At 66.8% G+C, this 43208-nt stretch carries 35 protein-coding genes and 1 tRNA gene; 17 read left to right on the top strand and 19 right to left on the bottom strand.

The window, feature by feature from the left end; translation table 11 throughout:
- From OXM58_12170 to OXM58_12160, 3 genes are all read left to right on the top strand, one after another.
- Nucleotides 1-1750: DNA methyltransferase (locus tag OXM58_12170; GenBank protein ID MDE0149117.1), on the top strand; the 1750-nt coding region annotated here is incomplete at its 5' end.
- A gap of 12 nt (nucleotides 1751-1762) precedes the next feature.
- Nucleotides 1763-2005, top strand: coding sequence for a hypothetical protein (locus tag OXM58_12165; GenBank protein MDE0149116.1), 243 nt, complete (start codon nucleotides 1763-1765; stop codon nucleotides 2003-2005).
- Between the two features lie 14 nt (nucleotides 2006-2019).
- Nucleotides 2020-2361, top strand: coding sequence for a hypothetical protein (locus OXM58_12160; GenBank protein MDE0149115.1), 342 nt, complete (start codon nucleotides 2020-2022; stop codon nucleotides 2359-2361).
- A gap of 106 nt (nucleotides 2362-2467) precedes the next feature.
- Here OXM58_12160 and OXM58_12155 read toward each other — a convergent pair whose 3' ends face one another.
- Nucleotides 2468-3442 carry an IS1595 family transposase gene (locus OXM58_12155; GenBank protein MDE0149114.1) on the bottom strand — a complete coding sequence of 325 codons (975 nt, stop codon included), beginning with the start codon at nucleotides 3440-3442 and terminating at the stop codon, nucleotides 2468-2470.
- Nucleotides 3443-3581: 139 nt separating this feature from the next.
- Between OXM58_12155 and OXM58_12150 the strand changes: the two genes are divergently transcribed.
- From OXM58_12150 to OXM58_12110, 9 genes are all read left to right on the top strand, one after another.
- Complete coding sequence (locus OXM58_12150; protein ID MDE0149113.1) at nucleotides 3582-4352, top strand: SDR family NAD(P)-dependent oxidoreductase; 771 nt, start codon at nucleotides 3582-3584, stop codon at nucleotides 4350-4352.
- Between the two features lie 57 nt (nucleotides 4353-4409).
- Nucleotides 4410-5681, top strand: a complete 1272-nt coding sequence (locus OXM58_12145; protein ID MDE0149112.1) for an aromatic ring-hydroxylating dioxygenase subunit alpha — start codon at nucleotides 4410-4412, stop codon at nucleotides 5679-5681.
- Nucleotides 5682-5736: 55 nt separating this feature from the next.
- Nucleotides 5737-6477 (top strand): ThuA domain-containing protein, encoded by a 741-nt coding sequence (locus tag OXM58_12140; protein ID MDE0149111.1) that lies wholly within the window; start codon nucleotides 5737-5739, stop codon nucleotides 6475-6477.
- Between the two features lie 104 nt (nucleotides 6478-6581).
- Entirely contained in the window at nucleotides 6582-7550 is a 969-nt protein-coding gene (locus OXM58_12135; GenBank protein MDE0149110.1) for a thiamine pyrophosphate-dependent dehydrogenase E1 component subunit alpha, read from the top strand.
- A 14-nt stretch (nucleotides 7551-7564) separates the two neighbouring features.
- Nucleotides 7565-8578 (top strand): alpha-ketoacid dehydrogenase subunit beta, encoded by a 1014-nt coding sequence (locus OXM58_12130; GenBank protein ID MDE0149109.1) that lies wholly within the window; start codon nucleotides 7565-7567, stop codon nucleotides 8576-8578.
- Entirely contained in the window at nucleotides 8578-9867 is a 1290-nt protein-coding gene (locus OXM58_12125; GenBank protein MDE0149108.1) for a dihydrolipoamide acetyltransferase family protein, read from the top strand. The genes OXM58_12130 and OXM58_12125 overlap by 1 nt, the downstream gene beginning before the upstream one ends.
- A 137-nt stretch (nucleotides 9868-10004) precedes the next feature.
- Entirely contained in the window at nucleotides 10005-10778 is a 774-nt protein-coding gene (locus OXM58_12120) for an SDR family NAD(P)-dependent oxidoreductase (GenBank protein MDE0149107.1), read from the top strand.
- 68 nt (nucleotides 10779-10846) lie between these two features.
- Nucleotides 10847-12112, top strand: a complete 1266-nt coding sequence (locus OXM58_12115; GenBank protein MDE0149106.1) for an aromatic ring-hydroxylating dioxygenase subunit alpha — start codon at nucleotides 10847-10849, stop codon at nucleotides 12110-12112.
- A 34-nt stretch (nucleotides 12113-12146) separates the two neighbouring features.
- The gene (locus OXM58_12110; protein MDE0149105.1) at nucleotides 12147-12710 is read left to right on the top strand and encodes a VOC family protein; all 564 of its coding nucleotides are present in this window, start codon (nucleotides 12147-12149) and stop codon (nucleotides 12708-12710) included.
- 10 nt (nucleotides 12711-12720) lie between these two features.
- On the opposite strand, the gene OXM58_12105 is transcribed toward OXM58_12110, so the two are convergent.
- The 7 genes from OXM58_12105 to OXM58_12075 all read right to left on the bottom strand — a co-directional run bounded on the left by OXM58_12105 (nucleotide 12721) and on the right by OXM58_12075 (nucleotide 18982).
- On the bottom strand, nucleotides 12721-14343 hold the full coding sequence (locus OXM58_12105; protein MDE0149104.1) for a class I adenylate-forming enzyme family protein: 1623 nt from the start codon (nucleotides 14341-14343) through the stop codon (nucleotides 12721-12723).
- Between the two features lie 75 nt (nucleotides 14344-14418).
- Nucleotides 14419-14886: a nuclear transport factor 2 family protein gene (locus tag OXM58_12100; protein ID MDE0149103.1), complete on the bottom strand. Its 468-nt coding sequence runs from the start codon at nucleotides 14884-14886 to the stop codon at nucleotides 14419-14421.
- Nucleotides 14887-14888: 2 nt separating this feature from the next.
- Nucleotides 14889-15332, bottom strand: a complete 444-nt coding sequence (locus tag OXM58_12095; protein ID MDE0149102.1) for a nuclear transport factor 2 family protein — start codon at nucleotides 15330-15332, stop codon at nucleotides 14889-14891.
- Between the two features lie 36 nt (nucleotides 15333-15368).
- Nucleotides 15369-16238: an amidohydrolase family protein gene (locus OXM58_12090; protein ID MDE0149101.1), complete on the bottom strand. Its 870-nt coding sequence runs from the start codon at nucleotides 16236-16238 to the stop codon at nucleotides 15369-15371.
- Nucleotides 16235-17020 carry an ABC transporter ATP-binding protein gene (locus tag OXM58_12085; GenBank protein MDE0149100.1) on the bottom strand — a complete coding sequence of 262 codons (786 nt, stop codon included), beginning with the start codon at nucleotides 17018-17020 and terminating at the stop codon, nucleotides 16235-16237. Before OXM58_12085 ends, OXM58_12090 begins: the two co-directional genes overlap by 4 nt.
- Nucleotides 17021-17061: 41 nt before the next feature.
- The gene (locus OXM58_12080) at nucleotides 17062-17928 is read right to left on the bottom strand and encodes an ABC transporter permease (GenBank protein ID MDE0149099.1); all 867 of its coding nucleotides are present in this window, start codon (nucleotides 17926-17928) and stop codon (nucleotides 17062-17064) included.
- 43 nt (nucleotides 17929-17971) lie between these two features.
- The gene (locus tag OXM58_12075; GenBank protein MDE0149098.1) at nucleotides 17972-18982 is read right to left on the bottom strand and encodes an ABC transporter substrate-binding protein; all 1011 of its coding nucleotides are present in this window, start codon (nucleotides 18980-18982) and stop codon (nucleotides 17972-17974) included.
- Between the two features lie 348 nt (nucleotides 18983-19330).
- On the opposite strand from OXM58_12075, the gene OXM58_12070 reads away from it, so the two are divergent.
- Together OXM58_12070 and OXM58_12065 are read left to right on the top strand one after the other, a co-directional pair.
- The gene (locus OXM58_12070; GenBank protein ID MDE0149097.1) at nucleotides 19331-20209 is read left to right on the top strand and encodes an SDR family oxidoreductase; all 879 of its coding nucleotides are present in this window, start codon (nucleotides 19331-19333) and stop codon (nucleotides 20207-20209) included.
- 80 nt (nucleotides 20210-20289) lie between these two features.
- Entirely contained in the window at nucleotides 20290-21120 is an 831-nt protein-coding gene (locus OXM58_12065) for a methyltransferase domain-containing protein (protein ID MDE0149096.1), read from the top strand.
- 364 nt (nucleotides 21121-21484) lie between these two features.
- On the opposite strand, the gene OXM58_12060 is transcribed toward OXM58_12065, so the two are convergent.
- Genes OXM58_12060 through OXM58_12040 form a run of 5 tightly spaced genes read right to left on the bottom strand, consistent with a single transcriptional unit; the run spans nucleotide 21485 to nucleotide 27646 of the window.
- Entirely contained in the window at nucleotides 21485-22297 is an 813-nt protein-coding gene (locus OXM58_12060) for an enoyl-CoA hydratase/isomerase family protein (protein MDE0149095.1), read from the bottom strand.
- 21 nt (nucleotides 22298-22318) lie between these two features.
- Nucleotides 22319-23887: an AMP-binding protein gene (locus OXM58_12055; GenBank protein MDE0149094.1), complete on the bottom strand. Its 1569-nt coding sequence runs from the start codon at nucleotides 23885-23887 to the stop codon at nucleotides 22319-22321.
- Entirely contained in the window at nucleotides 23884-24372 is a 489-nt protein-coding gene (locus tag OXM58_12050) for a (2Fe-2S)-binding protein (GenBank protein ID MDE0149093.1), read from the bottom strand. Before OXM58_12050 ends, OXM58_12055 begins: the two co-directional genes overlap by 4 nt.
- On the bottom strand, nucleotides 24366-25238 hold the full coding sequence (locus tag OXM58_12045) for an FAD binding domain-containing protein (GenBank protein ID MDE0149092.1): 873 nt from the start codon (nucleotides 25236-25238) through the stop codon (nucleotides 24366-24368). Before OXM58_12045 ends, OXM58_12050 begins: the two co-directional genes overlap by 7 nt.
- Nucleotides 25235-27646: a xanthine dehydrogenase family protein molybdopterin-binding subunit gene (locus OXM58_12040; protein MDE0149091.1), complete on the bottom strand. Its 2412-nt coding sequence runs from the start codon at nucleotides 27644-27646 to the stop codon at nucleotides 25235-25237. Before OXM58_12040 ends, OXM58_12045 begins: the two co-directional genes overlap by 4 nt.
- 268 nt (nucleotides 27647-27914) lie before the next feature.
- Here OXM58_12040 and OXM58_12035 point away from each other — a divergent pair, with 268 nt between their 5' ends.
- Nucleotides 27915-28376 carry a DUF3237 domain-containing protein gene (locus OXM58_12035; protein ID MDE0149090.1) on the top strand — a complete coding sequence of 154 codons (462 nt, stop codon included), beginning with the start codon at nucleotides 27915-27917 and terminating at the stop codon, nucleotides 28374-28376.
- 42 nt (nucleotides 28377-28418) lie between these two features.
- Here the strand turns inward: OXM58_12035 and OXM58_12030 are convergent, their stop codons facing one another.
- Nucleotides 28419-29174 carry an aspartate/glutamate racemase family protein gene (locus OXM58_12030; protein ID MDE0149089.1) on the bottom strand — a complete coding sequence of 252 codons (756 nt, stop codon included), beginning with the start codon at nucleotides 29172-29174 and terminating at the stop codon, nucleotides 28419-28421.
- A gap of 589 nt (nucleotides 29175-29763) precedes the next feature.
- Between OXM58_12030 and OXM58_12025 the strand changes: the two genes are divergently transcribed.
- Both OXM58_12025 and OXM58_12020 read left to right on the top strand, forming a co-directional pair.
- Nucleotides 29764-29871, top strand: a complete 108-nt coding sequence (locus OXM58_12025; GenBank protein MDE0149088.1) for a beta-ketoacyl synthase N-terminal-like domain-containing protein — start codon at nucleotides 29764-29766, stop codon at nucleotides 29869-29871.
- A gap of 3 nt (nucleotides 29872-29874) precedes the next feature.
- The gene (locus tag OXM58_12020; protein ID MDE0149087.1) at nucleotides 29875-40149 is read left to right on the top strand and encodes an SDR family NAD(P)-dependent oxidoreductase; all 10275 of its coding nucleotides are present in this window, start codon (nucleotides 29875-29877) and stop codon (nucleotides 40147-40149) included.
- Nucleotides 40150-40194: 45 nt separating this feature from the next.
- Here OXM58_12020 and OXM58_12015 read toward each other — a convergent pair whose 3' ends face one another.
- From OXM58_12015 to OXM58_11995, 5 genes are all read right to left on the bottom strand, one after another.
- Nucleotides 40195-41094 (bottom strand): alpha/beta hydrolase, encoded by a 900-nt coding sequence (locus tag OXM58_12015; protein MDE0149086.1) that lies wholly within the window; start codon nucleotides 41092-41094, stop codon nucleotides 40195-40197.
- A gap of 226 nt (nucleotides 41095-41320) precedes the next feature.
- Complete coding sequence (locus tag OXM58_12010) at nucleotides 41321-41551, bottom strand: acyl carrier protein (GenBank protein ID MDE0149085.1); 231 nt, start codon at nucleotides 41549-41551, stop codon at nucleotides 41321-41323.
- Between the two features lie 377 nt (nucleotides 41552-41928).
- Nucleotides 41929-42005: transfer RNA gene (locus tag OXM58_12005), tRNA-Pro, on the bottom strand.
- An 81-nt stretch (nucleotides 42006-42086) separates the two neighbouring features.
- On the bottom strand, nucleotides 42087-42746 hold the full coding sequence (locus OXM58_12000; protein ID MDE0149084.1) for a MerR family transcriptional regulator: 660 nt from the start codon (nucleotides 42744-42746) through the stop codon (nucleotides 42087-42089).
- Nucleotides 42747-42795: 49 nt separating this feature from the next.
- On the bottom strand, nucleotides 42796-43098 hold the full coding sequence (locus tag OXM58_11995) for an integration host factor subunit alpha (GenBank protein ID MDE0149083.1): 303 nt from the start codon (nucleotides 43096-43098) through the stop codon (nucleotides 42796-42798).
- Nucleotides 43099-43208 lie beyond the last annotated feature (110 nt).

Raw genomic sequence — 43208 nt, 5'->3', positions numbered from 1 at the left:
CCGGCAGTCCGGCAGTCCGGCAGTCCGGCAGTCCGGCAGTCCGGCAGTCCGGCAGGAAGCCAACTGGCAGAACCGGACGCTGTTTCACGGCGACAACCTCGGCTTTCTCCGGGCCATGAACTCGGCGACTGTCGACCTGATCGCGACCGATCCGCCCTTCAACAAATCCAAGGACTTTCACGCGACGCCCGACTCTCTGGCCGCCGGGGCCGGTTTTCAGGACCGATGGAAATGGGAGGAGGAAGCGCAGCCGGTTTGGCTCGACCAGATCAAGGACGATTACCCGGCGGCATGGGAGGTTATAGACGCAGCCAACGCCGTCTATATGCGCCCGACCAAGAAGAATCTGAAACGCCCGCGGGAGGAAGTCGGCTCCGATATGGGAGCGTTCCTGTGCTTCATGGCCGTTCGGCTCATGGAGATGAAGCGGATACTGCGTCCGTCCGGGGCGATCTATCTGCACTGCGATTCAACGGCCTGCCATTACCTGAAGGCCCTGATGGATTCGATCTTCGGGCAAGGGAGCTTCCGCAACCAGGTCATCTGGCGGCGCACCGGCTCCCACAATTCCGCTGATCGGTTCGGGCCGATTCATGATGTGCTTTTGTTCTACGCCATGCCGGAATACCGGCACACAGTCTTGTTCGGCCCATATCTTCGGGGCCACGTTCAAGGCTACTTCAAGAGCCGAGACGACCGGGGCCGATATTGGACGAACAGCATTCACGGCTCTGGCACTCGGCAAGGTGCGAGCGGGCAGCCGTGGCGCGGATTCAACCCGACCGCTCACGGTCGCCATTGGGCAGTGCCGAGCGAGCTTGTACTCGCCCTCGGCATTGATCCCGACCTTCCGCAGCACGACAAGCTGGATGCTCTGTATGAGCAAGGCGTGATAGATACGGAGACCAACTACCTCCCCACCTATCGACAGTATTTGGCTGACAGTCCGGGGCAGCCGCTTCAGGATTTGTGGGTGCATCAGCCGCACACAAAGGGTGTTCTGGAAGGAACGACCGACGAAATCGACAGGGAAGTTCGCTGGATTCCAAAGCGGGACAAGAAAGAGCGCGTTGGCTACCCGACGCAGAAGCCCATCGGGCTGTATTCCCGGATCATCCGATCATCCACAGCTGAAGGCGATATTGTCTGCGATCCGTTCGCGGGCTGCGCCACAACCTGCGTAGCGGCCGAGGGTCTGGGCCGACAATGGGTCGGCATGGATATATGGGATGACGCCAAAGCGGTTGTCCTGAAGCGCATGGAACGCGAGCGGATGGCGTTGCCGGAAGCCGGTCGCGGCGACCTGTTCACGAAGGAAATCCATTTCACCGACGAATTGCCGAGCCGCACCGACGATGGCGAGCCGGCCGCGCCGTTTCTGCGTCCCAAGGTGACGGTGTTCGAGCCGCGCGGCCCGAAGATGACCCGCGAGGCGATGTATCGGCATTTGCTGGGCCAGCACGGGCCGACCTGCCAAGGCTGCGATCGCCGGTTCGACGATCCGCGGTATCTGGAACTGGACCACAACACGCCCCGGAGCGACGGCGGCTTGAATCACATCTCGAACCGGATTCTACTCTGCGGCCCGTGCAACCGGGCCAAAAGCAACACCTACACGTTGAGCGGGCTGCGGCGGCTCAACAAGAGGAACGGATGGATGGCCGGGGCCGAAGGCGAACACCCGATCATGCGCGAAATCAGGCAAGAGCGCGAAGCCGCGCCGCCAACCCTTCCGGGGCTGGTCGATTAGAGGGAACGAACGATGACGAGCAAACAGTCAGACCGACTCGCGGTGTTGGAAGTTATGGTCGAGATGCTGACCGCGCAATCCATGATGATGGAGGCTGACCCGGATGCGGCGCTGGCCGACTATGGCGAGGTCGCCGTCATGATGTTGTCGCGCCGCCGTTCGGAGGACGAAATGGACGGCCTGGTTCCGCTCCTGGCGGAGCGCACGGCGAAGGTCCGGGAGCATATCGAGGCCGTCCGGCGGGCGCAGAACTAGGAAGGAATCACACTATGAACGAACCAAGCGACGGCATCCCGTGGGACGTTGAAAGCGACGAAAGTCCCGTCCCTATCGCTGAAGTAACCGATGTGCTTCAGCGCGAAGAGACCACATACCTTGTGCTTCGAGTGAGTATCGAGGGTCGAGACGAAATAGTCTTGCTATCAGAAGATGCGTTGACCAACTGCGGATTGCCAAGTTTGGAGGCGGTAGTTCAGATTCGCCAGATACGGGAAGCCCTTGAATCGTTGAATCGCAGTCTGGCCCGGTCTCCTCTTGCCGAGGAGATCGCTGCGTTGACGGTTGCTCAAATCGACGCCGCCTTTCATCTGCCGCGGCGCCAAAATCGATGATCTCTGCGCTGGACATGCCGAACGCTCCCGGTTACAAGAGCCGCGAGCGTTGAGAGTGTAGAAATCGCCCCGCCCGGTCGGCCACAACCTGCGGGGCGTTTCGCGTCTAGGACCGTGCGCCGGACGCCAGCCCATTATCGGCGATCAGGTCGCGGTACATCAACCGTTTCCCGACCATGCCAGTTGCCAGCCCGGCCATCTGCGCCACGGTATCAGCTTCCCTGACATTGTGCTTGCCTGCGAACTCGGCAACGTAGCGGTGCAGGTGTTTCGGGCTGATCTTGTGGTATGTGCCTTTGTGCGCCCGCTTGAGCATGGCCCAGAAGGACTCGATCCCGTTGGTGTGCGCCATGCCGCGGACGTACTCGCCAACCGAGTGATTCACCGCTTCGTGGTTGTACCATGCGGCCAGCGGGCGATAGGCCCGCGCTTCATCGGTATAGAGCTTCGCGCCCAGTTTCACCCGCTCGGCGACGAAGCCCGCGACGTGCGGCGTGTCGGCATGGCGGACATGACGTGCGGCCACCCGGCCCGTCGCCCGGTCCTTGACGCCGACAACCGCGTCCTTGCCGACCGCGCCGCGGCCCGACAGGCCCTTGCGCTTGTCCTTGGACATATTCTTGCGCAGACCACCGAACCACGTCTCATCGGCTTCCGCCGGCCCGCCGAACGGCGGTTCGTCGTCATTGTCGAACGCCTTGCGGATGCGCTGCAACATGAACCATGCCGTTTTCTGCGTCACGCCCAGGTCGCGATGCAGCTTCATGCTGCTGACGCCCTTGAGGCTGGTCAGGTGCATGTAGATGGCAATCGCCCAATCCTGAAGGCTGACTTTCGACCGCTCAAGGATCGTTCCGACCCGGACGCTGAAATGCCGACCACAATTCTTGCAACGGTAGGGGCGGCTTTCGCTCGCCGGGTTTTCACGGTGTTCCGTACTGCCGCAATGCGGGCAAACCGGGCCGTTCGGCCACATGTGTTTCTCGAACCAGAGGCGGGCGGCGTCTTCGGTCGGGAACATCTGCATCAGTTCCTTGACCGTCAGTCCCTTGCGGTGCGATTTCCCCGGTGCTGTAGCCATTGTGCAATCTCCCTTTCAACTCATATGGGGATTGCGCCCTTGTCCGTCAAGTATATAATTCCCATTGTTATCCGCTGTATACTAGCATCGCGCGCGCCGGGGCAACGCGCCGGAATCTGCCGCGGCGAGGGGAGCCTGAATGGACCTGGGATTGCAGGGCGGCAAGGCGATCGTTACCGGAGCGAGCCGGGGCATCGGGCGGCGGATCGCCGAACTGCTCGCGGAAGAAGGCTGCGATATCGCGCTGTGCGCACGCGCGGACAGCAGGGTGGCTGACGCGGTCGAATCCCTTGAAAAGTGCGGCGTTCGTGCCTTCGGTTCCGCCCTCAACGTGCGGGACGGCGAGCGCTATGTGCAATGGCTCTCGGAAGCGCGCGAGGCCCTGGGCGGCGTCGACATTTTCATTGCCAACGTCAGCGCCGGCGGCGGGATGGACGGCAAGGACAGCGAGCGCGACTGGTATCGCAATTTCGAGATCGACGTCTTGGCGGCCGTTCGCGGATGCGAGCTGCTTGCCGACGCGATGAAGGACTCGAGCCGCGCGGCCATTGTGATGATCGGCGAGGCTCTTTCCGGCGAAGCGTTCGGGCCGCCGCTGGCCTACAACGCTCTGAAATCCGCCCTGGCGACTCATGCCAAGCAGCTTTCGCACGCGCTGGCGCCATCCGGAATCCGGGTCAACGCCGTGGCGCCGGGGCCTGCCGTGTTCGAGGGAAGCCGGTGGGAAATGCTGGAATACGCCGATCCGAAACTCTACAAGGCGACCGTGCGGCAGCACCCGTCAAGGCGGCTTTCCACAGCCGACGAGATCGCCCGCTACGCGGTTTTCCTGGCCAGCCCCGCTGCAAGCTGGGTGAACGGCACGCAGATCCCGGTCGACGGCGGCTTTTCCCAGCGAATCGGTTTCTGAGCCACGGAGCCGGCTTTGGCGGTACAGCGAACCAGAACCGGCGAAACGGAGTTCCCGGTGGTGGATGCCTCCGGGTTCGACTTCGGCACGGCGATGATTCCGAAGGAGAAATACACCTGCCCGGCGTTCATGGAGCGGGAATGGGCCGCGCTATGGACGAAAGTCTGGCTTCTGGCCTGCCGCGAAGATGCGATCCCGGAGCCGGGCGACTACTATGTCCACGATGTCGGCCGGGAATCGATTCTGGTCGTGCGCCAGCAGGATGACACGGTCCGCGCCTTCTACAATGTCTGTCAGCACCGGGGTAACCGTGTCGCTCCGCCCGGGCTCGGCCACACCGACGACACGCTGAAGTGCGGCTACCATCACTGGGAATACGATCTGAGCGGCCGGATCAGCCGCATACCGGATATCGAGACGTTTCCGCAGGGCGCGCCCTGCCACGGGCTGGTCGAACTGGCATGCGACAGCTGGGGCAGTTTCGTCTGGTTCACCATGAACCCCGAGCCGGAACCGCTTCTCGAGTATCTTCAGCCGCTACCGGACCAGCTCGATCGATATCATTTCGAGCGGATGATCATGACCCGCGACTGGACGGTCGAGTGGGACTGCAACTGGAAAACCTCGGTGGACGCCTTCAACGAAAGTTATCACGTTCAGGGCATCCATCCCCAGCTGCTCTATTACCTTGACGACTTCAAGGTCCGGATCGACTGTTTCGGGCGCCACAGCCGCTATATCGTGCCGTTCGCCACCGTCAGCCACCGGGTCGGCGAAACCACCGAAATCCCGCCGCTGATAAAGCTGATTATGCGCGACGCGGACATGGATCCCGCCGATTTCGACGGCAGGGTGGAAGACGTGCGCCGCGCGGTTCAACGCTGGAAACGCGAGCACGGCCCGGAGGCAGGTCTCGACTACTCCGAGCTGGAGGATGACCAGCTGACCGACGATCACAACTATCTGATCTTCCCCAACGTAACGCTGAACACCCATGCCGACGACCTGATGCTGTTTCGCCATCGGCCGCATCCGACCGACCCGAACCGGATGTATTTCGACCTGCAGAATTTCAGGCTACTCAAGTCGGACGAGGAGCCGCCGCGGCGGCGGCCGAGGCATCGCCATTTCAAACACGGCGAGAAATCGCTCGGCCTCGTTCTCGATCAGGATGCCGCCAACCTGCCCCGGGTGCAGGCGGGAATGCACTCGACGGCGTTCGAGGGTCTTTGGCTCGGCAAACAGGAAACGCGAATTCGCCATTTCCACAAGGTGATCGCCGACTATCTCGAGCGCGGCGCGCGGGATGGCGGTCGCGAAGGTCCGTAGCCGTGCTGCCTTACCGGATCGTCTTCATACGCAGCGGCGCGGAGGGCTGGAACCGATGACCGGGCCGATCAACGCGTATCTCGTTGCCGGAGGAAAGTACCACGACATCGATTTCGCCCGGATCGAATTGCTCAAGCTGCTCGCCGAGCACGAGCGGATCCGGGTGACCGTGGGATCAGACTACAGCTCCACCCAAGAGATCGCGGAAGCCGATGTCCTGGTGACCTACACCTGCGACGTCGTTCCGTGCGGTGACGAAATTGCGGCCCTCGCGCGTTTCCTCGGACGTGGTCGGCGCTGGCTCGCCCTGCACGGCACCAACTCGGTACTGAGCTTCCGTGCGGACGGACGGGTCGAATGCCCGCCGCTCGATCCGAGCTTTTTCGCCATGATCGGCAGCCAGTTCCAGGCCCATCCCTCACCGATCGGACGCTACAAGGTTGTCAACACGGCCAGGGAACACCCGCTCGTCGCAGGGATCGCGAATTTCGTCGTCGAGGACGAGCAGTATTTGCAGGACTGCCTCCCCGGCAACACGCCGCTCCTGGCCACCCGGTTCGGCGGCAAGACGGATCTGTTCGTCCGCGACACCTGGCCGGAAGACGACCATGCGGTGATGTATCTGCGCGAGCATGGCGGCGGCGAGGTTCTCTACTTCACGCTCGGGCATGCCCGCGGCCGGTACGATCTGCGGCCGCTGGCGGACTTCTACCCCTATGTCGAGCGCGGCGCCTGGCATTTGCCGGTCTTTTACGAACTGCTTCGCCGCAGCATCCGCTGGGCGGTGGAACGCTGAAAATGCGTGTATACGGTTTTCGCCATTTTCTCTAAGAAACACGCTGCCGCTTCGAAATATTGAGCTTGAGCGTACCCGTCCGGCTCAGGGAGGATCTTAACGCCGTGCAAATCAGCCGCCAGGACATGCTCCGCGCCTACCGCCAGATGGCGATGATCCGGGCGTTCGAAGAGCGTCTCCACGTCGAGAACCGCACCGGGGAGATCGCCGGCTTCATCCACCTTTATGCCGGGCAGGAAGCGATCGCCGTCGGGGTCTGCGAGAACCTTACCGATCGCGACTACATCATCAGCACGCATCGCGGCCACGGCCATTCGATCGCGAAGGGCTGCGACGTGACGGCGATGATGCTCGAGATTTACGGAAGCCGCGACGGCATGTGCAAGGGCCGCAGCGGTTCGATGCATATCGCCGATGTCGACAAGGGCATGCTCGGCGCGAATGCGATCGTCGGCGGCGGCCCGCCGATTGCGGTCGGCGCCGCGATCGCGTCGAAGGTCAAGAAGGACGGCAGCGTTGCGGTCTCTTTCAGCGGCGACGGCGCCTCCAACCAGGGCACCGTCTTCGAGGCCATGAACATGGCCGTCGTGCTCAAGGTCCCCAAGGTGTTCGTGTTCGAGAACAATGGCTACAGCGAGCACACGGGCGCCTCCTACGGCGTCGGCACCGAAGATCCGGTAAAGCGGATCGCCGGCTTCGGCCTCCCGGTCTGGGAAGCGGACGGCACGGATTTCTTTTCCGTACACGAAGCCGCCCGCCAGGCGATCGGGCACGCCCGGGACGGCAACGGGCCGAGCGCGATCTACGCCGAGGCGATGCGGTATTTCGGCCATTTCGAGGGCGATCCCCAGTTCTACCGTGCGAAGGGCGAGGTCGAGGCCCTGCGCGAGGGTAATGATTGCCTGCTCAATTTCCGCCGCAGGACGATCGAAGGCGCGTTACTCGAAGCGGCGGAACTCGACGGGATCGATCGCGAAACCGCGGACACTGTCGATGAGGCCGTGGCCACGGCCAGGGCGGCGCCGCGGCCGACGCCCGAAGCGGTGCTCGAAGACGTTTACGCAACCTATTGAGCGCGAGCCAGCCCATGCCGACGATGACAATGCGCGACGCCTTGAACGAAGTGCTGTTCAACGAAATGCGCAGGGATCCGAACGTGATCGTGCTGGGCGAGGATATCTCGGGCGGCGCCGGCGGATCGTCGGGAACCCGCGATGCCGCCGGCGGCGTATTCGGCGTTACGAAAGGCCTGATTCACGAGTTCGGCGAAGACCGGGTCATCGACACACCGATCAGCGAATCCAGCATTGTCGGCGCGGCGAACGGCGCGGCGCTGGCCGGGCTCAGGCCGGTGGCCGAGATCATGTTCGCCGATTTCGTCGGCGTCTGTTTCGATCAGATCTACAACCAAGCGGCGAAATTCCGTTACATGTTCGGCGGCAAGGCCCGGACCCCGATGGTGATCCGCATGTCCATGGGCGCCGGGATGAACGCCGGCCCCCAGCATTCCCAGACAGTCTACCCAATGCTGACCGCAGTCCCCGGCCTGAAGGTAGCCGTGCCGTCGACGCCGGCCGATGCGAAAGGCCTCCTGACGACGGCCATCAGGGACGACGATCCTGTCGTCTTCCTGGAACACAAGGCGCTCTACGCCAGGAAGGGCGACGTGCCCGAAGGCGACTATGCCATTCCCTTCGGGGAAGCGAGCCTCGTCCGCGAGGGCTCCGATGCGACGGTCGTCGCCATCGCCCGCATGCGCATTTTCGCCGAAAGGGCGCTCGACAGTCTTGCGGAGGACGGGATTACCTGCGACCTGATCGATCCCAGGACGACCTCGCCGCTCGACGACGAGCTGATTCTCGAGAGCGTGGCCAATACCGGAAGGCTCGTCATCGTCGACGAATCGCCGCCGAGATGCAGCATCGCCGCCGACATTGCCGGCCAGGTTGCACAGAACGGCTTCGAACACCTCAAGGCGCCCATCGTCCAGATCACCGCGCCGCATGCCCCGCCGCCGTTCGCCCGCGAGCTGGAACGCGCCTATGTGCCGAGCCCCGGGAGAATCGAGTCGGAAATCCGCGCGTTGATCGCCGGCTGCTGATGGCGCAGGAGCGAATCCATGCCGTGACCCTGCCCAAGTGGGGGCTCGAAATGACGGAGGGCACGGTCGCCGCCTGGCATGTCGAGGAAGGCGAACCTGTTACCGGCGGCGCCGATCTCGTCGACATAGAAACGGACAAAATCGTCAACACGCTAGAGGCGGAGGCCGGCGGGTTGCTGTGGCGTGCCGCGCCGGTCGGAGAGACCTTTCCGATCGGCGCGCTGATCGCCGTGATCGCCGATCCCGCCATTTCGCCCTCCGAGATCGACGCCTTCGTTGCCAGCTTCCGGCCTGTGACCCTGTCCGAAATCGAATCGCCGCCTGAAACGCAAGGCGGACCGGACCGTTTCGCCGATGCGGCGGCGCCGGACGCCGCTGCCGGACCGGACGGCGGCAATCGCGAGGTCAACGCAAGCCCCTTTGCCCGGCGCAGGGCCGCCGAACTCGGCGTCGATCTCGCGACGGTGGCCGGGACCGGCCGTGGCGGGCGGATATCCGAACGCGACGTCGAGGCGGCTGCAGCGGCGCGGACCGCATCGGCGCTGACCGTCCCGGACGAAGGCCAGGTTGAACCGGACGATGCCGGCGCGGCGGCGCCGGCTTACGAAACGGTCGCCATGACGACCACGCGCCGCTCGATCGCCAGGACGCTGGTGCAATCGCACCAGACCGTTCCGCGGTTTTCCGTTGTTGCGGACCTGCAGGTCGACGAACTGATCCGGCTGCGCGACGACCTGAGAGCTGGCTCCCAAGCGCCTCAGCCGACCCTAAATGACCTTTTCATCAAGGCGGCAGCTCTCGCCCTGGCCGACGAACCGGACCTCAACGCTAACGTCCGGGATTCGGAGATCATGCGGTTCCATGCCGTCAATGTCTGTTTCGCGGTGGCAACGAAAGAAGGCCTCGTAGCACCGGTCGTGCGGGATGCCGCCAACATCCCGGTAATCGAAATCGCGCACGAAACGGCGCGCCTGGCCGCTGCCGCACGCGCACGCACGCTGACCGGCGCCGACCTTGAGGACGGAACCTTCACCGTGTCGAACCTCGGCATGTTCGACATTCGCCAGTTCGACGCCATCATCACACCGCCGCAGGCGGCGGTTCTCGCGATCGGCGCAATCCGGCGCGAGCCTCACGAGGACGGGGCAGGCGGCATCGCTTTCCGGTCGGCGGTCGCCGCGACCCTGTCATGCGATCATCGCGCCATAGACGGCGCCCTGGCGGCGCGGTTCCTGCAGGCCCTTCGCCGACACGTCGAAGCGCCGGCGGCGTTGGCCGGAGTTTCCTGAGAGGCTGAGCCAGGAAACGCACTCCGGACCGGCCCGCCGGCCGAGCCTTGCACGTGCCCGCCCGGTATGGCCTAATTGCCGGGCCGGGCTCGGGCGCATCCTTGCCGGACGGCGTTCTTTGCCGCCCCCTCCGCCAGATGGTGCAGAACATGGATCTTGGCCTGAAAGGCCGCAAGGCAATCATTACCGGTGCAACCCGCGGGATCGGCCGCCGAATCGCCGATTTGCTCGCGTCCGAAGGCTGCGACGTCGCGTTTTGCGCGCGCAAGGCGGACCAGGTCGCAGAGGCTGCCAGGGATCTTCAGAGGCACCGGGTCAACATTCACGGTTCGGTGGTGAATGTTAAGGAAGCCGACGCCTACAAGGCATGGCTCGAAAGCGCGGCGGAGGCGCTGGGCGGAGTCGATATCTTCATCCCGAACGTCAGTGCGGGCGGCGGGATGGAGGGGGAAAAGAGCTGGTACCGCAACTTCGAGATCGACCTCATGGGCACGGTGCGCGGCTGCGAGGCCCTCATGCCGACACTGGAGGAATCCGACGGCGGCTCCATCGTTTTCATCTCGACGACCGCGGCGGTGGAAACCTTCCTCGCGCCGATGGCCTACAACGCGATCAAGGCCGCGCTGATCACCTATGCCAAGCAACTGTCGCAGACGACGTTCCGGAACAACGTCCGCGTGAATACCGTTTCGCCCGGCCCGATCTACTTCGAAGGGGGTGCATGGGCGCAGATCAAGGCCGACAATGAGGCGTTTTACGACAGCATCGTCGCGCAACAGCCGAGCGGACGGATGGGCAGCCCGGAAGAAGTGGCGCGATGCGTCGTGTTTCTGGCAAGCCCCGCTGCAAGCTGGGTGTCGGGAGTCAACCTGATCGTCGATGGCGGATTCACGAAGCGTGTCCAATTCTGAGCGCTTCCCCGAACGGGTGAGAGGGCTGGTTGCGGAGGTCGGATCGTGACCGCTGAAAAAGAGTTGAAATGAATCCCGAAGAAGCACGGCGGATCGGGACCGGAATCGAGTACGAAGCCGGCCGTACGGAACCGCCGGACGACTTCCCCCATCTTCAGGACATTCCCGGCGGGCGCTATGTCGACCCCGGCTTCCATGCGCTCGAGCGTGACCGCCTTTGGCGCAGGACCTGGCTCTACGCCATCCACGACGACGAGGTGCCCGCGGCGGGCAATTTCATCCGCTGGGACCGGGCGGGCGATCCCCTGTTCTTTCTTCGCGGCACCGACAACAAGGTGCGCTGCTTCTACAACACCTGCCGCCACCGCGGCGCGCCGGTGCTCATGGAGCCACAAGGCAAGGTGAGGCGCGCCTTTTCGTGCAAGTACCACGGCTGGACCTACGACATGGAGGGGTACCTGGTCGGCGTGCGCGACCGCCGCGATTTCGTCGGCCTCGACGAATCCTGCCGCTCCCTGATCGAGGTGCGCTGCGAATCGCTGGGCGGCTGGTATTTCATCAATCTCGACCCCGAGGCCGGGCCGCTTGCCGATAGCCTGGGGCCGACATGGGATCACCTCCTGGAGTTTCGGCCCGAACAACTGCGCCTGATCGACAAGGAAGCGTTTACCCTCAATTGCAACGTGAAGGTTCTGCTCGACGCCTTTCTCGAGGTCTATCACCTGAACTCTATTCACAGAAAGACGGTCGACCGCTTCCTCGATCACCGCGGCTCGTTCATCACGCTATGGCAGGGCGGCCATTCGCGCATGGTGACGCCGAACCGGCGCGAAGGCTGGACCGACCCCGGCGTGGCCGGGTTGCCGGAGATACCCGGCGTCGATCCGATCTACGCCGCGACCAACGTCTCGCTCAATGTCTACCCCAATCTCGTAACGCCGGTGTCGCCCGCCGGCATGCCGTTCCTGTGTTTCTGGCCGGTCGATCTGGCGACAATGGTCATCGAGGTTCACTGGTTCGCGCCGGCATGGGGAGACGGCGCGCGGCCGGCCATCTGGGAAACCCGCCTCGACAATTTCCGCCATATCCTGGACGAGGATCTCCAGTTTGCCGAGGAGATCCAGAAATCGGTGGAATCGTCGGGCTTTCGCGGCATGCCGCTCAACTATCAGGAGCGCCGCATCTACCATTGGCATGCCGAACTGGACCGCCGGATCGGGCAGGATCGGCTCGCGCCAAATTTGCGTGTCCCCGACGTGCTCCAGGCCCATGTGGACGGCTGGACGACGGCACGGGGTTCGGTTCCGCCGGCTGACCGGCAGCCCGCGGTCTAGCGGCTGTGTTGCCCGATCGAGGCATACGGCCGGAATGAACGTTCTTCGCACCTCCGCCCTGCCCTCCTCCATCGCCGGGCTCGGCGATATCGTCCAGCTTGCCTTCATGTGGCGCGATTTCGAAGCCGGTCTGCGCTTCTGGAGCGGGACGATGGGCGCCGGCCCCTTCTTCGTTATCGACCATGTCGAGTTCGGCGAGGTGCGCTACCGCGGCGCTCCGGCGCAACTGGATCTCGCGGTCGGCATCGGCTACTGGGGCGATCTCCAGATCGAATTGGTGCATCAGCACAACGATGCGCCATCGATCTTCCATGACTGGCAGAAGGACGGGCGCGAAGGCCTGCATCATGTCGGCATTCTCGTCGGCGACATCGCGGTGGCGGAAAGAGTCTGCGCCGATGCCGGCGCGTCGGTGCTGCTGGAAGGTACGATGTCCGGCGGCCGGGGCCGTTTCTTCTATGCCCGGATGACCGAATCGGCTCCGTTCCTGGAGGTTATCGAGCCGGCCGGCAAATTGTTGAAAGGCTTCGAATACATGCGCGAGGCCGCGCGGAACTGGGACGGCCACGACCCGGTCCGGCGCGCCGCTCGCCGATAGCCTCCGGCCGTCAGCCCGTCGTATCGTTCCCGGCCAGCCCGAGTTCTTCGATCAACCGGTCGCGCAGCTTGAATTTCTGAATCTTGGTCGCGCCCATCGGCCATTCAGAAACGAAACGAACATGACGCGGCAGCTTGAAGCCTGCCACCTTGCCCTTGCAAAAATCGATGATGTCGCCTTCGCCGACCGTACCCGGAGTCTTCAGCTCGACGAAGGCGGCGGGCACTTCGACCAGCCGGTCGTCCGGGCAGCCGACGACCTGGCACAACCTGACCTCGGGATGGCTGCCGACCAGCGCTTCGATTTCGAGCGCCGCAACATTCTCGCCCCCGACCTTCAGCATGTCCTTGGTGCGGCCGTGAAACATGACATGGCCGGCCTCGTCGACCGAACCGATGTCGCCGGTATGCAGCCAGCCGTCTCTCAGGGCTTCCGCCGTCTTTTCCAGGTCCTTGTAATAGCCGTCGATGATGCCGTAGCCGCGGATCGCGATCTCGCCATGCGCGCCCGGCGGCACTTCCCGGCCGTCCGAATCGACGATCCTGACCTCCAGGCCCTCGAGCGGCGCTCCGAGGCGTGCTATGCGCACTTTGTAGCTATCGTCGAGACGGCTCGTCGAGACGGTTCCCGCGGCTTCCGTCAGGCCGTAGGTGCTGACCTGAAACGCATTCGGCATTGCGCGCGCCAGGGTCCTGCGTGCCGGCTCGGGCTGCATCGCGAGGCTGCTGTTCATCAGGCGGGTGTTCGATAAATCCGTCGTCGCGAATTCCGGGTGGTTGATCAGGTCGGCGATGATCGGCCAGAAGGCCGCATAGTTGATCGTCACCCCTTCGTCCCGGAACAGGCGCAGCGCAAGGCCGGCTTCGAACCGCGGCATCGTCACGTAGCGGCAGCCGACCCAGAACGATGCCGCGATCGGCATGATCCCGCCGATGTGATACATCGCCAGCGGCGACCAGAACCGGTCCGCTTGGGACATTTCATAACGCCGGGCCAGTTCGATGCCGTTGCGCACGACGGCTTCGTGGCTCAGCAGGCAGCCCTTCGGGTTGGACGTGGTGCCCGAGGTGTAGAGCACGATTCCGGTATCCCGCAGACGCGCCCGCAGGCGCCGCCGGTGAACTTCGGCGACGGGAACGTCGCCCGCGTGGCCGGCAAAGGCGCGCGGACCGATTACGCCCGACGCGTCGCCACTCAGCGACACGATCGAGCGGAGCGTTTCGATTCCCGCGGCGCCGTGATCGCCCAACGCCTCTGACAGGCGCTCGAGCAGGTTGACGCCTTCCGCGACATCCGCCGTGGCGATGACGGCGACCGAGTCCGAATTGTCGACCAGATAGCGCAATTCGTTCCCGCGATAGCGCGCGTTGATCGGCACCGGAACGGCGCCCGCCAAAGCGATGCCGAACAGGAATTCGACGAATTCGACCGACGTAGGCAGGAACATCGCCACATGCTCGCCCGGCCGGACACCGAGCGCGATCAGGGCGCGCGCCCTGTCGACGCTCCGCTCCGCCAGGTCGGCGAACGTGTGGCGGGACGCCGGCAGCACCAGCGCATCCGCATCCGGCCAACGCTCCGCGGCGCGGATGAGGAGATCGCCGATCGTCGTCGCCTCGATTGTGCTCGCCATCTTCAAGCGCCTGCGGTCCGGCAGTCTGACTCGTCGTTCGGTCTTGCCAGGACGCTCCTTCGCGAGAGCAAGAACTCAGTCGGGGTTGACCCAGCCGGGCGCAAAATAGTCGACACGATCGAGGACGAGGCGCCGTTCGCGGAACAGCCAGTTGTCGCCGCGGCGCACCACGATATCGTCGAACACGCCCAGTCCGTGGGCTTTGACATTCTCTCCACTGGTCCGGCCGACGACGAACACCACGATGGTGGTACGGACTTCCGCTTCGTCGCGGGACAAGGACCCGACGACCACGTTGAGCATGACGTGGCGACGCTGTTCCCTGTCGGCGAAGGTTCGCCATCGCCGCTCGATAGTCTGCCGGATGCCGGCATTGCCGCGGAGCGGCGAGTCGACGCCCGGGTCCGGGCCGACGTGGAATTCGGCATCTTCCGTGAACAGGGCCTGGAGACCGTCGAAATCGCCCCGGTCGAGGCAATTGCCGTAATGGCCGATCAGCTGGGTAATTTCGGTCGTCGCGACAGCGCGTTCGGTGCGATCCATGGTCAGGTCCCCAGCGCGTCGAGCACCAGCCGGCGCTCCGCAATGAGCCAGGCGTCGTCGATCCGCCGCAAGCGGTCGTGATAGACGCCGGTACCGCGCAACTCGACGCTGCCGCCGCTTTTCGGAACCGACAGGACGGTCAGGAAGCATCGGGTGACCGCTTCCGTGTCGCTCAGCTCATCGATCACGAGATTGGTTATCAGATGGCGGCGCTGATCGACCTTCGATACGACGTCGTAGCGCCCTTCGAGAATTTCGCGGATCTGGCGGCGTCCGACTGCAGGCACCGGGACGATTTTGGGGTCCGGCGATATGTCAAAGGTCGCGTCGCCGGCGAACAGCGTCTCCAGACGGTCGAATTCTCCATCGTCGACGTAGACCGCGTAGCGGCAAAGGACTTCGGAAATCTCCTGCCGCGCGGCGGCGGCTTCTCGTGCGCTCAACATCGGTCTTCTCCCGGTCGCCGGGCGATTGTTCCGCGGCTACCCGGCGTCCGCCGCGCGGGCCGCAATCTGCGCCAGAAGCCGGTCGGCGTTGCCGAAAAGCACCTTGTCCAAGACGTCGGCGTCGAACGGCAGTGTCCGGAACCTGCTGAGCGTTTCGCCCAGCGGCGCGAAGGGATAGGCGGACGCGTACAGCATCTTGTGGCCGATCATCGTGTTTGCGGCTTCGACCAGAACCTCGGCGCCGGGCGCAAAGTGGTAGAAGGAATTTTCGAAATAGACATTCTCGCAGCGCCACGCGACGGCGATCATCTCGAGGGGAAAGGGCCAGCCGCCATGCGATGCGATCAGGACAAGGTCCGGGAACCGTTTCGCGACAATGTCTATCGCGAGCGGGCTCGAATTCCCTAGCGGCGTCGGGAGGCCCGGCAACCCGCCCAGGGTGACGACCGCCGGAACGCCGAGGTCGTTGCACGCCCGGTAGATGGGGTCGAACCGTTCGTCGTCCGGTGCGGCCTGTAGCAGAAACGGATCGAAACAGGCGCCGAGCAGGCCGAGGTCGCAGACTGCGTGCCTGACCGCATCGGCGGCCGCTTCGGGTCTGCTGCTGTCCACGCCGGCAAAGCCGACGATCCGGTCGGGGGCGGCGCGCACGCATTCGGCCACGAAGTCGTTGGTCAGTATCCAGTCCGGATCGGTGCCGGACCGGTCCCGCGCCGCGAAAACAGCGCGCTCGATGCCCGCTTCGTCGAGCTGCTTCAGAAAACCGTCGAGCGTCTCCTCGTTGGCCGTGTACTCGCCGTATTTCATGCCGCCGGCTTCGGTGCGGATGGTCCTGGTGCGGCGCGCCAGGTAGCGTGCCCATTCCGGCGTATTCGGGCGCGCACGGAAATCGATGACGCCGCTCATGTGCGTTCTTCTGCTTCCGCTATGGGCACGATCTCGTTGCGCAGGACGGACCAGATCGCCTCGCGCAACTCGGTAACCCGGTCGCCATGGTCGCGCAGATCGTCGGTCACATCGAATGTCGAGATGATCCGGCCCGGACGCGTTCCCATCACCATGATCCGGTCGGAAAGGCGAATCGCCTCGTCGACGCTATGGGTCACGAAGATGATCGTCTGACGCGTCTCCTTGCGAAGCCTCGCCAACAGGTCCTGGAGAATCTCGCGGGTGATCGCGTCGGCGCCGCTGAACGGTTCGTCCATCAGCATCACCTTGGGCTGACACGCAATGCCGCGCGCCAGGGCCGCGCGCTGCTGCATGCCGCCCGAGAGCTGCCAGATATGGTGATCGGCGAATCCGTCCAGGCCGACCATGCCGAGATATTCGAGGGCCCGCTCGCGTCTTTCCGCACGCCCGACACCCGCCACTTCCATCGGGAATTCGACATTCGCGGCGACCGTACGCCACGGAAACAGCGCATATTGCTGGAAAATGACCACATGGTCGGGGCCCGGTCCCTCGATCTCCTCCCCGTCCATGAGAACCCTGCCGCTCGTCGGCGCCTGCAAGCCGGCAACGATCTCGAGCAGAGTCGTCTTGCCGCAGCCGCTCGGCCCGACCAGGCTGACGAACTCGCGGTCCGCAACGGTGCAGTTCACCGTTGTCAGCGCAACGAAGGTGTCACCCGTCTCCGTGGCGAACTCCTTCGTCACGCCCTCGATCGCGATTTTCGCTTGTTGCGGCACGTCTTTCGCTACAGGTCGATCGGCGGACGTAACGACCGAAGTCACCCGCGGCCCTTCCAGGGAATGAGCAATTTCTCGAGCCAGAGCAGGCTGTAGTTGAGCACGACGCCGAACCCGGCCAGAATCAGTATCGCCGCGTACATCTCGGGTATCTTGAATATGTACTGATTGTTCAGGATGAGATAGCCGATTCCGGAATCCGCGCCAATCATCTCTGCCGCGACAAGGACCAGGAACGCGTAGGACGCGCCGAGCCTGATCCCCGTCATCGTCGTCGGCAGGGCCGAAGGCAGGGCGACCTTGAAAAACAGATGGCGCCGCCCGGCGCCCAGCGTGCGGGCCGCCTTGACCAGCCTGACATCGACATTCTGTGCGCCGCTGATGGTATTCAGGAGAATCGGCCAGAGCGCAGCCCAGAGCACGATCGCGACCTGGGACCGGAGACCCAAACCCAGGAAGAGCAGAAACACCGGCAACATGGCAAGCGGCGGCAATTGCCGCAAAAACTCGATTACCGGGCTGAGGGCGCGGGAGAACGACTTGACGAAGCCGATGATCAGGCCGAGCGGGATGCCGACCGCGATGGCGAGCGCAAGGCCGATCCCGCCCCGCTCGAGGCTGGATGCGAGGTGGGGAAATATCTCGCCGCTGGTGAAATACGTAACGGCGACGGACAGCGCCTTCGACGGCGGCGCGAGCAGCGTCACGCCGACCCAGCCGAGTTGCGCCACCACTTCCCACAGCAGAAAGATCGAAAAAATGGGCAGACCGGTGATCAGAACCGTGCCCGCCAGACCGGACGGCTTCTTCCAGCCCGGCAACGGCGGCCGCCAGACGCGCGAACCCGATTCGCCGGGAGTCTGCCCGACGCTCAATTCGGTCGTCTGACGGCCGCCGGTCTGCGACATCGTCCGCCGGATGCAGTCGTGGTCCCCTGTCAGGAAACGCGCTTCAGCAGCCCGGGTTGAATTTGTTGGTGAACCATCCGGTCGGCTTGACGCTTCCGGCCTTGATGACGTCCAGGTCGGTGAGAATCTTGATCCACTCGGCCGCCGCCCCGGCATCGATACAGCCGCCCTTGGCGAACTTGGGAATCAACAGGAGATTCTCGGGCAGGCCGGTCCGCTTTGCGATGATCTTTGTGGCCGCTTCCGGATTCTTGTCGATGAACGCCATCGCGTCCTTCATTCCGGCGACGAACGCCCGGACGATGTCGGGATTTTTCTCGGTGTACTCGGTGGTGAAGGTGTAAGCCGAATACAGTCTGGCCGACGGCGGCAGAGCATCGTTGTCCTTGGCGAGCAGGTGCAGCTTGCCGGGATTCTTCCGGGTACAGGCAACGTAGAACAGGCTGTACAATGCGACGGCATCGATCTGCTTGGAGAGCAGCGCCTGGCACATCGACGGAAGCGGCACGGTCAGACGCCGCACTTTCGCAAGATCGAGCCCTGCGCCCTTGACGAACCCGGCAAGGATATAGTCTGCGTAGGAACCCGGATTGTGGATTCCGACCGTCTTGCCGATCAGGTCCTTGGCGCTCGTGATCCCGCTGCCGGCCAGGGAATAGAGGCGGAAATCGCCATCCGTCGAAATGATTCCGGCCAGCACCGTCGTTATCTTTGCGCCGCCGGCCAGCGCCTGGATCGTCGGCGGTGCGCCCCATCCCTGGCCCGTCGGCACGTGGCCGGCGATCATCGCCTGCATGCCGCGCACCCCTTGGCCGACCTGCTTCACCAGTTCGACGTCCAGATTGTACTTCTTGAAGAACCCCTGATCCTTCGCGATCTGCTCGGGCGAGAAGTAGGGCACCATGAGCATCTTGAACGGCGTCAGCTTCTTCAGTTTGGCGTCCTGCGCAGCGGCCGGATTGCCGGCCAGCAGAAGTGCGCCAGCAAGCGCTACCGAAGCGAGCTTCAAAAAGCCCCGGCACCGTGACGGTGCATGGTTCGAATTCGCAAACATAGGGTTCCCTCCCTTGTGGATCGTCCTGCCGCCGCCCCGAATATCGTGGAGCGTCTCCGGACCGAATTCCATAATATACATTATACATTAGTCGGACTCACGCAACGCGGCACGAAAAAAATCCGCCCTGTCCGTGACACTTCGATTGCACGCCGCAAGAGCGTGCGTGCGCAGCTATCCGGCAATCGGCTTTCCGCAAACCGCCGCCGCCTCGGCTCCGAACGATCGCCGGATCGTTGCAATGCTGATCGCTTTGCAGCGAAGGATCGTGTTACTCGTTTTTTGGTGCGCCGGCCCGGCAGCGGCCGGGTTCGCCCTCGCGGCACGATGTTGGAATTGGACCGAAAAATGTCGGATGCACAGACGGACAACGCAGGCGAACAGTGGCGTCTAACGGGCGAAGTCCTGGCCGGGCGCCCGACCGTCTTCCGCGATGACCTTTTGGCCGACCAGGTGTTCCTGGTCACCGGCGGCGGCACGGGCATGGGCCGCGTGATGACGTTCCTTCTCGCCCGCCTCGGCGCCCAGGTCGTGATTTGCGGGCGGCGCGAAAACGTCCTGCAGGAGACCCGGGACGAGGTCGCCGAAACTGCCGGCGGCACGGTGCACGCAGTCCCGATGTCGATCCGGGAACCCGAGGCGGTCGAGCGGCTCATGGACGAGATATTCTCGAAATTCGGCCGTCTCGACAGCCTGGTCAACAATGCGGGCGGCCAGTTCTTTCAGGACGCGATCGAGTACAGCCACAAGGGTTGGCAGACGGTCATCGATCTCAACCTGAACGGGACCTGGTACATGATGCAGGCCGCCGCCCGGCGCTGGCGCGAACGGAAAATGCCGGGCAGCATCGTCAGCATCGTCGCGGTGATTTCGCGCGGCCTGCCCCAGATCGCCCACACCTGCGCCGCGCGGGCCGGCGTGATCGGGCTGACGCGGAGTCTGGCCGTGGAATGGGCGCCGCTGGACATCCGGGTCAACTGTATCGCGCCGGGATCGATATCGACCGAAGGGCTCGCGGTCTATCCGCCGGAAGCGAGCGCCCGGTTCCGCGATGCCAATCCCCTGCGCCGCCTCGGCGATCCGTGGGACATTGCCGAGGGCGTCGTCTATCTGTCCGCGTCCAGCGGGAACTTCATCACCGGCGAGCTGCTGATAATCGACGGCGGATTCCAGATGTGGGGAAATCCCTGGCCGGGCGGCGTCCCGGATCACTTCAACGTCGTCTGACCGGCGCCGCAGGCTCGCGCCGGATCCCGGAGCTCCATGCCGTTGTTCCGGTCGGTAGTCCGGCGCTGGAGACCCCTCCCATGACCGATGCCCGCGCAGACGTGATCGCCATGTATTCGCGCCATCCGATTTCGGCACGGCATATCCTGTTGAAGATCGGACCGGGGCCGCATCCGCCGGAAGCGCTATGGCCGCACGATCAGGACCACTACGGCGGGCTCGCCGCCAACGAGCGGCTGGCGGAAGCCGTCGGCATGTCGCCGGGAATGAAGATCGCGGACTTTTGCGCCGGTATCGGCGGCCCGGCGCGATGGTATGCGCACAGCAAGGGAGTCGACGTCACCGGCGTCGACCTTTGCCCCGACCGCGTGGCCGGCGCCGCGGCGCTGAACGAAGCGGTCGGCCTGTCGGGCCGGGTGCGGGTGCTCGAAGGCTCGATCGCCGCCGCGCCGCTGCCCGATGCCGCGTTCGACGCCGTGGTCAGCCAGGAAGCGTTCATGCACGTCCCCGACAAGGCGGCCGCGCTGGCCGAGGCGTTCCGCGCGCTTTGCCCCGGCGGACGGCTGGCGCTGACCGACATCACCGTTCCGGCGCCCCTGGCGGCGGCGGATCGAGACCTGTTGCGCCGCGGGCTGATGTTCAATTCCTGCGTGAGCCCGGCAGAATACGTCGCAGCGTTCGAGGACGCAGGGTTCGAAGACGTGCGCCTCACCGACCTGTCCGCCGAATGGGCGGAAATCCTGAAGGAACGGCTGCGCATGTATCTGGCGCTGCGTGAGGAAACCGCCGCCGCCGGCGCGCCGCAGGGCGACGCGTGGTTCTACCGGGCCTATCCCCGCTTCGTCGAACTGATCGCAACGGGCGGTATGGGCGGGGCGCTGGTCAGCGGGAGCAAGCCCGAATTCCGGTGAATCCGAGCCGGCGCCGGCCGAAGCGGCGGGCTCCGGGCCTGCCGAAGCAGGCGTCGCGGAAACGGGGACAATTCCGATTTATTGAACGATTGATCAAAATTCCAGCTCCGGTTTTTCCCGGAAATGCGCCATTTTCTCTTCGTCCAAAAAGCAAAACAGACCGGTCTATTTACCGTGTTTTTTTACCACCGCGCCGGTCGACCGGGCGAATTATTTGTTCATATAATGTTCTTTTCTCGGCTGTCAAGCCCCTCTTGTGCGCGGATCGCGCAGCGCAGGGCCCGGCTTCGAGCCCGCCCCGGCAATTCCGGCTCGTCGAAGGGCGCGCTGCCGCATCGGGGGTTTCGATGGAAGCGGACCGGCTCTAGCGTCCTCGATAGACCGGTTTGCGCCGCTCGGCGAAGGCAGCGATGCCCTCCGAATAATCCTCGGTGGTGCGGATCTTCTCGTAGGAATGGCCCTCGACGTCGAGCGCGACTCTGAGGCTGGTGTCGTAGGCGCTGTTCAATACGCGCTTGAGCGACTGCATCGAGATCGGCGCGAGCGCGTTGAGCCGCGCCGCATAATCGTGCACCAGCGCGGTCAGCCCGTCCGCATCCTCGGCGGTTGCGGTGAGAAGGCCCCAGTCCAGGGCCTGCTCCGCAGGAATCCGTTTGCCGAGCATTACCATGTCCATGGCGCGGGTGAGGCCCGCGATGCGCGCTACCCGCACGCTGCCCCCGGAACCCGGCATCTGGCCGATGGAACTTTCGGGCAGACCGACCAGGCAGTCCTTCGTGGCGAGCCGGAAATCGCAGGCAAGCGCCAACTCGAACCCGACCCCGAAGCAATATTTCTCCAGCGCGGCGATCACCGGCTTCCGGCAGCGCTCCGGCGTGCCTATGTCGTCGGCAAGATCGGACATGCGGTTCTTCGGGATCGAGGGAAAGGACCTGACGTCGCCGCCCGACGTAAACACGCCGCCCGCGCCGCGGATGCAGATCACGCCGATGTCGTCGTCCTCGTCCATCTCCTCGAGCAGGGCGCGGATCTGCCCGCGCGCGCGGTAGGACACGATGTTGAGCGGCGGCCGGTCGAGGATGACGTGGCCGATCCGCTTGTCGACGTCGATCTCGGCGCGCACGCCATCGAGGTCGCGCAGCCGTTCCGCGCGCCGCTCGGCATAGTCCCTTTCCATCGTCTCTCCTTCCGTCCCTGGCTAAAGGGTGCTGTCGAAATCCGGCAGAACCGTGTACGCCCCGTCGCGCAGCAGGCGGCGCAGCAGCTTGCCCGAGGCCGAGCGCGGAATGCTCTCGACGAAAACATAGGCGCGCGGCCGCTTGAACCGGGCGAGATCGCCGGCGAGGCAGGCGGCGTCGAGGCGCTCGGCGCTTGCCTCCGACGAGGCCGGCTCGACGAAGGCGACGACCTTCTGGCCCATGCGGTCGTCGGGTATCCCGATCACCGCCGCCTGGCGGACGAGCGGCAGGGCGTCGAGCGCGTCCTCGACCTCTTCGGGATGGATGTTCTCGCCGCCCGAGATGATCATGTCGTCGACCCGGCCGACGAGAAACAGTTCGCCGTCCTCGTCGAAATAGCCGAGGTCGCCGGTGAAATACCAGCCGCCGCGGATCGCTTTGGCGTCGGCGTCGGGCCGTTTCCAGTAGCCCGCGAAGGCGTCCAGGCACGCCATCGGCGCGATGACTTCGCCGATCTCGCCCCGGGGCAGGATCTCGTCGGGCCCGCTCCTGCAGTCCGGGTCGGCGAAGACGACGCGCAACTCCTGGCCGGTCGCCGCGCGCCCGGCGCAGCCCGGTTTATCGACCACATGGTCGCAGACGGCGAAGGAGTAGATCTCCGACGACCCGTAGAAATTGACGAAAACCTCGGGCTGGAAGATTTCGGCGCAGGTCCTGGTGAGCGCCGAGGTCATCGACGTCCCGGCGAATCCGATGTGACGGACCGAAGAGAGGTCGGCGGCCGCGATGCCGGGATGATGGACCATGTCGTGGAACATCGTCGGCACCAGGAACAGCGCCTCGATGCGTTCCGTCTCGATCAGCCCGATCGCATCGCCCGCGTCGAAGGCGGGCATGCAGACGAAGGCGCCGTTGAGTGCCGCCGCCATCTCCAGCGCGCGCACGCCCATGGTGTGGAACAGCGGCATCACGCCGAGCTGCACTTCCCCGTAGCGGTAGTGGAGCTGCGCGACGCAGTTGAACGTCGCGTTGCGCTCGGCGTTGTGCGTCCGCGGCACGCCCTTCGGACGGCCGGTAGTCCCCGAAGTGTAGAGCATCAGGCAGGTCGACGCCGGATCGGCCGGACGAGGCGCGATTCCGCCGGGCGCGCCTGCAAGATCCTCGAAGGCCGCGCCCTCCCCCGCCGCTCCGCCGACGCGGACACGGCGGTCTTCCGGGAACCCGGTCGCGCGCAGCGCTTCGACGGCCGAGGCTTCGGAGCGCGGCTCGTAGACGAAGACCTTCGCCTCGCAATTCTCGATCACATAGGCGAAATCGTCCCCGCTGCCCCGCCAGTTGAACGGGACGAAGGCCGCGCCGATCCGCTGGCAGGCCCAGAAAAGCGTCGCCGTCTCGACCCGGTTGGACAACACCGCGGCGACCGCGTCCCCGGCATCGATCCCCAACCCCGTCAGCCCGGCGGCGACGCGGGCGATCTCGTCGTTCCACTCTGCGTAGGTCATCCGGACCGGGCCATCGACCACGGCAAGCGCGCCGGGGTCCCGCGCAACGGCACGCGCGAAAACCGTACCGAGCGGTATGGCGGTCACGACGCGTCTCCCGCGACGTCCAGAATTGCGCGAACGATGCCCTCGTAGCCGGTGCAGCGGCAGATATGGCCGGACAGCATTTCGCGCACCTCGTCTTCGGTCGGGTCCGGGTTGGTTTCCAGGAACTGCGTCGCCGAGATCAGGATGCCCGGCGTGCAGAAGCCGCATTGCAGCGCGTGACGGCGGCGGAACGCCTCCTGCAGCGGGCTTAGTACCCCGTCCGTGGCGAGCCCTTCAACGGTGCCGATCTCGGCACAGTCTGCCTGCACCGCGAAGTGCAGGCAGGAACGCGCCGCGCGGCCGCCGATGGTGACGGTGCAGGCGCCGCAGACCCCGTGCTCACAGCCGACATGGGTGCCGAACAGCTTCAGCTCGTGGCGCAGAAAATCGCTCAATAGGGTCCGCGCTTCGGCGAAGCCGCTGTAGCGACGGCCGTTGACCGTAACGGTGACGCGATGCCGGGCGCCCGGCTCTATCCTCAGCATTGCCGCGCACCCGCTCTTTCGAAGGCCCGTTCGAGGACGCGGGCGCCCAGGACTCGAACGAGCTGGCGCCGATAGGCTGCGCTTGCCCTGGGGTCTTCCATCGGATCGGCCCGGTCGGCAGCCAGCGCCGCCGCCTCGGACGCCGTTCGGGCCGTCGCGGGCGCGCCGACAAAACCGGCAAGGTCGGCCAGCACCGGGCGGTCCTCTATGCCGCCGAGGCCGAGCGACAACGCGGCAAGGTTGCCGTCCGGAGCAACGGTCGCGACGGCAGCTGCCGCCCCGATGGCGAAGTCTCCGTGCCTCTGGGCGATCTCGTCGAAGGCATAGCCGGTCTTCGGGTTGCTCCGCGGCCAGCGAAGCGCGGTCACGAGTTCGTCGGGCTCGCGGATGGTGGTGAAAATTCCGTCGAAGAAGTCGGTCGCGGCGACGGCGCGCATCCCGCCCCTTTGCCGGAGGATCACGTCGCCGCCGAGCGCTGCCAGGGCCAACGGGATCTCGGCGCTTGGATCGGCGTGGCAGACCGAGCCGCCCAGGGTTCCCCGGTTCCGGGTCTGGAAATGCCCGACGAACGGCAACGCCTGGGAAAGAAGCGGCACCTCATCGCGGACGAGCGCGGAATCGAGCGCGTCGGCCTGCCGGCAAAGCGCCCCGGTTTCGACCGAATCGTCCAGAAGCCGGATACCGGACAATTCTTCGACGGGGTTGACGTCGACGATGGCGGCGGGCCGCGCCAGCCGCATGTTGAGCATCGGGCCGAGCGACATCCCGCCGGCCAGGACCGCGGCGTCGGAACCGAACTCGGCCATCAGGTCCAGCGCCTCGTCGAGCGTATCGGCCCGGCAGTATTCGAACGGTGCGGGTTTCACCCGGCGCCTCCGCCTTCCGCGACGAGCTCCCAGACCCTGTTGAGGGTGAAGGGCGGATCGATGTCCTCGCGTCCGAGCGCGTCGGCAACGGCGTTCGCGATCGCCACGGGCGCCAGCATCGAACAGCCGTCGCCCATCCCCTTGGAACCGAGCGCCGTGTGGGGGGATGGTGTGCCGACGTGGCCGACGATGAGGCGGGGCATCTCCGGCGCGGTCACGCAGAGATAGTCGGCAAGGGTGCCCGAGAGCGGATTCCCGTCGGTGTCGTAGACCATCTCTTCCAGCAGCGCGCCGCCGACGCCGTGAGCGAACCCTCCGACGATCTGGCCTTCTACGATCAGAGGATTGAGGACGTTCCCGACGTCGTGGACCGAGACGTATGTCTTCACGTCGACCTTTCCGGTGCCGGGATCGATCTCCACCGCCGCCAGATCGCAGATGAATCCGAAGGTCACGGCCGAAGCCACCCGGTCCCGGTCATCCGGCGGTCCAAGCTCGGGCGGCGACACGATCACGGTCTCGAAGATACCGGGCGCCATGCCCTCGGGCAGGCCGGCGGGGTGCCAGTGGGTCTTGGCGGCGACGCGGCGGAACGGGAGGGATTTTTCCGGCACGCCGACAATGCGGGCGGCGCCGTCGGCCAGTTCGATATCTTCCGCCGCCACCTCCAGGTCTTCGGCGGCGATTGCCCGGACCTTGTCGGCGACCCGGCGCGCGGCATCGCCGATGGCGCCGATCACCACCGACGAAAACCGGTTCGCGTAGTTGCCGGAGGCGAGCGACCACGCGCTGGTCAGTGTGTCAACCTCGGTCACCACGTCGATGTCGTCCGGCGTGAGCCCGAGCGCGTCGGCCACGATCTGGGCGGCGACCGTGGCATGCCCCTGCCCGGCCGGCGTCGAGACCGTCTTCACCGTCACCGAGCCGGACGGATCGATCGAAATCGTGCAGGTCCCGAGACCGCCGGACCGGCCGCCGGCGCGGGCGCGTTCCTCCGGCGTCTGGGCAAGCGTCACATAGGCCATGTTGGAACCGGACGGCTCGACCGCCGCCGCCATGCCGATGCCGAACAGCCGGCCCTCCTCCCGCGCCCGGTCGCGCTCGTCGCGCAACGAAGCGTAGTCCGCGAGGTCGAGCGCCTTGTCGAGGCCGGCTTCGTAGTCGCCGGCGTCGTAGAGCGATCCGGCCGGCGCGCGATAGGGAAAGGCGTCTTTCGGGATAAAGTTGCGCCGCCTGATCTCGGCGATATCGAGTCCGAGCGCCCGCGCGCCGGCCTCCATCGCCCGTTCCAGCGCGAAGAAGAACTGCGGGCCGCCATAGCCGCGGTTGAGACCGATCGGCAGGCGGTTCGTCGTCACCAGCCGGTTTTCGACGGATATGTTGCCGACGCCGTAAGCGCCGTTGGACGCGCTGTGCATGCGGTAGACGGAGGCCGGCTCCGGCGCGCGGATATAGGCGCCGACATCGACCGTGTTGAAGAACCGGAGGCCGGTCAGGGTGCCGTCGTCCCTGAACGCCGCTTCGACCGCATCTTCGCGGTTCGACGCCGATGAGGAACCCACCAGGTGCTCCAGCCGGTCCTCGATCCATTTGAGCGGCATGCCCAGAAGGCGGCTCGCCGCCGCCAGCAACACCAGGTATGGAAATATCCCCTGTTTGATTCCGAAGCTGCCGCCGCTCTGCGGAGCGGTGATCAGGCGCAGCCGGTTTCCCGGCACATCGAGCGCGTCGCACATCAGCGCGTGCAGGATGAACGGTCCCTGGAAATTGGACCAGATCGTGTAGCGGTCGGGCGCAGGCTCGAACTGCGCGACCGCGCCGTAGGTTTCCACCGGAGTCGAGGAATAGCGCGGGAAGGTCCAGTCCAGCCGGACGACGCGGTCGGCTTCCTCGAACGCGGTCTCCGGGTCGCCGTAGCGGAAGGTGCGATGGTGCGCGACGTTCGAACCGACCGCCTCGTGCAGCAACGGCGAATCGTCGTTCATGGCCGCCTTCGGATCGATGACCGGGGGCAGCGGCCGGTATTCGACCTCGATCAGTTCGAGCGCATCCTCGGCGACATACCGGTCTTCGGCCGCGACCAGCGCGACCGGCTCGCCGGCATAGCGCACCTTGCCGGCCGCCATCGGGTAATAGTCGATCGGCACCCGGACGGCACTCGGGATCGGTCCGGTCGCCGCGGCGATGTCGGCGCCGGTGAGGACGCCGTAAACGCCCGGGTGCGCCTCCGCTCTCGAAACGTCTATCGACAGGATTTCGGCGTGGGCGTGCGGCGAGCGCAGGAGCGCCGCGTGGCGGATCCCCGGTACCGGCTCCATGTCGTCAATGAAGCGCGCGCGGCCGGTGAGAAGAGCCTCGTCCTCCTTGCGCGGGACCGGAGCCCCGACCCAGCGGCCGACGACGGTCATCGCGCGGCGGGGGACGGTCCGCGACCGGCCGTCCGGCACTTGCAGAAACCGGCCGGGAACTGCGCGGTCGCGCCGCCGGCCGTCGCGCGCGCTGGCAGCCTGTTGCCTGTCATGCCCCGATTTTCCGATCTGCGTGCCGTTCGGGCCGGATCCCCGAGCGCCGTTCCTATCAGACCGGACGGGGCGCCGCGACACAATTTGCCCGATTTCTGCACATCCGGATCGCGGGTACATGCGGGACCCCCGTGATCCTTTGAAGGGCGGAGACATGCTCCCCGTACCCAGGCTGCGCCACTTCTGCGACATTGCCGTCGAACTGGGACCGGTCCGCGAGATGGGCGCGGGCCGCGCCGGGCGGCGGCGCATCATCCCGATCGTCGGCGGCCGCGTAACCGGGCCCGGGATATCGGGACGCCTCCTCAATCTCGGCGCGGACTGGCAGACGATATTCGCCGACGGGACCGCCGAGCTCGACACCCGGTACGCGATGGAAACGGACGACGGGGCCCTGATCGAAATCGTCAACTACGGCTTTCGCCACGGGCCCGCGGAGGTCATCGAGCGCCTCGCTGCCGGCGAGGACGTCCCGCCCGACAGCTACTACATGCGCACCCATGCCCGGCTCGAAACCGGCGATGCCGGATACGCCTGGGTCAACCGCATGCTGTTCGTCGGCACGGGAGCGCGGCAAGAGTCCTCGGTTCGGATTACACTCTTCGCCGTCGAGTGATCGAGACGCAGCCGCGCGGGCCGGGATCGGCGGCGGCGGTCCTCAGTGTTCCCTCAGCAGGCGGCCGAAGCCGTCCAGACGATCGCCGATCCCGGCACGGCGCAGGGCGAACCAGAAGGTCGCCGTATTGCTGCTGACCACCGGTTTGCCGCACTCGGCTTCCAGCCGTTCGATCACGTCCAGGGTCGCAAGATCGGTGCAGGACAGCAGGATCGCCTCGGCCTCCGCCCGGTCGACGCGCCGGGCCAGGGCATATACCTCCTCAGGCCGGATGCGCGCGATGTTGCGGTGCTCCTGCGGCCCGCCGGCGCCGTAGCCGAAGCCTTCCTCGTGGACGACGGCGATGCCGTGGTCGGCCAGGAACCGCACCTCGTGGGCGTTGAGCGATGCGTCGTAGGGCGTGCCGAGCGCAATCTTCGTCGCGCCGAGGGCGCGCATGGCCTCGACCAGCGCCTGCGCGGTCGTCACCGCCGGCCGGCCGGTGCGCTCGGCCATGAAGTCGGCCAGGGATTCGACAGGGTTGACGAGGGAGCCGGCCGTGCAGCCGTAGGCGATCAGATCGACGCTGGCCAGCGCCAGGTCGCCGGCGTAGCGCGCAAGGTCGGCATGGAGCGCCGCCTTGCCGGCTTCGCTCACCGTATCGAGATGCAGCGGCATGCGCGCCGCATGGATCGTCACGCCCGGCGGCGTCATGCGGGCCCACTCCGCCTCGTTAGCGGTGTTGGCCGGCGGCACAATGACGCCGATCTTGGCCCGGGTGCCGTAGACGGTCGGATGATCGACGCGGTCTAGCCGCATGGCGTTTTCCCTTCCGATCCCGCCGGTCCGGCGCGGCGTTGCAACGATTCCCGGGGATAAGAGGTTACAAACCGCACAGTGTCCAGCGCCACCTGCCGGTCGCCGCGGCGGGAGGGACCGGACCTCTCTTTGTGGAGCGCGTCCGCCGGGCAGCACCCGGCGCCGGCTCTCCGCATATTGCCACACGCCATGCATTGCGGCATCCGGCCGGTTTCATCGGCTGGACGTTCGGCGACGGCAATCGTCCGGCCGTAAATGATGTCCGGAGGCGAGTTCCGAGTTTCCTTCGATCGGATTGCATGCTAGCGCACCCGGCCCGCGCAAGCTGCGGCGGACAAAGGACCGTTCGGCGGCGGCCGGGGCAGTATCTTCGCCGGCGCGGCCGGCACGCGTGCCGCGCAGTTTTCCGATCCGCGCCCCTAGCGAATGAGGAGTGAATGGGGAGCGAATTGGGATGGAAATGGGCGCGCGGGCGAGAGATTATGGCGGACGGGCCGGAGGCGCGCCGAATTCGCGAAAGGGACCTTCGATGTCGAAGCGGGCAAAATCTCATCGTCAGGACGGGGCCCCTGTCTCCGGCACCCACCCCATGACCCCGGAGGGCGACGGGCGGGGCGACGGGCGGGGCGACGATCCGATCGCCGTCGTGGGCATGGCGTGCCGGTTTCCCGGAGCGGAGAATCTGGACGCCTTCTAGAGCTTGCTGGCGTCCGGCGGCAACGCCGTGACCCACGGTTCGCCCGGCCCGGGCGACGATCGGGTGAGCGAAATGTTTCCCGATGACGTGGCCGTGCACGACGCCAGCCGTTACGGCGCCTTCCTTTCCGACATCGACCGGTTCGACGAGGCGTTCTTCCGTATCTCGCCGCTGGAGGCGCAGTCGCTCGACCCGCAGCAGCGGCTGCTGCTGGAGTTGAGCTGGGAGGCTCTGGAGGACGCGGGGATCAGCCCGGACCGCCTGGTCGGCAGCCGCACCGGAGTCTATGCGGGAATTGGCAGTTACGAATATCAGGAAATCGTTCGCGACGAAGGCGGATCGGTCGGGCCCGACACGCCGCTCTATCTGGTGACGGGCAACCGTTTCAGCACCGCGACCGGGCGCGTTTCCTTCGCGCTCGGCCTCGAGGGCCCGTCGATCGCCGTGGACACCGCCTGCTCCTCGGCGCTGGTCGCGGTCCATCAGGCCGTGGCGGGCCTCCAGCGCGGCGAGGCGGATATCGCGCTGACCGGCGGGGTTTGCGTGATCCTGTCGCCCACGACCACGGAAGCTTTCGCGAACGCCGGCATGCTGTCGCCCACCGGCCAGTGCTGGACCTTCGACGAACGCGCGGACGGGTTCGTGCGCAGCGAAGGCTGTGGCATGCTGGTTCTCAAGCGTCTGAGCGAGGCGGAGGCGGCCGGCGACCGGATCTGGGGGATAATCCGCGGGTCGGCCATAAACCAGGACGGGGAACGCCCGGGACTGCCCGCCCCGCGGGCCCTCACCCAGGCGCATGTGATCGAGGCGGCGCTGGCGCGGGCCGGTATTCCGCCCGCGCAGGTGGACTATCTGGAAGCGCACGGGACCGGAACCAAGCTGGGCGACCCGACCGAGCTGGCCGCAGCGGGATCGGTCTACGGCAGGGGGCGCACGGCGGACCGGCCGCTGCTCGTCGGCTCGGTGAAGACCAACATCGGCCATCTGGCGGCCGCGGCGGGGGCCGCGGGCCTCATCAAGGTCCTGCTTTCGATGCGCCGGGGCACGATCCCGAAACATCTCAACTTCCGGACACCGAACCCGCAGATCGATTGGGACAGCTTTCCGGTACAGATCACCGTGGCGGAGACGGACTGGCCGGCCGCGTCCGGCCGCGGGCCGCTGGCCGGCGTCAGTTCGTTCGGCTTCTCGGGAACCAACTCCCACGTCATCGTGGAAGGGTACGGAAACGGCGCAGACGAGGCCGCGAACGGCGCGACGCCGTGGCCGTCCGGCGCGCCGACCCCCGTGTCCGCCTCTGTGTCCGCCTCTGTGTCCGCTTCCCTGCCCGATCACATTGAAGACATTCCGCCGGCCGAAGGGCTCGGCCCGCGCGAGCTTCGGATCCTGCCGCTTTCCGGGAAGTCGGACGCGGCGCTCGGGGACCTTGCGGGCCGGTATCTCTCGTGGCTCGACGCGGAGGACGGGAACGGTGCCCGGCTCGCCGACATGGCGTGGACGGCAGGTGTCGGGCGCAGCCATTTCGGCCATCGCGACGCCGTAACGTTTCGCAACGCCGAAGACCTTCGCGCCGGCTTGCGGACACGCGCCGAGGGCGGCGAATGGCCTGCCGCGACGGCGCCGGCGCAAGTCGCGTTCGCCTATACCGGCCAGGCGAGCCAGTGGGTCGGCATGGGCGCGGATCTCTACGAGACCGAGCCGGCGGTACGCGCCGTTCTCGACCGCTGCGACGCCCTGCTCAGGAAAGAGCGGAACGGCTCGCTGCTCGACGTGATGTTCGGCAAGCCCGGCGCCACGGGAGACCTGGACGATCCGGAATGGAAGCAGCCCGCGATCTATGCGCTTGAATGCGCGCTGACGGCGCTGTGGTCCGGCATCGGCATCCGGCCGGATGTCGTGTTCGGCCACAGCCTCGGAGAGATTGCCGCCGCGCGCACCGCCGGCGTGTTCAGCCTGGAGGACGGTCTGCGATTCGCCGCGGCGCGGGGCGCACTGATCGGCGCCTTGCCGGGCGAAGGCGCGATGGCGGCCGTGTTCGCACCGGCCGCCGACGTGGCGGCCGCCCTGGAGCAGCACAACGCGTCCGGGAAGGGGATCGGCCTGTGCATCGCCGCAGACAACGGCGCGCACCAGGTGATCAGCGGTCCGGCGGCGGAGATCGCGGCAATCCTCGAGCGCTTCGAAGCGCAGGACATCCGGGTCGCGCGGCTGCGAAAGAGCCCCGCATACCACAGCGCCATGGTCGAGCCCGCGCTGGACGATCTGGAAGCGGTGCTGTCGACGATGTCCTTCTCGCCGCCGTCGCTGACATTCGTGAGCAACCTGACCGGCCGTACGGTCGAACCGGGCGAGACGCTCGACGCTGCATACTGGCGGCGCCAGGCCCGCGAGCCGGTCGCGTTCCGGGCCTGCGTCGAGACGCTGGCGGAGATCGGCGTCGATGCGCTCGTCGAGATCGGCCCGCACGCGGTGCTCGGTCCGATGGCCACGCTGAGCTGGCCGGAATCGGCGCGCGGCGGCGCCGGCGCGCCGATCGCCCTGGCCAGTCTTCGCCGGCCGTCCGAATCCTCGCCGGAGCCGGCCGGGGGCGACGCCTTTGTGGCGGCGGTCGCCGGCGCGTACGGGGCGGGCTTTCCGATCGCCTTCGAAGGGCTGTTCGCCGGCGAGGAACGCTGCCGCATCCAGTTGCCGGGCTATCCGTTCCAGCGCCAGCGCCACTGGGTCGAGGCCCCGAAGCGGCGGCGCCCGAGCACAGGCCATCCCTTGCTGGGTGTGCGGCACGAATCGCCGCGCGGGGAGGCCGCGTTCGAGACGGAGATATTCGTCTCCGACCCGCCTTGGGTGAAAGACCATCTGGTGTTCGGCCAGGTCGTGGTGCCGGGCGCGATGTTCGCCACGATGGCGGCGACGGTGCTGTGGGGCGAGCGCGCCCGCTCGGTCGTCCTGGAGGATTGCCAGCTGCACAGCCCGATGATCATCCCTCTGGAAGGTTCCGAAGACGAAGCGGGCGAAAGCGGGCGGAAACTCCAGATCGTGTTCGACGGCGCCGACGGCGCGTCGCCGCGTCGCTTCGAGGTGTTCAGCCGCGGCGGCGAGGACGGCTGGACCCTGCACCTCGAAGGCCGGATGTCGCCGGGCGGGGCGCGGCCGGAAGGCGGGGAACGGGTCGACCTCGAAGGCCTCATCGCGGAGCTGACGCCCGGAGACGTCCCCTCGCTCTACCGCAACAAGGTGAGCACCAGGGTGGTGCTCGGGCCCGCGTTTCGGCCCCTTCAGGCCGTGTGGTCCGGCCACGGCGAGGCGGTTGGTGAGGTCGCGCTCCCGGACTGCCTGGACGGGGGCGGACTCGACCTGCACCCGATCCTGCTCGACGGCTGCTTTCAGACCGTGCTCGCGGCGCGCGACCAGGCCCGCGTCGCGGGGAAATCCACCTACATGCCCTTCGGCTGGGACCGGCTGTGGCTGGCGGGGCCGCCGCCCGAACGGATCTTCTGCCATGTCCGCATGCGCGAGGCCGCCCGAAGCGGCTATTCTGACGAGCACGCGGACGACTCTCCGGAAATCGTCAAGGCCGATCTGAGCCTCTTCGACCCGGCCGGCGCGCCGATCGGCGGCGTGGACGGGTTCACGATGAAGCGGGCAACGCGCACCGCCATGCTCTCGGCGTCGCACGCGCTCAAGGATCTCCTGTACGAAGTCGTCTGGCGGGAACAGCCCCTGTCCGGCGGGCTTCAGTCGGCACAATTTCTCGAAGGCCCGGAATCGATCGGCGCCCGGACGGGATCGTTCCCCGACTATCTCGCGGCCGAGGATGTCCGGCCCGAAGAGCGGGCCGCCCTGCTCGGGGACCTGGACCGGCTTGGCGTCGCCTATGTGCTCGCGGCGCTCGACCGGCTGGGCTGGCGGCGCAGCGCGGGTGCGGCCGTCGAGGCGGAGGCCCTTTGCGGCGAACTTGGCGTCGTGCCGCAACACCGGCGGCTGTTCGGCCGGCTGCTCGGAATTCTGGCCGGGGCAGGGATACTGAAGCGCGAACCGGATAGCGGGCTCACCGTCGCCGTCGGGTCCGGGGACGCGCTGCCGGACGCGAGCCTCGGCGATCCGGAGCGCCTGGCGGAGCAGTTGCGCGCCCGGCACCCGCATGGCTCGAACGAACTCGGACTCCTCGAGCGGTGCGGCAGCGCCCTCGCCGAGGTCTTGCAAGACCAAACGGATCCGCTCTCGCTGCTCTTCGGCAGCGACGGGACGAGCGCGGCAGACCTCTATCGCACCGCGCCGGCCGCCCGCGCCGCGAACCGGATGCTGGCCGACGCGGTCCGGGCCGCCGTCGAGGCTCTGCCGGAAGGCCGGCGCCTGCGGGTGCTGGAGGTCGGGGCGGGCACCGGATCGGCGACCGAGCCGATCCTGTCGGAGCTTCCGGAAGGGCGTTTCGACTACATGTTTACCGACATATCGGCGGGATTCTTTGCCGAGGCGGAATCGCGCTTCGCGGCGAGCGGGGCGCCAATCGAGTATCGGGCGCTCGATATCGAGACGGATCCGGCGGCGCAGGGTTTCGACCCTCACGGCTACGACCTGGTCGTCGCGGCGAACGTGCTCCACACCACCCGGGACCTCGGGGAGACGCTGGCCCACTGCCGGTCTCTGCTTGCGCCCCGGGGCCAGCTCCTGGCTCTCGAACTCATACGCGGCCGGCACCTCCAGGATCTCACCTTCGGGATGCTGGACGGCTGGTGGCGCTTCGCCGACAGCTACCGGCCGGACCACGCGCTCGCGGCTCCCGAGACCTGGCGCCGGGCATTCTCGGATGCGGGTTTCGCGGAGACGGAGGTGCTGGGGGTCGACACTTTCGACGACGGGCGGCCGCTCGGTCCGGGAATCATCGTGGCGCGAGGCCCGGAGGAGGTCGCCCTTCCCCGCGGCGTCTGGATCGTGGCGCCGGATCGCGACGGTGTCGGCGAGGAACTCGCTGCGGCGCTTGCGGCCCGGAATCAGACCGTGGTGATCACGGGAGAGGACGAGGCGGCAGACGCGGCGCCGGTCACCGGGGCCGGCGTCTTCAGGTCGTTCGTCCAGACGGAACGCCGGGAATCCTGGCGTTCGCTCGTCGAGGGGCTGCCCGGCGATGCGCCCCTCCACGGCATTGTCCATCTCGCGGCGCTCGACGGGCGCGGCGCAACGGCCACGACCGAACAGGTCGCGCACGACGTGAAAAAGGCAGTCACGAGCGCTCTTTCGCTCGTCCAGGGAGTTCTGGACGCAGGCGCTACGCCCGCGAAGGGCCTGTGGCTCGTCACCCGGGGCGCCCAGTCGCTGGAGCGCGAACGCGACGGCGAGATCGCCGGGGCGGCGCTGTGGGGCTTCGGCAAGGCAGTGGCGAGAGAAGCGCTGCAGCTCGGGGCGCGGATGATCGATCTCGACCCCGAAGACACAGCGCAGCGGTCGGAACTTGCCGAGGAGCTGCTGTTCCCCGGTTCGGAGAACCACATCGCCTTCCGGCGCGGCAGGCGGCATGTCGCGCGCCTCGTCCGGACCGGGTCCGCAACGCCGCGTATCGCGTTCCCGGACGACGCCGGCTGGCGGCTTGCGCCCGACGAGGGCGGATCACTGGACGGCCTGCGGGTGGAGACGGCGCCATCGGACGGGCTTGAGCCCGGAGAGGTTCGGGTGGCGGTCGAGGCGGCGGGTCTCAATTTCCGCGACGTGCTACGGGCGACCGGAGCGCTCGATACCGGATTGCTCGGCCGCGAGATGTGCGGCCGGATCGTCGAGGCGGGACCGGAGGTCGCGGACGTCGCGGTCGGCGACCGGGTGGTCGGCCTTGCGTTCGGCGCGTTCGGACCGGAAGTCGTGACCCGGGGCGAGCTCGTGGCGCCGGCACCGGAGCGGATGCCGGCGGCGGCGCTGGCGACCGTTCCGGTGGCCTTCACCACCGCGGCGCTCGCGTTCGATCTGGCCGGGCTGAAGGCCGGCGAGCGGGTGTTGATCCACGCCGCAGCCGGCGGGGTCGGGCTCGCGGCGATCCAGCTGGCCCACGCCGCCGGCGCGGAAGTGATCGCGACGGCGAGCGCGTCCAAGCAGGCCTATCTCCGATCGCTCGGTATCTCGCAGGTGTTCGACAGCCGGCAGACCGCCTTCGGCAAGGAGATTCTCGATGCGACCGCCGGCGCGGGCGTCCACGTCGTGCTGAACAGCCTGACCGGGCCGGGCTTCATCGAAGCGAGTCTCGAATGTCTCGCGCCCGACGGCCGCTTCGTCGAGCTTGGCGCGCGGGACATCTGGAGCGAGGCGGCGATGTCTGAGACCCGCCCGGACGTGGCCTACTCGGTATTGCGGCTGGACGTTCTCAAGGAATCCGATCCCGCCCGGCCGGGTGCGGCGCTGGGGAGCGTGATGGGCCGGCTCGCCGCAGGAGAGCTGTCCCCGCTGCCGCGCAGCAGTTGGCCGCTCGCCGAGGCGGCGCCGGCGATGGCGTTCATGCGCTCGGCGCGGCATATCGGAAAGATCGTCCTCACCATGCCGCCGCTCACAAAGGGCCGGCTGCGGGAGGACCGGACCTATCTCGTCACCGGGGGCTTGGGCGGGATCGGCTGCGCAGTGGCCGGCCAGCTCGCGGACCGGGGCGCGAAAACGATCGTGCTGAACGGGCGCCGTCCCCCCGATCCCGCCGTCGAGGACGCGATACGCGCGCTCGAAGCGCGCGGCGTCACGGTTCGCGTCGAGCTTGCCGACATGACGGACGGCGCGGCGGTGGATGCGATGCTTGCGCGGATGGATGCCGAGCTTCCTCCGCTCGCCGGGGTGATCCACAGCGTGGGCGTGCTGTCGGACGGCGCGCTCGGGAACCAGAGCTGGGAGCGGTTCGAACAGGTCCTGTGGCCGAAGATACTGGGCGCCTGGCACCTGCACCGGGCGACCGAGGACCGCGATCTGGATCTCTTCATCCTCTTCTCAAGCGTGGTGGGGATCCTCGGATCGGCGGGCCAGGCGAACCACGCCTCCGCCAACGCGTATCTCGACCGGCTCGCCGCCCACCGGCGCGCCCAGGGGCTGCCGGGTCAGGCCATCGCCTGGGGCGCGTGGTCGGGAGTCGGCGAGGCGGAAGAGCAGCGGGACCGGATCGAGGAGCATCTCGCGGCCCGCGGCGTACGCTGGGTCACGCCGCAGCAGGGCTTGCGGGCCTTCGATCAGCTCGTGTCGCAGGATCTCACGGCCGGGGCGGTGACGGCGGTCGACTGGTCGGTCTATGCCGAGAGCTTCGGCGCGAGCCCGGCGCTCCTGGAAGATCTCCTGACCCGGACCTCGGCCGAGGCCGAACCTGCGGCCGCCGCTCCGGAAAACGATCTCCTGTCCCGGCTCCGGGCGGCGCCCGCCGGGGAACGGGAAGACGTGCTCGCCTCCTTCCTCCGGGAGGAGTTGCAGGCGGTGCTGCGTTTGTCGTCGCCGCCATCCCCGACCGCGAGATTCTTCGATCTCGGGATGGATTCGCTGATGGCGGTAGAACTCCGCAACCGCCTGAACCGGGGATTGGACGGAGTCTATACCGCGTCGAACACGGTGATGTTCGACTATCCCCACACGGCCGCCCTCGCGCGTTTCCTGGACGGCGAGCTCGGAGACCTCGGCGCGGGCGGTGCGCCTGAGACGGATGCGCGGCCGGCCGCGCAGCCGCGGCGCAGAAGGCCCGACCGGCGGCCGCTGCCGTCGTCCCGTGCGGACAATCGCGCCGCCGAACGCGACGGGATCGCGATCGTCGGCATGGCTTGCCGGTTCCCCGGCGCTACCGGTCTCGCCGCTTTCTGGAATCAGCTCGAGGCCGGCGTCGACGCGATCGCGGACAGACGGCCCGACTCCGGTGCCGGACCCGGGCCCGGCGGAGACCCCGGTTTCGACAATGCCGCGTTCCGGCGCGGCGGTTTCGTCTCGGGCATCGACGAGTTCGATGCACGGTTCTTCGGGATCCGGCCGATCGAGGCGCGGACCGTCGACCCGCAGCAACGGATGCTGCTCGAAACGAGCTGGCTGGCGCTCGAGGACGCGGGAATCGACCCCGGCGGGCTCGAAGGCAGCCGCACGGGTGTGTATGTCGGGATCAGCGGCTCCGAGTACCGGGAGGTGATCGCCAGGAGCGGGGAGGACATGGCGGTCCTCGAGACCGCGGGGAGCGTGGCCGCCGGGCGGGTCGCCTTCGCGCTGGGGCTCATGGGTCCGGCGATCCCCTTCGACATGACCTGCGCCTCGTCGCTTGCCGCGGTGCACGAGGCCGTCGCGGCGTTGCACCGCGGCGAGGTGAACCTCGCACTCGCGGGCGGAGTCAACGCGATCCTGTCCCCCGTGATTACGAAATTCTTCGTCGAAGTCGGCTTGCTGTCTTCGACCGGACAATGCAGGGCCTTCGATGCGGCCGCGGACGGTTATGTGCGCGGCGAGGGCTGCGGCATCGTCGTCCTCAAGCGGCTCGCCGACGCCGAGGCGGATGGCGACCCCATCTGGGCGGTCGTCCGCGGAACGGCCGTGAACCACAACGGTGCGAGCGCGGGCATGACGGTACCGAACGGGCCGGCCCAGGAGGCGGTGATCGAGGACGCCCTGTCCCGGGCCGGGATCGCTCCTGCCGAAGTGGATTATCTCGAGGCGCACGGCACCGCCTCGGAACTCGGAGACCCCATCGAGGTGCAGGCGGCGGCAGCGGTCTACGGCGAGGGGCGGGACCCTGCCCGCCCGCTGTTGATCGGCACGGTCAAGACGAACATCGGTCATCTCGAGGCAGCGGCGGGCGTCGCGGGGATCATCAAGGTCGTGCTCGCGATGCGCCGCGGCGTGATCCCGAAACACCTGCACTTCGACGCACCGAATCCGCACCTGGACTGGGACCGGCTTCCGGTTCGGGTGACCTCGGAACCGACGGACTGGCCGGTCGACGGCGGCCGGCCGCCCCGCGCGGCGGTGAGCGCTTTCGGGATCTCCGGCGCGAACGCGCACCTCGTGGTGGAGGGATATGCGGCACCGAACGGCGCCGATCGATCCGCCGATGCGGCGGCCCCGGAAGGGGCTCCGGGCGCGGTCGCAATTGCTCTTCCCGATCCCGGCCCGGACCAGGCGCCGGTGCCGGAAGCGCACGGCCCGCGCGCGGTTCGGCTCCTGCCGCTTTCGGGCAAGTCGGACGGCGCCTTGCGAACGCTTGCCGGGCGGTACCTCTCGTGGCTCGACGAGCGCAACGGAGCGGCGGCGAACGGCCGGTCCGCGGTAGACTCGTTGCTCGCCGACATGGCGTGGACGGCCGGAATCGGCCGCAGCCACTTCGCCCACCGCGCCGGCGTCGTCTTTGACGATGCGGCGTCGCTCCGGGCGGGCTTGAGCGCTCTCGCCGACAGGTCGAACGGACCTGGCGGTTGCGAGCCGCCGAAGACGGCGTTCGTGTATCCCGGCGACGGTGAAGGTGCGGCTGCCGCGGCAGAGGCCCTCTATCGTAGCGAGCCGGTGGCGAAGGCGCTCTTCGACCGCTGCGACGCGGCCCTTCGCGCGGAAGGGGGCGCGTCGCTGCTCGACCGGATGTCCGGCGAATCCGGCCCGGAGCAAGCGCTCGACGGCCCGGCGCTCTATGCGCTCCAGTGTGCGCTTACCGCGCTGTGGTCGAGCGTCGGAGTCCGGCCCAGCGCGGTTGTCGGGTTCGGCGCCGGGGAACTCGCCGCGGCCCATGCGGCCGGGGTGCTGGATCTCGAACAGGGAATTCGCCTTGCCGTGGCGCGGGAAGCGGCGAAAGCCGCCGCCTCGGAAGACGGTCTCGATGCGGCGCTCGCGGGAATAGCGTTCAGGCCGCCGACCATTGCTCTCGTCAGCGGCGTCACAGGCCGGGCGTTGAGGTCCGAAGAGGTGCTCGAAACGGCTTGCGGGCTTCGGCATCTGCATGAGCCTGCCGCGTACGGGCCGTGCATCCGGACGCTGGCGGACCGGGAGGTGGGGGCGGTCGTGGAGATCGGCCCCCGCGGCTCGGTCGGCCCGACGATCGCCTCGCACTGGCCGAAGTCCGCGGGCGGCGCCGGGGAGGCCGGGAACGGCGCCGGCCGACCGGTCGTGCTGCCGGGTCCCGGGGCGACCGGCGGAAACGGCTCCGCGCCGGACGGCGATGCCGGCTTCGTGGAGGCGGTGGCCCGCGCCTACGAGGCGGGGCTCCCGGTCGCGTTTGCCGGGCTCTTTGCGGGAGAGACGCGGTGCCGCATCCCCGTGCCCGGCTACCCGTTCGAGCGCCGGCGCTATTGGGTCGGTTCACTGAAGACGTAATCGCGCGGCGGGCATGCCCATATCCGGGCTTGCGCGCCGGCGGCCCTACAAAAACCGGTTGCTCGCGAGAAAATCCCGAAGCAGAGCAGCGCATACTGCCGGCTGCTCGAGTTGGAGAAAGTGGGTCGACTCGGGCAGGAAATCGTAGTCCACGGTCATCATCTTGCTCAGGTCGAACGCCGGCAGGTAGGTGCTCGGCAGCGTCGGATCGGCGCCGATGACCTTCGTCGGGCAGGAAAGCTCCTCCAGGTCCATGAGCGGCGAGAAGCTCCGGACATAGTCCACAATCTGCGCCTCATACTCGCGAGGACATCGGAGCTCGAAACCGTCCCCGTCCGGGGATCGGCGAAGCGTGGTGCGGGCCATGAGCTCGCGCACCCCGGGCACGACGCGCCTGAACCCCCGCATGTAGGCCAGGAACTCGGCATACTCCTCCTGCGACTCGAACCGATGTCCGCGCCGCCGGACCAGTCCCGCCTGCCGCTCGACGGCCGCATCGAACTCCGCCTCGTTCGCCGTCGGCTTGCAAAGGGGCGGATCGAAAAGAATTTGCGCCGAAAAGCGCCTGGAGAACGACAGAAGCGAAATCAGGGCGGATATGGAGTGGAACACGCCGACAGTGGTCTTTTCCCCGTATCGACCGAAAACGGCCTCGAGGATGAGATCATGGTCATGCATCAGAATGGGAATATTGTGGTTTTGCCGAACGCCGACGGTGTTCCAGCCGTGGTTTCGGATGTCGAAGACCATCACATCGAAGTCATCGAGAAACAGTGACCAGAAGGGGTAGTAGAGATCGATCGCAAGGCCGTTGCCGTGGCTCAGAACGAGCCGGAGGCCGGATGGATTTCCGTGACGGCGCACGGAGGTGACCGACCCGTCGTGGAGTCGGACCTCGCACACGGAAATAGGCTCGGGGATTTCCCAGACCGTCTCTGAGGTCACGGTTGTGCTCCCGTACGATCCCCGAATTCATCGTCCCGCCGGGGAACGGAAGACACGACGCAAGGACCGCTGCGTCGTGGCAGCCTGTCGGAAGCGTCCGGCGCCTCTGCGACACCGGCCGTTTCCGGGGTGCCTCTGTCCCCCCGACGCGCCGAGGACCCCGGAAATCAGGGCCCTCGGCTTGATCGGTATGGATTACTCCGGGCTATGTCCTAGCCCGGAACAATCAACCGGCATTGGCATCCAGATATGTGACGACGTCGCCCAAAGTCTGGAAGTCCGCAACGTCTTCGGCGCGCATCTCCACGCCGAACGCCTCTCCACACGCTTTGACGAATTTGACGGCGTCCATCGACGATATCCCCGAATCGCCCAATCCGACGCCGAAATCCGGATCGCGGTCGGCATCCAGATGCTCGCGGAAAAGCGCTCTGACACGGTCTTGTGTAGCTGACATGTAATTTTACTCCCGATGACGATCGAATGCAGACTTATTCTGCACCGGGGTTTGTCGCAGGAATTTCCTCGATGTGTAGGGGTTTCGAGCAATCGGAGAATTTGACATTCAATCCCCACCTCGTGATGGAACATGGCGGACGAGCGGCAATCGACGAGGCCGTTTCCCGGGCGAGCGGACGCATCCGGAGACCGCCTCGAAGCGCCATGTCCAGCCGAACCGGGCCGGCGCCCGGAAGCGCCGGGCGGTCGAGCGGCCGGGTCGGGTGCGGTGCGGCGAAATCGCCAACATCCCGGCTGCGCGCGGCTTCCTCTGCCTGGCGGCGATCTCGGGCCGGGCTTCGCCGATAGCCCGTCTGTCTGCTGTTCTCCGGTGAATGGTCGGAGCGGCGGGATTCGAACCCACGACCTTCTGACCCCCAGTCAGACGCGCTACCTGGCTGCGCCACGCTCCGGCCGGTGTGGAAAATAGAACAGGGCGGGTGCGGTTACAACGCGGCTCCGCGCCGCCCGTCCGCCCGATCGGCGCTGCCGGCCTACGGCTCCGGCGGCGGACCGCGCAGCCGGTCGCGGACCTCTTCCAGACCGTCGATCAGGCTGGCCAGGCTGGCCCGCTCAAGGGAGATCCGGTCCGCCGACTCCGGCGCTTCGGGATCGGGACCGGCGACGGCCGCATCGGCGGCGCGGGGCGCCTCTCCGACCGGCGCAGCGGCCGAACCGCCCGCTCCGGCCTCTCCGGCCGCGACGCCTTCCGGCGCCGCTTCCGGCCGGCGCAACACCGGAGGTTCGGGCGCTGCGCGCGTGCGTTCCGGCGCCGCCGGCCCGGCCGGTGCGTGCCCGTCTCCGCCGGCCTGCGCCCGTTCCGCGGCGGCGGACGCCCGGCCGGCCCCGGAAGAGGCGGCCGTACCGCCTTCGCGCAAGAGTTTCTGGACGCCCTTGATCGTGTAGCCGTCATCGTACAGCCAGGCCCTGATCCGGTTGAGCAGGTCGATGTCTTCGGGCCGGTAATAGCGCCGCCCGCCGCCCCGCTTCAGGGGTTTGATCTGGCTGAATTTGGTCTCCCAGAACCGAAGCACATGCTGCGGCACGCCGACTTCGCCGGAAACTTCGCTGATCGTGCGAAAGGCGTCCGCCGATTTGGTGCGGCGGCTCATCCCTCGATTCGCATTCGCGGGATCGTCGTTCGAGGACGCCATGGTTGCTCTATCCTGTCAGCGGTGCCCGTCCGCCCGCCGCGCTGCAGCGCTAGTCGCTGTCCGGCCGGTTCAGGCGCTCTTTCAAAATATTCGACGGCCGGAAAACCAGGACGCGCCGCGGCGAGATCGGTACTTCCTCGCCGGTTTTCGGATTGCGGCCCGTCCGCTCCCCCTTGTTGCGCAACATGAAACTGCCAAAAGATGAAATCTTGACATTCTCGCCGCCGACCAGCGCATCGCATACTTCTGCAAGCACCGATTCGACCAGTTTCGCCGAATCGTTGCGCGACAGCCCGATCTCCTCGTAGACCGCCTCGCCGAGATCGGCCCGCGTTATCGTGTTTGCTGCCATTGCCGCCTCCCCAACAGCCGACAGATTTAGCCGCCAACCTTCGGGACCGTCAAGAACCTCGATTCCCTGATAGGCGTCGATTACGCGAGGGATTGGCGTTCGGGATGCGG

Source organism: Rhodospirillaceae bacterium (assembly GCA_028819475.1).
Classification (GTDB): domain Bacteria; phylum Pseudomonadota; class Alphaproteobacteria; order Bin65; family Bin65; genus Bin65.
This window is presented reverse-complemented; position numbering and strand designations above follow the sequence as displayed.

Excerpts from the sequence above, each read along its gene's own strand:
- OXM58_12130 (MDE0149109.1), top strand. The coding sequence starts at position 7,565 with ATGCCGACGATGACAATGCGCGACGCCTTGAACGAAGTGCTGTTCAAC.
- OXM58_12160 (MDE0149115.1), top strand. The coding sequence starts at position 2,020 with ATGAACGAACCAAGCGACGGCATCCCGTGGGACGTTGAAAGCGACGAA.
- OXM58_12110 (MDE0149105.1), top strand. The coding sequence starts at position 12,147 with ATGAACGTTCTTCGCACCTCCGCCCTGCCCTCCTCCATCGCCGGGCTC.
- OXM58_12105 (MDE0149104.1), bottom strand. The coding sequence starts at position 14,343 with ATGGCGAGCACAATCGAGGCGACGACGATCGGCGATCTCCTCATCCGC.
- OXM58_12115 (MDE0149106.1), top strand. The coding sequence starts at position 10,847 with ATGAATCCCGAAGAAGCACGGCGGATCGGGACCGGAATCGAGTACGAA.
- OXM58_12095 (MDE0149102.1), bottom strand. The coding sequence starts at position 15,332 with ATGTTGAGCGCACGAGAAGCCGCCGCCGCGCGGCAGGAGATTTCCGAA.
- OXM58_12070 (MDE0149097.1), top strand. The coding sequence starts at position 19,331 with ATGTCGGATGCACAGACGGACAACGCAGGCGAACAGTGGCGTCTAACG.
- OXM58_12090 (MDE0149101.1), bottom strand. The coding sequence starts at position 16,238 with ATGAGCGGCGTCATCGATTTCCGTGCGCGCCCGAATACGCCGGAATGG.
- OXM58_12060 (MDE0149095.1), bottom strand. The coding sequence starts at position 22,297 with ATGGAAAGGGACTATGCCGAGCGGCGCGCGGAACGGCTGCGCGACCTC.
- OXM58_12035 (MDE0149090.1), top strand. The coding sequence starts at position 27,915 with ATGCTCCCCGTACCCAGGCTGCGCCACTTCTGCGACATTGCCGTCGAA.
- OXM58_12080 (MDE0149099.1), bottom strand. The coding sequence starts at position 17,928 with ATGTCGCAGACCGGCGGCCGTCAGACGACCGAATTGAGCGTCGGGCAG.
- OXM58_12100 (MDE0149103.1), bottom strand. The coding sequence starts at position 14,886 with ATGGATCGCACCGAACGCGCTGTCGCGACGACCGAAATTACCCAGCTG.
- OXM58_12075 (MDE0149098.1), bottom strand. The coding sequence starts at position 18,982 with ATGTTTGCGAATTCGAACCATGCACCGTCACGGTGCCGGGGCTTTTTG.
- OXM58_12030 (MDE0149089.1), bottom strand. The coding sequence starts at position 29,174 with ATGCGGCTAGACCGCGTCGATCATCCGACCGTCTACGGCACCCGGGCC.
- OXM58_12125 (MDE0149108.1), top strand. The coding sequence starts at position 8,578 with ATGGCGCAGGAGCGAATCCATGCCGTGACCCTGCCCAAGTGGGGGCTC.
- OXM58_12050 (MDE0149093.1), bottom strand. The coding sequence starts at position 24,372 with ATGCTGAGGATAGAGCCGGGCGCCCGGCATCGCGTCACCGTTACGGTC.
- OXM58_12155 (MDE0149114.1), bottom strand. The coding sequence starts at position 3,442 with ATGGCTACAGCACCGGGGAAATCGCACCGCAAGGGACTGACGGTCAAG.
- OXM58_12025 (MDE0149088.1), top strand. The coding sequence starts at position 29,764 with ATGACCCCGGAGGGCGACGGGCGGGGCGACGGGCGGGGCGACGATCCG.
- OXM58_11995 (MDE0149083.1), bottom strand. The coding sequence starts at position 43,098 with ATGGCAGCAAACACGATAACGCGGGCCGATCTCGGCGAGGCGGTCTAC.
- OXM58_12000 (MDE0149084.1), bottom strand. The coding sequence starts at position 42,746 with ATGGCGTCCTCGAACGACGATCCCGCGAATGCGAATCGAGGGATGAGC.
- OXM58_12165 (MDE0149116.1), top strand. The coding sequence starts at position 1,763 with ATGACGAGCAAACAGTCAGACCGACTCGCGGTGTTGGAAGTTATGGTC.
- OXM58_12140 (MDE0149111.1), top strand. The coding sequence starts at position 5,737 with ATGACCGGGCCGATCAACGCGTATCTCGTTGCCGGAGGAAAGTACCAC.
- OXM58_12065 (MDE0149096.1), top strand. The coding sequence starts at position 20,290 with ATGACCGATGCCCGCGCAGACGTGATCGCCATGTATTCGCGCCATCCG.
- OXM58_12150 (MDE0149113.1), top strand. The coding sequence starts at position 3,582 with ATGGACCTGGGATTGCAGGGCGGCAAGGCGATCGTTACCGGAGCGAGC.
- OXM58_12120 (MDE0149107.1), top strand. The coding sequence starts at position 10,005 with ATGGTGCAGAACATGGATCTTGGCCTGAAAGGCCGCAAGGCAATCATT.
- OXM58_12040 (MDE0149091.1), bottom strand. The coding sequence starts at position 27,646 with ATGACCGTCGTCGGCCGCTGGGTCGGGGCTCCGGTCCCGCGCAAGGAG.
- OXM58_12010 (MDE0149085.1), bottom strand. The coding sequence starts at position 41,551 with ATGTCAGCTACACAAGACCGTGTCAGAGCGCTTTTCCGCGAGCATCTG.